Source organism: Mycobacteroides sp. CBMA 271 (assembly GCF_009729205.1).
Classification (GTDB): Bacteria; Actinomycetota; Actinomycetes; order Mycobacteriales; family Mycobacteriaceae; genus Mycobacterium.
Genome location: NZ_VTHB01000004.1, coordinates 171,454 through 228,134, shown reverse-complemented (window position 1 = coordinate 228,134; position 56,681 = coordinate 171,454). Strand labels below are relative to the sequence as shown.

Here is a 56,681-nt window from a genome sequence, read left to right as displayed (position 1 = left end):
GTGCTCGGCGATGATCCGGTTGCGGGCGCGTCGAACTCTGTGGTGCACGGTATCGAAGCTCTCCCCTTCCGGCGGTGTCACCGAGGTGTCGCTGAGCCATTGGGCGTGCAGTTCTGGGTCGCGTTCGGCAGCTTCGGAGAACGTCAAGCCTTCCCATGCACCGAAGTCGGTTTCGATGAGATCGTCATCGATGGTGAGGGGAACGTTCAGGGCATCGGCCACGGCGGTGGCGGTGGCTTTCGCACGGCTCAGCGGCGAGCTGATCACGGCCGCTATGCCGCCACGGCTCGCCAGGTAGCGCGCCGCCTGGGACGCCTGCCCGCGCCCGAGTTCGGTCAGCTCCGGGTTACCGCGCCCGGAGTACCGACGTTGCACCGAAAGTTCCGTCTGTCCGTGGCGCAGCAACAGCATTCGGGTGGGCTTGCCGCGCGCGCCCGTCCAACCCGGCGCGGTGTCGGCAGGCTTGGGCTCCTTGAGTTCCTTAGGCTTCTTCGACGCCTTGGGCTCAATCTGCGCTTTGCCGGAGGCCTGATCCATCGCTTGATTGGCCAGTCGGTCCGCATGCTTGTTACGTTCCCGTGGAATCCACGAGTACTGCACGGACTCGAATTGCATGGCCGCGGTGACGGCCTGCCGGTACAGCGTGATCAGGTCGGGATGTTTGACCTTCCACCTGCCGGACATCTGCTCGACGACGAGCTTGGAATCCATCCGGACGCTCACCTCGGTGGCCCCCAGGCGCGCCGCCTCCGCCAGCCCCGCTATCAGACCGCGATATTCGGCCACATTGTTGGTGGCATGACCGATCGCCTCACATGTCTCCCCCAGGACCGTCTCGCGATCTGGGGCGAACACCACCGCGCCGTACCCGGCTAATCCCGGGTTACCACGTGAACCACCATCGGCTTCGATGAGAACCTTCACAGGCGGACCAGGACGGCATTGCACTCGGGGCACCGCAGCACCTCGTCGGCCTCGGCCGCCGAGATCCGCGACAGCTCACCGCGATCCAATTCGATACGGCACGCGCCGCACTTGTTGCCCTGCAGCAGTCCAGCCCCCGGCGCACCCGAGCGACGTTGCCGTTCATACATTTCCAGCAATGGTCCGTCAACGGAGGCCGACAGGCCGTCGCGGCGCTGCCGCGACTGGTTTTCCTCGGCATCGATGTCGATGGCCACCGCACGTTGAATTCGTTCGATCTCCGCCAGCCGCTCGGCGATCTTGTCGGCATTCGCCTGCACCGTGCTCTGTTGCCCCTGGAGCTCTTCACGTCGCTCCATCAGCTCCAGCTCGGAATCCTCCAGGCTGGACTGACGGCGCTCGAGGGTGTCCAGCTCGTGCTGAATATCGTTGAGTTCCTTCGGGTTCACGCTTCCCGAGGCCAGCAGGGAGCGGTCACGGTCCTCCCGCTGGCGGACGGCGGTCACCTCGGCATCCACCTTCGCCACCTGCACATCCAGGTCTTCCAACGCGATACCCAGCGCGCCCACCTCATCGAGGATGGTCCGCTGCTGCGCCTGCAGCTCGGCATGCTCCTCACGTTCCGGAGGATTCGCGCGTCGATGCGCGATGCGCGTCAATTCGGCATCGACCGATGCTAGATCGACCAAAAGACGTTGTTGCGCCGCAGCGGCTTTCATGGGCGGTTGCCTTCCTTTGAAACACAGACTGTCCACGGGTCGGTGCGTATGGGTGAGATCCGGGTTGTCAACTTCTCCCCGAATTCGGTGTCGAGCACCCGCGCCGCCTGAGCGCACCACGGAAATTCGCTGGCCCAGTGGGCGATGTCCACGAGGGCAACGCTACTTGCCCGAAGATGTTCGTCTGCGGGATGGTGCCGCAAATCCGCGGTGACGTAGACATCCACGCCCGATCCGATAGCTGCGCTCAATAGTGAGTCACCCGCCCCACCGCAGACCGCGACGGTCTGGATCGGCGCGTCCGGATCACCCGCAGCTCGGGTTCCCCACACGGTGTCGGGCAGCGCGGCACCGATGCGGGATACGAAGTCGCGCAGGCATTCCGGTTCCGGCAGCACCCCGACACGGCCGAGGCCGGTGCCGGCTGGGACGGGCGCCATGGGCAGCACATCGATGGCCGGTTCCTCGTACGGATGGGCGGCATGGATCGCCGCGAACAGCGCGCACCGCAATCGGGACGGCGCCACCATTTCCACCCTGTCCTCGATGACCTGCTCCACGACGCCGTGCGTGCCGATGGTGGGATCGGAGCCTTCCAACGGTCGGAACTGGCCGGCGCCGGTGACGCCCCAGGAACAGTCGGAGTAGTCCCCGATGTGCCCGGCACCGGCGTCGAACATTGCGCGGCGCACCGCGTCCACCGAGGCCGGAGATTCCGAGGGCACGTATACCACCCATTTGTCATAGTCGGCGAATTGCGGGGCGAGTACCGAGGTCACCGTCAGCCCCAGGGCCTCGGCGAGGGCATCGGAGACGCCGGGGCTCGCCGAATCGGCGTTGGTGTGCGCGGTGAAAAGTGCACCGCCCGAACGGATCAGGCGATGGATCAGGGCACCTTTCGGGGTGCTGGCCGCCACCGTGTCCACCCCGCGCAACAGCAGCGGATGATGCGCCAGCAGCAGATGCGAGCCGCTCGCGGCGCTGTCCATCTCGTCGACCACACCCGCGGTCGCATCCACGGCGACGGTCACTGCGTCGATCTGCTGGTCGGGGTCGCCACAAACCAGGCCCACCGAGTCCCATGATTCGGCCAGCGCCGGCGGGTAGGCCGCGTCGAGCACGCCGATGATGTCCGCGAGCCGCACACCCACTAGAGAGCCTCCTTCATTGCTTCCACCAGCTCCGGCCACTCCGGCCGCACCGCCACCCGCAGATAGTCGCCGTCCAGGCCCACAAAAGTGTCACATCGACGCACCGCAATGTTCTTGACCGCCAAGTGCTTCCGCATCAGCTCCGCATCGGGCACCGCGACCAACAGGAAGGGCGCGGCGCCATCGGTGACCGTCAACCCCAACCCACGCAGCGCATCGGCCTGCTGCCGTCGCGTGTGCACGAGGCGCCGCGTGTCCTGCGCCGCCTGCACCACCGCCTCCGAGCTGTTACACGCCCAGAGAGCCTCGAGTTGCAGTGTGCCCAAGGGCCAATGCGCACGACCATGCGCAAGCCTCCGTAGCACCTCGGGGTCGCCGACAGCATAGCCCGCGCGTAATCCCGCAAGCGCCCAAGTTTTGGTGAGGCTGCGCAGCACCACCAGACCGGGCAGCCGCTGTGACGCCAACGACTCCGACTCACCGGGCACGGCATCCATGAACGCCTCGTCGATCACCAGGATTCTGCCGGGGCGGCGCAGCGCCAGCAGGTCCTCGCGACAGTGCAGCACGGAGGTCGGATTGGTGGGGTTGCCGATAACCACCAGATCGGCGCCCTCCCCGACCGCGACGCCGTCGAGCGTGAACGGCGGGGGCAGCACCACATGGTCGATCGGGATACCAGCCTCGGCGAGCACCGCCTCGGGTTCGGTGAAACCGGGAGCGAACACCGCGGCCCGCCGCGGATGCAGGCGGGGCAGCATCGCGAAGCCCTCCGCCGCTCCGGCCAGCAGGAGCACCTCGTCGGGGGTGCGGCCGTGACGTTCGGCGATCGCCGACATCGCGCGATCCTCGTCGGCGCGGAGCGGATAAGCGCCCAGCTCATCGAGGCGGGAGGCAAGCCGTTCACGCAGCCATGGTGGCGGCGCGGCGGCGCGCACGTTCACAGCGAAGTCCAGAACGCCGGGGGTCAGCGCCTGGTCGCCGTGGTAGCGCGCTCCCTTTCGCGGCCCATTCATGTCTCGACACTAATGTAGGGGGGTGGCTCCCCCGATGCTGGTGATCTTCGATCTCGATGGCACCCTGACCGACTCGGCACCCGGCATCGTCTCCAGTTTCCGCCATGCACTCAGCCAGGTTGGCGCTCCCGAACCCACCGGCGATATCGCGTCGCGCGTGGTGGGACCCCCCATGCACATCACGCTCGGCTCGATGGGGCTGGGCGATCGAGCCGATGAGGCGATCGCGGCCTACCGCGCCGACTACGGCGAACGCGGATGGGCCGTCAACGAGATGTTCGACGGCATCCACGAGGTGCTGGCTGGTCTGCATGAGGCCGGTGTGCCGATGGTGGTGGCGACGTCCAAGTCCGAGCCGATCGCGCGCCGCATCCTGGAGCATTTCGGGCTCGCCCAGTTTTTCCAGGTGATTGCCGGCGCGAGCCCCGATGGCGTCCGATCCGGCAAGGCCGAGGTGATCGAACATGCGCTATCCCAACTGGACGAGGTTCCCTCCGAGGGTGTGGTGATGGTCGGCGACCGGGTGCACGACGTGGAAGGCGCGGCCGCGCACGGGATCGGCACCGTGATCGTCGACTGGGGTTACGGAGCAACGGACTTCAGTGATGATGCGGTGATTTCCGCTGACCTCTCGCGCTGGATCATCGGGCGGGTGGGCACCCCGCAGGAGCTGCGGGAGGAGCTGCATGTCTGAACCCGATGGTCTTCGCGCAAGCGGCTCATCCGACCTTCTGCACGTCACCTTTGTGTGCACCGGAAACATCTGCCGCTCCCCCATCGCCGAAAAGATGCTGGCCCATCAGCTCACCGAACGAGGTCTCGCCGAGCATGTCCGAGTCACCAGCGCCGGTACCGGAGACTGGCACGCAGGGAACCCCGCTGACGAACGCGCGGTCAGCGTGCTGGCCGAGCACGGCTATCCGACCGCGCACCGCGCGGCGCAGGTAGACGAAGACCACCTGAGCGCCGACCTCATTATCGCCTTGGCACGCAACCACTCCCGAATGCTCCTGCATTTGGGAGCCGACCCCGAGCGGGTGCGGCTGCTGCGTTCCTTCGATCCACGGGCCAGCCGGGCCGCGCTGGATGTCGAGGACCCGTACTACGGCAATCGTGACGATTTCGTCGACGTGTTGTCCGTCATCGAGGCGGCGATGCCCGGTCTGCACGAATGGGTTGACCAGACCCTGGCGGAGCGCGAGAACACCTGATGCGACGGCTCGCGTTTCTGCTGCGCCCGGGGTGGATCGCCCTGGCGCTCGTGGTCGTAGCGTTCGCGTACCTGTGTTTCACGGTGCTGGCGCCGTGGCAACTGGGCAAGAACACCAAAACCTCGCGGGAAAACAGCCGCATCGCGTATTCGGTAAACGCCGATCCGGTGCCGCTGAAAGGCGAGCTGCGGCCCGATCATTCGATGCCCGAGGACTCCGAGTGGCGGCGCGTAACGGCGACCGGCCACTATCTACCGGACCGCCAGGTGCTGGCCCGCCTTCGGGTGGTGGACGCCAAACCGGCCTATGAGGCGTTGACCGTGTTCCAGGTCGACGGTGGTCCGGCGATTCTGGTGAACCGCGGCTATGTGCGGCCCGAGCAGGGCACCAGCGCGCCACCGATACCCGCGGCGCCATTGGGCCAGGTGACCCTCAACGCACGACTTCGGGAGCCCGAGCAGCAGTCCGAAAAGGCGCCCTTCCTGGAAAACGGTGAATACCAGGTGTATTCGATCGTGCCGGGCCAGGTGTCAACGCTTGTAAAGATTCCGCTGGCGGGTCCCTATCTGCAACTGGCGGAGGATCAGCCGGGAGGCTTGGGCGCCATCCCCCTGCCGCAGCTCGATGCCGGGCCGTTCCTGTCATACGGCATCCAATGGATCGCCTTCGGGATTCTCGCGCCCATTGGGCTGGGGTACTTCGTGTTCTCCGAGATCAGACAGCGCCGCGCGCTCGCCGCGACGGCGAGAGCGGTGAAGCCGGGGGCGCCGCAGACCGCCGAGGAGCGGTTGGCCGACCGCTACGGCCGGCGCTGACGCAACACGGCGATCACCGCGGCGGCGGCCGTGACGTTCTGGACGGCACGTGAAAGCCGAACTGCCTCTTGCACATCCCCGATTCTGGGGGCGACGCCACTCCCGAGGGTCGGCCGTATCTCCTCGCCGTACGGGTATCGGAGCGGGCCGCCGAGACGCACACCGAGGGCCCCCGCGAAGGCCGCTTCCGCGACACCGGCGTTGGGGCTCGGGTGTCGGTGCCCGTCGCTGAGACACACCCGCAGTGCCGCGCCGGTGGAGCCGCCCAGGAACGGGGCAACGGCTGCGGTGGCCATTGCGGTGATCCTGGCCGGTATCAGGTTCATCAGGTCATCGAAACGGGCCGCTGCCCAACCGAATCGCAGGTACTTGGCCGACTTGTGGCCGATCATCGCGTCCAGGGTGTTGGCGCCGCGGTAGGCCAAAAGTCCCGGGACGCCAGCGAGCGCCACCCACACCAGCGGGCCGGTGTGCGCATCGGAGGTGTTCTCCGCCAGGGATTCCACGGTGGCGCGGGCGATACCGGCGGCGTCGAGCATGTTCGGGTCTCGGCCGCACAGGGACGGCAGCAGCGCCCGGGCGTCGTCGATGTCGTTGTCATGCAGATGTTCCGACATTCGGGCGCCGATCCGCACCAGGGACGTCCCGCCGAGAGCGGCCCAGGTCGCGGCGGCCGTCACCGCGATGGTGGCGATCGACGAACGTCGTGCGGCGCGTTCTACCGCCCAGCCGGCGGCAGTCACGGCGGTGATCAGCGCGGCGGAATGGGCGGTGCCGGCAACCCTGGTGTCGCGATAGGTGTACGTCTCTAACGCCGCGGCGACCTGCCCGAATCCGGCGACCGGATGGAACCGCCGCGGGTCGCCGAAGCGTCGGTCCAACACGTAACCGAGGGCGACACCCGCGGCGCGGGATCCTCGACGCGACACGTCGATACCTTATAGAATTTGCTGCGCAATGAAGCACTCCCCTGCCAGGCTCGTGGATCTGGTCAACACGGCATCGCTGCTGTTGCCTGCCTCCAACGTGATCATGCAGCTGTCGCATCCCGGTGTCGGATACGGAGTGCTGGAGAGCCCCGTCGACAGCGGCAACGTCTACAAACATCCGTTCAAAAGGGCGCGCACCACCGGCACGTTCCTGGCCGTCGCAACAATGGGCAACCGTCACGACCGCGAGGTCATCAAGCGGGGTATCGACGCCGTGCACCGGCAGGTGCGCTCACGGCCCAAGAGTCCGGTGCAGTACAACGCGTTCGATCCGGGCATGCAGTTGTGGGTGGCGGCGTGCCTGTACCGGTACTACGTGCAGGCACACGAGTCGCTGCACGGTCCGCTGGATGACGACACGGCCGATGCGATCTATCGCGACGCCGCGCGGATCGGGACCACCTTGCAGGTGCGACCGGAGGCGTGGCCGCCGGACCGGGATGCCTTCAATGACTATTGGAAGCGCTCGCTCGATGAGCTGCGCGTCGATCCGCCGGTGCGCGAACACCTGCTCGGCGTCGCGTCATTCGCGATGCTGCCGTGGCCCCTGCGCATAGCTGGACGGTTCAATCTATTTGCGACCAAAGGGTTTCTGGAACCAAAGTTCCGGGAGCTGCTGCAGCTGTCGTGGACCCAACGCGATCAACGTCGCTTCGATGCGCTGCTGAGTGCGCTGCGGATGGCCGACAGGTTGGTGCCGGCGCAGCTATGGGCCTTGTCGTATGCCGTGCTCATCTGGGACATGCGATTACGCGAGCGCTTGGGTAAGCAGGTCGTCTAGGCTCGCAGGCGTGCCGATTCTCACCGCGTGGCGTCGTTTGGATGTAGGTCAGCGGCGCAGCGTCATCGGAATGAGCGTCGCGGTGGCCGCGCTGCACATCCTCGGATGGGGCATGCTGCTCTTTCTGGTGGCCCCCGCGCATTTCACCGTGCAGGGAAGCGTCTTCGGCGTCGGACTGGGGGTGACGGCGTACACACTGGGCATGCGGCACGCCTTCGACGCCGATCACATTGCGGCCATTGATAACACCACCCGCAAGCTGGTCGCCGACGGCCGACGCCCGATGTCGGTGGGGTTCTGGTTCTCCCTAGGACATTCCTCGATCGTGTTCATCATGGTGGGCCTGCTGGCGCTCGGCGTTAAGGCGTTGGCGGCCAATGTTTCCGATGAACAATCGTCGCTGCAGCAGTGGACGGGCGTGTTCGGGACGGCGGTGTCGGGAACGTTCCTGTTGCTCATCGGGCTGCTCAATCTGGTGTCACTGATCGGGATCTACCGGATTGCCCAGCGGATGCGCGGCGGCGAGGTCGACGAGGCGGCGCTGGAGCGCGAGCTGTCCAATCGCGGTGGGCTGAACCGGCTTTTCGGGCCGTTGATGACGGCGATCCGCAAGCCGTGGCAGATGTATCCGGTGGGGCTGCTGTTCGGGCTGGGGTTCGACACGGTCACCGAGATATCGCTGCTGGTGATCGCCGGCGGTGCCGCGGTGACCGGACTGCCCTGGTACGCGATCCTGGTGCTGCCCATCCTGTTCAGCGCAGGGATGTCGCTATTCGATTCGCTCGACGGATCGCTGATGAACTTCGCCTACGACTGGGCGTTTCAACAACCGGCTCGCAAGATCTACTACAACCTCGTGGTCACCGGCCTGTCGGTGGCAGTCGCGATGCTGATCGGTGTGCAGGAGATCATTTCGATTCTCACCGAGAAGCTGGACATCACCACCGGGCCGCTGGCTGCGGTGGGCGGGCTTGATCTGGCAGCGATGGGTTACGTGATCGTGGCGCTGTTCATCGTCACGTGGGGCGTGGCCGCGTTGGGCTGGCGGTACACCGGAGTGCGCAGACGGTGGGGAGGGTGATGAGACTCGTCGCGCTGGCCGCCATCGCGCTGATTCTGGCGGGATGCACGCATCAATCTGAACCGACTACGACGGAACTCGGTGGGACGTACACGTTCGTGGCCGACGGCACGCAGCTCACGATCGACGGCGAGCCACGCAAGGGCGGCACGATCAACAAGTCGACGTGGCAGATCGAGCCCTGCGGCCCGGCGTGCAGCCGCGTGACGTCGTCACTGGGATGGACGGCCGACCTCCACTTGATCGACAACAAGTGGCAAGCAACGCGCGAGCTGCCGCCACTTGAGTGCAGTCACGGGGCGGAGAAGTCGACCCTGACGTACGTCCTCGACGCATCAACCCTCACCGGAACGGTCGCCAATAGCCTTCCCTGCAACAAGCCTGGCAGCGCCGCAGTCATTCCGGCGAAGTTGACCAAGGCCTAGACAGTTGGCTCGCATGCGGATTCGGATCATCTCGCGTGCACCGAACCATTCCTCCCTACTTCCGCAGTAAATGCGGCTGATCCAGAAGGGTGTGTTAGATGCCTCGTATAGCCGCATTCGCGTCGCTGCTGCTCGTTCTCGTGGGATGTTCCAACCCAATTTCTGGATCCGCGGCCATGTCGTCGATACCGACCAACACCGCGGGGCGTGTCCACATCACCTTCGACCCGTGCAAGGACATACCCGCCAAGGTCATCGCGGATCTGAAGCTGAGTAAACCTCGACCAGACAGCCAGACGGACGGCGAGATCGAGACGGTGTTCTGCAAGTACCGCTCACAGGGCAAGTACTACCTCACGATTGCCGCCTCGAATCACACGTTGGAGGCCCTCAAGAAGGCCAACAAGGGGTGGGATCTGCGGGAAATTGAGGTCGGTGGGCGTAAGGCCATCAGCACCATCGACTCACCGCAACCGTCGACGGACGACTGCTCGATCAACGTGTCCGCGACGACCGGGGTGTACGGAGTTCTTGTTGGTACTGCGGACCATTCGTTCGATCCATACCCCGACTGCATGACGGCGGTGCGCACGAACACCGAAGCCCTTCTCCCGTACTTCCCGCTCTGATATGCCCGGTGCAAGGTGGAACCGAGCCGTCATGTCGGTGGCGTTGGCCGTCGCAGGATGCGCGACTCCGATATCGGGGTCTCCAGCGTCTGCACCAGCCGGATCGTTGGCGGTCTCGTCGACACCGACGACCACGACGCCGACCGGCCTTCCGCATGTCACTTTCGACCCGTGCAAGGACGTCCCGGCAAGCGTCATCGCACAGCTGCAGCTCGACGAACGTCCACCCAGACTCGACACCCAGACGGATGGTCAGATCGAGAACGTGTTCTGCAAGCTCCACTCGCGAGGGGACTACTACCTGACCATCGCCGCATCGAACTACACGCTGGACAACCTGAGGAAGGCAGACAACTACTGGGGATATCAGGAGCTCGTGATTGGTGGCCGCCGGGCCCTATTCGGCTACGGCAAGCCAGAGCCGAACGCCGACTCCTGCGCACTGAACATCGCCGCGTCCACCGGGGTGTACGGCGTCCTGGTCGGAACGGGAGACGACAGTTTCGCCCCATACTCGGACTGTTTGACCGCGGCCCGCACGAACGCTGAGGCCCTCGCGCCTTACTTTCCGCGATGACGAACCACCCCCCAAGCGCAAGATCGGCCGAAATTCGATGGAACCGAATCGGGGCATGCGGAGTCTGACCCTTATGTAACGCTGATTGCACGTCTTGTTGTGAGGGGATTCCGTGGAGGTCAATCCGGCCAATGTTCGAAGTGGTGGGGACAAGCTGTCCGCGACAGCATCCGAGGTCAAAGGCATACGGGTCCCACCCTCAGACGAAGCAAGCGACGGTCTCAAGGGTTTCGCCACAGCAGCAGCACTTCAGCCAGCTGCCGATTCGATGCGCAGCTCACTGAGTGTGGCAGCCGGCCGTTATGACGAGATGGGGCAGCTTCTGCATCGTTCTGCCGACTCGTACGAGGACACCGAACGGGGAAACACCAAGTCGTTGTCTGAGTTGGCCGGCACTCAGATGTCATCCATGGGCGACTTGAACTCAGCACGGTAGCGGGGGACGAAATGACAACTGGTAGACCGCAGAAGAGCGTCGTGTACGAGGCCTTCCCTCACGCGCTGTTCGCGTTGGCGAATCCAACCCAAGAGGCCGGGAACAGATTGCGCCATCACGCGGGCAAGGTTCACGACACGATCTACGACCTCGAATGGAAGGGCCTCGGGAAGCTCGCCGCCGAGGGCCGTGCAGACAACGAACTGGCGCAGGATCGCAGGATCGCCGACGGCTACACCGCGTTGGCGACCGCCTACTCGCAGGGCGGGTCGCGGATGCAGCCGCTTATCTGGGCGCTGAAGGCAGATGGTCGCGGGCTGGAATCCGACGACTTCGACATCGATGAAGACTGGAATGTCACCGACAAGTGGAACTACGCGAAGGGCAAGGAAGCACTCGTAGTAATCGGCGTATCGGAAGAAGCCGCCGAGCAAATCATGAACGAGGTGAAGGCAAAGCGAACCGAGGAGGCCCGGACCGAGACAGTCAAGCTACAGGGACAAGCTGACCAGCTGGGGCAAACCGACCGAGATACCGCGGACGCCATCAACAAGGCGAAGGCGGATATCGATGCCGCGGCGCCTCCGGTGGCGGGCCTATCCGGCGGTGACCTAGCTGCCAAAGACTTCAAAGCTGTGGAGGACGGCACGGCGACACCCGAACAGAAGGCTCGGGTGCGCGCGGCAATGTCATCGTGGACACCGGAGCAGCTCGATGCGCTCAGCCAGGGCAAGCCCGCAACGATGCCTCAAGGTCAGTACGACTACCTGCGCTCTCTGATGCACGGGATGGACGGGATGTCTGCGTCCGAAGTCAACGAGTCGATGAAAAAGCTTGGGCTACAGGGCGAGATGGGCACAGCCCTTCGCATGCTGGGGAATCCCAATCTGCAGACCGGGACCGGCGACCACGGCGGGATGGCAACCCTCCCCCAAGGAATTCAGGACCTGCTGACCAGTCAACCACCCAACAAACTGCAAGTCGGCTTCACCGACCGAATGAATCAGTTCAATGCACTCACCGACATGCTCGACCGCGGTGATTCACGCAGCCTTAGCGGCTCTGACGTTGACCGAGCGCTACTCAATCAGGCGAGCAAGATTGCTGCACCAGTTGATCTTTCGAAGCCGTGGAATCCGCTTGACGCTGGTACGCCCGACGAGCTCAATCGAGCCGGCGGAATGGGAGACCCGAACCTCCAAAACAGCACTCTTAACAGGATGCTGATCAGCGCCAGTGGCGACCACCAAGCTGTCACCGATTTCCTGAAGGGGGCCAACGACCCGCAAGCATCAGGAGCAATGAACGCAGCCACCAACGGCCATTTCGACGGCAACAAAGCCTTCGTCGATCTCGTAACTCACCGATTCGGCGAAGGGCAGGATGGGATTCAGAAGGTGTTCGGCTGGATGGACGACAGCGCTCGCGCGCCCGGATTCGAAGGGCGGAACGCCGCAATATCGGCGAGCGCCCTCGGGCACCTGCTGAGCACAAACGGCGATCTGCTCGCCGCGCGCGTGCCTGGCGACGACGGTCACTACGACACCCTCGGGCAGGTCAACAAGGGGCTTGTGCAGACCATGACAGGGAGCCTCGCACCATTTCTCGGCAATCTCGTAGGCATGCCGACGGAGGGCATCAACAACGCATCGTTCCAACCCTTCGCCAACACGGAGCAGTTGGCGAAGATGCTGCAGGTGCTCGACTCTGACCCCGCGTCGGCCGAAGCGATCAACCAAACTGTGGCCGCTTGGGAGAATCACTTTGCGCATGAGTACGGCGAACATCCACCAGGCCAGCTAGGGGACCCCGCCTTTGCGCGTGCGGCGGGACAACTGAACCAGGCGATGACCGAAGCCAACCATGAGCAACTCAATGCCCTGCGGGCGAACGAGAATTGGGATGCGCTTCGGAGCTACAACGACAAGGCAGCGTATTTCGACGACGCTAAATCCATCCTCGGCGAAGTAGCCGGGAAGCTACCAGGGGCTGGCCCAGCGCTCGATATCCTAGGCAATCACATGAAAGAGAGCATCATCGGATACCCACCGGGCACTGATCCTGGGAAGATGTCTGACTCCGAGTGGACTCGGATGCTCAACGACACCGACATGAAATTCAACAATCTTACCGACAGCCGCGTCGTCGAGTACAGCACTGCGCAAGGCTACTTAGAAACGAATCGTGAAATAGCGGAACGCTTCCGAGGCGTGATGATCCACGGTGTGCCAGTAGATTTCGTTGACGCGAAGGGGCAGCTTGTTTGGGAGAAGGTCCAGGCGAATGCACAGGATTTTGAGCGTATCTACAATTCACTGCAAATTGGCAATGAATGGAGTGAAGGCTATCAGAATGGCATGCACGACAAGGCTATTGGCACTAGTGGACTGACTGCCCCCGTTAGCCCCGGAGAGGCGCCTCGATGAACCTCAGATTGCGCCGAGCCGCAGCGGTCGCGCTGTGCCTATCCATGTCCGGATGCGATACAACGACAGGCGGGTACCCGATGACGACAACTGCGTCTGGCTATTTCATTCCCGGCAACATCCACTACTCGGAGCACTGGGCATCTACATCCGCTGCAGATCTAATGAGCACAGACGGGACTTTCATCCGCGCGTTCGTGGAAGCCAACGACGTCAGCCGTGATAATCGGGGGCGGTCAGCCGGTTCGTATCCAGGATTCGCTGGCGCGGACCGGACTGGTAATCACTACCTTGGGAGTGGGATGAGCATCCGCGGCTACCACACACGTTGGGTCGTCAGCCTGATTGAACAAGGCAAAAACAACGCAGAAGCGGTTGTCTGCACACTTGGTGCAACTCATGTCGGAGATGGAGACGGAACCCCTGGCCTGTTCTCGCAGGCTGTAAGGCTCAGGTTCCATCGGGTGGGACCTCCCCCTCCCTCCGGCCAGCGCGGACCTGAACGAGCTCCAGCTGTATCGGTGTTCAGTGACTGGTACGCGACTTCGTATGGGCCAATCACGGCCGCAGACGGAAGATTCGATGACAGTGCCTGTACCCCGAATGAGCCGCCCATTGAGAAGGGCTCCGTTTCAACTCCCGGTTGGCCGGCCAATACTGGTCGCTAGTGAACGGGGCACCAGCAGCAGCTACGCTGAGCAGACTGACACCTCCTGGCTGGACAAACGAGCAGAGCTGCTATGGCCGACACATCTCATCTACACCCCGCAGTGCTGCACGCACTACGTACCGGGAATCTGGATCAGGCAGTTGAGGCAGCGAGGCTTGCCGCTCCAGCGCGGGGCGGACCGAATGCCGCTCCCGCACCAGCCAAGTCCGCGACCGCACCACTCCTCCCGCAGACTCGTCGGCTCGACCTGGAAGAGGACGACTTCTACAGCGGATTCCGTAGTGACCCGCTGGGGTGGAGGCAGTAGCCGATCAGGAAACTCGGGCCAAAGTCGATGGAACCGAACTGGGACGCCCCGCGTCCTACACACATACGATGAATCTCACCTGGCCAAACCCGGCCATGACCTGAGGGGGTCCCATGGGTAACAACCCGCTGCTCCAGAGCGCCGACAACGGCCAGCTCGTCCTGCACATGAATCGTGAGGGGCTCGATGCGATCATGAAAGCGTGTGACGTGTATATCGACACGTTGCAGGATCTGGTTTTCGATGCAAAGCAACTAAGCCAGTTCAAGCTCGGTTTCGCCGAGGATCACCTCGATTCGGGCCGTGATCTCGCTCGCGCGTTCCAGAGGAAGGCGGCAGGCGACCAGAACTGCGCCGAGAACACCTTCCAGTCACATATCGAGTACGTGGAGGGGATGAAGACACTTTTCCGGGCATCCTGGAAGAGCACCGAGGACATGGACCACGGCAATGCCCGTTCCGTCAACGTTCAGGGCCGCTGAGTAGATCCTTGATGCTGGTTCGCGCGACGGTTGTTGCGATGCTGGGGCTCGCGACGCTGTCGTGTGCTGAACCGGTAGTCGGCACACCGACTACCTCGCCACTCCCGACGAACGAGAGTGGGCATACCCGCATCGAGTGGGAGCCGTGCACAGAGATCCCCTCCAGCGTCATCACACAACAGCAGCTCGACTCCCGCCCACCAGAACGGAAATCACTGGGAAGCACCGGAGTAATGGTGATCCGCTGCAACTATCGAGCACGGACCGGCTACTACATCTCAGCGTACGCGTCCAACTACACCCTCGAGATGGACAAGAAGGACGATACCCACTGGGACTACCGCGATCTCGAAATCAACGGACGCAAGGCACTCAGCTACTACGTATCCTCTCGCCCCAAGACCGACGGATGCGCCATCGACGTCGCGGCCACCACGGGCCTCTACGGGGTGTTGCTCAGCGAGGGCATCAACGACTTCGCCCCGTACCCCGACTGCCTGGCCGCCGCCCGCGCGAACATCGAAGCCTTGCTTCCCTACTTCCCGTACTGACTCGATGTATTCAGCAGGAAACGTCGGAACCTACCGCTGGTTGGCCCCCAAGTGTTTACTTCGCGCGACGGTTGTCGCGATGCTGGGGCTTGCAACCCTGTCGTGTACTGAACCGGTAGTCGGCACACCGACCACCTCTCCCCTCCCGACAAATAAGAGTGGGCACACCCGCATCACCTGGGAGCCGTGCACAGAGATCCCGTCAAGCGTCATCGCTGAACAGCAACTCGACGCCCGCCCCCCGGAACGGAAATCACTGGGAACCGACGGAGTAATGGTCATCGGCTGCAAATACAAGTCACGGACCGGTTACTACTTCACCATCGACGCGTCCAACTACACGCTTAAGATGGACAAGAAGGACGATACCCACTGGGACTACCGCGACTTCGAAATCAACGGACGCACGGCACTCAGCTACTACGTATCGTCTCGCCCACACACGGACGGATGCGCCATCGACGTCGCGGCCACCACAGGCCTGTATGGGGTGATGGTCAGCGACGGAAACAACGGCTTCGCCCCCTACCCTGACTGCCTGGCCGCCGCCCGCGCCAACATCGAAGCCTTGCTTCCCTACTTCCCCTACTGAGTCCCACCCGCAGCCCAAAAATAGTTCGAAAAACATGGAACCGAATCGACAACCATATCGTCCGATCAGTAGAGACGTCTGACCTCGATATGAAGGAGCGACCATGACTGACCCATGGCACAGGGGCAACGACGAACGCGATGTCATCTACGGCGCTCAGCGGGCGTTGGGCCCAAACGTTGACGGTGGCACGGAATCCGTTGCGATCCCGATGGAAGATTTCTCCTCGTGGTCTCATGCCGACATCAAGGCTGCGTCCGATGCGTTCGTCACCAGTGACGCGCTCGAAGTCGCCAGACAGTGGGCTGGGCTGGCGGGGAAGTTTGAATCGGCACTGACCTCATTCAGAGGCACGCTCGATGCCGCGATCAACGCCAATTGGACTGGCGTCGCCGCTGAAGCGGCAAAGACAAACATCAGCGACTACAAGAGCCATGCCGAAAAGGTCAACGAGGGAATGGGGCTCATGGCCACCAAACCCGCCGAGGCGGAGACGGGGATGGCCCAGGTCAAGGGCCTCATGCCCGAGGTCGTCCAGGTATCGCCGCTGGAAGGAGGGGCGTCGCGAGCTCAGGTTGAGGAGCATTTCGCCGCACAAGCCCAGGCTCAGCAGAAGCAGGATGAGGCCCGCATGATCATGCGGACCGTCTACGCTCCTGTCTTCCAGCAGGCCAGCCAAGGGGTTCCGTTGCTGCCGCCCGCTGCAGAATTCGGCAGCGGGGCGGCGGTACCTGTCCAGCCGTCTTCATCAGAGTTCGGCACCGGGAAACCCATCAACCCCGAGAAGCTCAAGCCCATCGATGAAGCCGCGGTGCGGTCGGCAGCCGCGGCAGCATTGGCAGACCCGGCCCAGTCCGCAACCGCCGGCGGTGCGGGTGGTGCAGCCGCCGCGGCTGCTTCCGCGGGTGCGGCCGGTGGTGGTTCCGGAGCCGGCGCAGGTGGTCCCGCATCCGCAGCGGCGGCCGCCGGAGCGGCCCGCGGCACCACCCCCACCTCGAGTGGCAGCACCACAGCGACCGGCCCCAACACGGGCTCTGTCCCCGGCACCTACGGCATCGGCCGGTGGGGCAAGCCCGCCGCTGCGAAGGACGACGAGAAAGACAAGAACAAAAAAGACGATTTCAGCCCACTGCTCGCCGGGCCGATCGTCGCCGGTTCGTACACGGCAGGTGCAGGCATGGGACTGTCCGCCGCGCCGACAGCCTCCCCGATGTCGGGCATGGGCATCGCCCAGCCACCGACCATGATGACCCCCGGGCAAGCGAATCAGCATCATCAGGAAGACGAGGATCAGCACTTCACCCCCGAATTCCTGGTGAGCATCGACAACGGCAACGAACTCGTCGGCCCGCTGCCCAAGGTGTCCCCTGCCGTCATTGGCGTGTGGAACGACGAGCACGTCGCCTACCAGGAGCCGCACACCTCGCCCTGGGACCCAAGGCCATACGGTCAAGACCGACAGGACGACGAGGACTAACACGGGCCGACGATGGGCAAGAACATCGTCATCTGCTTCGACGGCACCGGCAATCAGATCCGTGCCGCGGGGAACACGAACGTCGTCCGCGGCTACGACATGCTTGTTCATGAGCTGACGGACTGCCAAATTTCCTACTACGACCCCGGCGTCGGCACCGACCCCGCCATCGGCACCTACGCACCGGTGAGCCAATTCGTTTCCCGCGTACTAGGTATCGCATTCGGGGTGGGCCTGCGCGCCAAGCTGGCCCAGGCCTACACGTATCTGATCGAACGATGGCAACCCGGAGACCGCATTTTCATCTTCGGATTCAGCCGTGGCGCCTTCTGCGCCAGAGGCCTTGCCGGACTTTTGAACTCGGTAGGGATGCTGCGGCCCGGTTCGGAGAACCTGGTGCCCTACGCAGTCAGCCTCTATTCGCAATCCTGCAAGCACTGGAACCCACAGCGTTGGGATGAGCTGCACTCCTTCGCGCGCACCCTGGCACGCCGCGAGGATGGCAAGGTCGCCATACCCGTTGCCTACCTGGGCCTGTGGGATACCGTCAGCGCCCCTGGCATCTTCAAACGCAGCATGCAATGGCCTTACGCCCCAAGTGTTCCCAATGCCCTGGCCGGGCGGCACGCGGTGTCCATCGACGAGAAACGCCGACCCTACCGTGAGTACCTCATCAAGCCCCTCGGCGATCAACGCCTGGTCGACGAGGCATGGTTCACCGGCATCCATTCCGACATCGGCGGCGACTACCCCGATGACGACAGGCTCTCCGATATCGCGCTCAAATGGATCATGGAAGGCGCCGCCGAGCACGGCCTGCTACTCAACACCGGGAAATACCAACGGTATTGCTCGGTCGAGCCCACTTACGCGATGGGCACGATCCACAAGATCGGCTGGCTTTGGGCGTTGCTGACGTTTCACCGTCGCCGCATCCCGGACGGCTCCTGGATCCACGCCAGCGTCACCGAACGCATGGCAGCCGACAAGGACTACCGGCCACGATTGCCGGAGCACACTACTGTCATCGACGCCCAATGGGCATCTCCGACAACAGATATCAGGTTGTAGCGGGTGGACTGACCTGCAGTCCGGCGAGAATCGTTTCGCGCGCCGTGTCAAAGCCGCTGACGGTGTCGTCCAATGCCTGCACGGACACACCGACCGTGAACATCTTGCTGCCGTTCTTGACCGCCACGATGGTGGTGGTCACCCGGTGCGACGGGACCGGGCCCAGCGCCATGTTGTAGGTCAAGGTGTTCGACGGGTAGCCGCAGATGGTGCTTGGAGCCTCGACCAAGTCGGTGACGCCAAACGCCTCCAACCCGCTGCGCTCGGCCGCGAAGGCGGCCTCTTCGTTGGAAGCCTTCCCGCTTAGGTTAGCGATTGCCACCGTGGCATTCGGGACGAACCCGTTGGACTCAAGATCCTTGCCCGCCAAGAAGATACGCACCACGCCGCTCTCGAACCGCTTGACCCTCTCCCACCCCTCAGGCTGCGGAACCTCCACCCGCGGCTCGAAGTCGTCGTCCAGCGGCACTTCCATGAGCGGCACCGTCACCGAGTTGCACTTCGGATTGGAGATCCGCTTGCCCTCTTCGCCGGGCGTGGCGATCGCGTCGCCGTCGATGATCGTTGAACACCCCGAGGCCAGCATCACCGTCGCGCATACCGCTGCCAGCATCGATCGAGTTGCCCGAATCACCGGCTCAGCCTAGCTGTCGGCACGGTGCTTCTGGCGCAGTTGCAACCGCTTCTAGGCAATGACCGATCCCCCTTACGTCCACACCAGTAGGCAACGTCTTGATCAGTCATAGATACGTCAAATGCGATTTAGGACTATCGCCTAAATTCGACGGGGTTACTCACCGCCGCCCGCAGGCGTCCAATCATTCCCGACGACATGTCGCCGGTGGCTCTCAGCCTTGCAAGATCATCGGCGGAGATCGGAACATCTCCATAAACAGCTATTAGCGTCTGTTTTTCTGCACCTCGAACAGTCGCAAAGACATAAGAGATGTCTTTGAGGAGTAATTCATCGTCTCCGACGAGCACCACCGTGCCCGACGGCTCACGTATTCCTCCTTGCTGCCAAATACGCACAGTTCCGGCGTTGTCGCCTTTCAGGTTCAAGACCGTTTCGACGTCAGCCACCGTCCATGGGGTACCGTGGGCTTCATCAGCAGGGTTCGTTGATTTGACAGTTCCCACAAAGATTGCGTCGGCATAACCAGCCAGCTTACGTAAGTCAGTAAGATCGGTCGGATAAGTTGGTGCAGTTCGAACCACTTTCGCGCGAACAGGTGGCTGCTCGCCCTCCCATATACTTTCTTCGGTTGTAGCTGTCGTTGCAGTGGTGGATGAATTGACTGACGGGCGATCACTGTCGCATGCAGCTAACGTCGCCACTCCGACCGCACATAGCAAAATAGAAGAAAACCGAACCGCAGTTGAATTGCTCAACAACACTCCTGGAAAACCAAAGTTTCTGTTCATTGACCGGGAATAATTCGATTTTGTCATTTCGTTCCCGTGCCTCTCTGCGCAGCTGGTCCGTTACGCGAAATCGATAGTACTACCGCGTCCCATACCCATGCCAGGAGGACAAGATGCGAGACGACGTAAAAGGCGAACAAGACCACCAAGACAGGAGTTTCTATTGCACCCAATACTCCAAAACTTGCTTCATCGGTCGACAGCCTCTTCAACAAGAAATATGAAAAGACGGATAAACTTCCCAAAACTAACGATGCAATTCCTACGCAGACGCGAACCCATACTCGATTGCCACTGGTTCGTCGCCACTGAATACGATGATACCGCGCCGGAAGCTCACCAGCGCCGGGCAGATTCCAAATCGTCAACAGATTCCACCACAATTTTTGATTCATCAAATTACGGTACCGTTTCCTGGTAGCAGCATTCACGCTTCGAACATAAGCGATCCAAAGTACCGTCAAAGACATACAGAACGCCGTAATCAATACATCCCCGAACACTCGCGCGGTCGTCACACAGTAAGAAACACTCAGGCGAGGCACAAACACCTCTCCAACTGCATCGAGATTCAATATCGATGGAACAATTACGATAGCCAGAAGGAGCGCGTAGCAGGCCACAACCGCTGTGTGCCTCCCCCTCATTTCTGTCATGTACCTCGCCCACCTATTCTGTCATGATTTTGCACGCCACCAATGCCGAAGAAATACCGGTAATTGATCCGAATAACTTCACAACAGCTTCGCCGCCATCGTGGTCTGACATGAATATCTTGACCAGCTTGAAAACTTCCTTAGCTTTGTCCATCCAACTCAGATTCTTGTTACTCATTGTATCACCGAACAGCTTCATAAATGCCTTGGTCGCGTCCACCATCTTCTGGGCGTCCTTCATTTTCTCGGAGCTCTTTAACATCTTTGTTAGCAACGCCCCAATTTTTAAGACCTTGAACATGGGAACTACCAATGTCCCAACCTCAAGCGCGCATTTCCCCCAGTCCGCGGCAAAATCCGCGGCCGATTTTGCGGCATCGACAACAGTATTCCCGATATCTTGACCTATGTCACAAGCAAACTGCACGTAGCCGCAACCATACTCGGGTCCATAACTGGCCGGACCAGTCTCGCAACCACTTTGGACATTCGCCAGCATGTCGCGGTCAGCTGCAGTTACATCAAGTGCACGGGTAGCCCCGCTGTGGTCCATGATCTGGCCATCGGCGGTATCCGGCAGTCCGAGTGCGTGGCCGATCTCGTGTGCAACGAAAGCAGCGTCTCCTGCTGGATTATTCGATAGCCGGGAGAGATTCAATTCAATTCTCGGAGCGGAGCCGTCGATCGAAGGCATATACATGCCAGCCCAAGGAATTGACTGGTCGGCGAAAGTAGTTACCGACACGGGAGTTCCATTCTGACCGGAGCCACTCGGCTGACCATTGCCGTCAGTCGAAATGTTAGCCATTCCCGTGTTTTTCCACATACCTGCCGCTTGCTGCACAAGATCTCTGACTTGTGGAGGAAGACTCTCTAACCCGAGCAGTTGCAAGTTGGCCGGAGTTGCAACACTGGTGTCACATTGCTTGTTCTGGTTGCCCTGCTGCTGATCCTGGTGGTTAGGTTGTTGCTGCTGACTGGGCTGCTGCCCCTGCTGAGGCTGTTGCCCCTGATTACCCTGCTGCGGCGCTTGGAAATCCGGATTGGCCTTGCCCGGGCCCTGCGTATACGGCGTTGCGGACTGGTAATCGGGAATCTGCGTGCCGTGCTGGGCCTGCTGGTCCTGGTTGCCTTGCCGCGGACTCTGCTGCCCCGAAGTTTGTTGCGGAGCCCCCTGCGTACCTGTGTTGTAAATCGACGCGCCGCCCTCTTGATTGAGAGGCGGCAAGTTACTTCCCGCACCGTAATCAGGCTGCTGCGGTGGCAACCCCGGGGGCTGGAACTGGCTTCCATCCATTCCGCCCGGCCCGGTCGGCCCCGGAGGACCCGTAGGCTCCGCCGTCGCACCGGGAATCCCGATAACACCAATTTCCGAAAGTGAGTTGGCATTCAGCTGCCAACCGGCCACTGCGACGGCACTGATGGCAACGACGGCCAACGTCCGGCGCAGACCAGCGGGCACACCGCGCTTCGGCAACTTCATCGGCGTCATCAGCTTCACCTCTCGACTGCTTAACTGCAGTAACGGTTGTTGTTCGACGGCAAGAATCTTGTGTTGGTGTTCGGAGCGACCGGCTGACATAGCCATCCGCCCAATAGGTTTTCCTTTGACCACGCCGAGTGACCGTTGGCCACACCCAGGCATGCGTCGTAATCAGGTCCTGTCTGCCCGAAGACGGCGGTGCACTGCACCGACATGTTCGCGAACGCCTGGTTGTTGCATACATCGACGGTTGTCTGAGAAGGAGTGACATCCAGGCACATCGCCTGCCGCTGGCAGGACGACAAGAATTCAGCGGATCGTCCATCGGCGGAACGGAACTCGTTGGGTCCGGATAGGCACCGATCGGCGTGCCGTTGGCTGTACAGAACCGGATCAACACCCGCAGGCCGGTACGCACCGCTCGGGTCGGAGACGTAATCGCCCGGCGCGCCGATGATTTGCGCAGCCTTCTGAGCCTCGGCCGGGCCACCACCTTCGGGCAGCCCCTCCCAATCGCTGGCGAGCTGTCCACTCGCTGCGGTCGACGACGCCCGATAGGCCAAAGTGATGGTCACCGGGAAGGCGAAGATGTCAGCCGGCCCGAGCTCCAATGCCAGGTTGGACTGCTGATACACGTAGTCACCGTGAATCACCGGGGTCACCTGCACCGGTGCACCTTTGGCGTCTCGCGCAACCGGCACCGACAACGTCGCGATCGGAACGGCAGGACGGCCCGGCGCCGCATCCGTCTCGACGAGCACCACGTTGGCGCCCTGTCGCACATGCGTACCTTCCGGGACTCTCAACCCGAACGTGAAGTTTTCAGGGGTAAAGATGGTGCGCCGCATGATGTTTATGTCGGCCCCGCCCCCAGCGAAGGGCGATATCCGGTAGTCCGTGTCGCGCGAGGTGAAGGTCGCTGACCCGCCGTCACCCCACTGCGCGGCCGACAAATCACGCTCCTGCGGCAAGTGCAGCACGACAGTCTTGCCGGCTATGGCCGTCGGAAGATGTGTGCCATCCGTGGGTGTGGGCGAGATCGTGGCATTGGAACGCTCGCGCCCGGCAGCCAGCGGTCGGCCGATTCCCGGTCCGAGGCCTAAGGGAGTGTTGGTCTTGACCTGGGCGCCGCCGATCGGCGCGATACGCGGCAAGTCATCGGGCTGCACCACCTGAGCCGGCAAGGGCTTCGGAGGTGGCGCGGGCGGCCCGTTGGGGTCGGCCATGGCCCGCGTCGGAGCACCAATCAAGATCGCCAGTGTATATATCAGCACAGCAGTGAGCGCGAAGAAACTGCCGGGTTTGCACGCCCGAAATCGCAGGCTCAAACATGAGCTACTAGCGGTCATTACCCCTTTGAGCCCTCTGTTAATCGCCGACTTCATCTCGCTCGCCCTCCCGTACCAACGGTCCGAGATAGAGAACTTATTATTAGCTCTCTATCTGCAATGTATTGATTCTCAGTTACCTTGCAAATCACCAGGCGGCCCTTGCCCAGACAGAATCGTCCGCCGTCAGCAGGACTACAGGTCCTTGGGTTCGCCATAGATGGTCTGGGTATCGTTGCCGTTCTCGGTGCGAATCCGGAACGTAGCGAATCACTGAATCTTCACCTGACCACCGCAACCGTCGGCCTCGACGTTCTGGTTACGCACCTGAGAGACGGCCTTCATGTTCCGGAAGTTGATGCGATCCATCGGCAGCTGGGCCAAGCCACCGGGCTTGAGCAGCACACGCATGTAGCCGCCGATGTGCTCCTGCGCTCCAAGTGAGCCTCCGCCGGAGACACCGCCGAAACCACCGCCACCGCCACCGCTCTGACTACCTTGTCCGTAGCCGCCGCCATACGCCTGACCATTGACCTGCTGGCTCAAGGTGAGGCCGAGGTCGCCGCCCAACTCCACCCCCGACGAGGAGTCGGTGCGGCAACCTACGAAGTACCCCGTTTCCAACTGCGCATCCTGCACCACGGCCGCACCTGCACCCGTGATCGTGGCTTCCGCACGGTACGAGACACGCGCCTGCCAAGAGTTGCTCGCGCCGGCGATGTTGTCGATGTGATCGATCACCTCATTGGTGAGCGTCAACCCGACGGTCCACCCATCATCGGTCACGAACTGCTGGTACTGGTCCGGCATTGCCTGCGGATCCGCGACCGCCCCCGACGCACCAACCAAGATCCCTGCCGCAATCATCGATGATGTTGCGAAACCAGCCACGCAGCTTCGACCAGCTATTTCTGGCAACTTCATGAAAACCAAACCCCTCTACCCGTAACCCCTCACGCCGCGGGCTCAAATGGACCGGGCGCCCGGTTGACATCATCCCCCGAGGCAATATCATTTATCGCGCTGTAGTGGAGGAATCCACAATCTGGCAATGACGGAGAATGTACGGGCGAGACCATCTCTTGTCAACACCGAGACCGTGTCGTCATAGATTGCTGTGGCCACGATCGCGAATCTTCTAGAGTGACCCCGAGTAGTACGAAGAGACGCCTCAGTGACTTCAGGAAACTAATTGAACTAGATACCGAACGACGTTTCAGCCAGCAATCGGCAACGGTCGGCCACAGTCGGGTCGCGTGGGCGCCCCGGATCTGCACCAAAGGTCGTCGCCACCGGCAACGAGGCAGAAATGACGGAAGCTTTGCAAGCCTGAAAGGTTGCTAGAAGGTGACGCCGAGACGTTTGCCTGCTAACTCGTACCTGTGGGTGCCGGCTTGGCCGGGTATAGAACATATGTTCTAATGAGTTCAACACCGGCCCGCTCACCGCGGGCGAAGATTCAGAAGGAGATCGCTGCACCGATGACTGTAGACACACTCGTAACTGAAGCCCCGTCCACCGACACCGATGCTCTTGACGTCGTGGTTCCTGACGCAGCGGCGACTGAGCGCTCTGCCGAGGAGCAGCCCCAAAAGGCTCCAGCCAAGAAGGCGGCCAGCAAGAAAGCCAAGACCGTCGAGCTGACTCTCACTGTCATCGGTACCGCCGATGGTGAATGGCGCGCGGAGCTAAAGCAGGGCGCCACTTTCCTGGCCCGAAACGTCACGGTCGCGGCCGCAGCAGTCTCCCGGGCAGCCAAGGAACTGCATGCGGACCTCTCCACCCCGATCGACGAAATCATCGAAGAGGCGCGCTCCCAGCAGGCCGCCAGGGTCGCCGCACTCGAAGCCGAACTAGAAGCTGCCCGCACGGCCCTCTCCAACCTGGACTGAGGGAGGCAACCAATCTTGTTGGGCGCCAAGGGTTTCGAACCCCCGACCGCACACCACGTAGCGCAGACTCCGCGTCGCCTATCAAAACGTTCGAATCACGATGCGCTGCTGCGGAATTTGATTTCACTCAGTGGACGTCGTGGTGCGCAGCAGGCGTGTGACAGGATTCGCCCATGAGTGCGTGGGAGGACTTGCAGCGGACCCCGATCGAAGAGGTTCGTCGCCGAGCGTCGATCATCGACCAGTGGAACGACATCGAGTCGGTTGACGTTCCGGGCGGCACGCGATATGCGTGGAACGACGGCGGCGGCCAGTCGTCGGGGTGGTTCTTCGCCGACGACGGCAAGGTCCTGCTGCTGACCTACGAGCACGAGAGCACGCTGAACTTCTACGACAGCGATTACGCCGGTCAGTCCGAAATCTTCCAGGGTTTGCCCGACGAGTTGGTGGCACTGGTCGCCAACCAGCCCGAGAACTACGAGTTCCTCAACCTGACCGAGACAGCCACCGGGAACACCCTCCCGCACGCCAGCGGTGTCTTCTGGTTTGATGGCACCATCTGGCATATCGCCGCGGGCCTGATCGCCTACTGCGAAAAGAACGGCATCAACCTGTTGACGGGCACCGGTTTTAGCCACGACGTCGGCTTCGACTACGCGGTGGGCGACTGTCTGTTCGGGAAGGTGTTCACCCCCGAGGCCGTAATCGCCGAGCAGGTCGCCAACGGCTGGTACGAAGAGGACGGCGAAAAAGAGGATGCGTTGACGCGTCTCCGCGCTGTTTTCGACGCCTACGGCCGCTGAGAGCTAGCTGTACTGTCCTCGGCGCGCTCCGATACCGAGGGCACTCGATCAGCCGCTCCCCCTTCTCGGCGTAGAGCTTCACCCGTGCACGGTCAGCTCAGCGAAATCCTTGGGTGCACGGTCGATGCGGTGCGGCTGCAGCGCTCGGTCGACGCCCAGCTTGTCGATGGACTCCTTGAGCACCTGAGCCATGGCGAGGTCCTCAAATATCAGTCAGGTCTGCTGTGCCTGGTGCCGGAAGTACACCCGGTGGACGGGCATCCCGTCCCGGCGTGCGGTGCTCCTGATCGAGGCCATCTCACCACGTTATTGGTGAAAGACATGTTGAAAATGCTGAACGGCGAAATTCATGCCGTCTGACCTGCATTTCTTGGTGGGCGCGGAGGGTTTCGAACCCCCGACCGCTGGTGTGTAAAACCAGAGCTCTACCACTGAGCTACACGCCCGGTTCACGTCGTCGCCGACGTGGGAATCAGCTCACGAATCTAGCGCGGCCAGCGCTTCTACCCAACCGCCCTGGTCACGGGCCTGCCCGGGATCCAGCATCTCGGCGAATCGGATGATTCCGTCGACGTCCACCACGAACGTGCCGCGGTTCGGATACCCGGCCTTCTCGTTAAGCACCCCATACGCCTCGGCGACAGCTCCGTGTGGCCAGAAGTCGGACAGGATCGGGAAGGTGAACCCGCTGTAGCTCGACCAAATCTTGTGGATGGGCCCGGCACTCACCGAGAGCGCAATGATCTGCACGTTGTCGTTCTCAAAGTCGCCGATGTGGTCGCGCACATGATCTAGCTCGCCCTGGCAGACCCCGGTGAATGCCAGCGGGAAGAACACCAGCAGCACAGCCTTCTTGCCGCGAAAGTCGCTCAGGCTGACGGGCTGGTTGTTTTGGTTACGAAGGGTGAAATCGGGTGCGACGGTGCCCACAGGCAGCATCAGCGTCTACCTCCACGAGACGACTTGGGCTGCACCAGGCGCGTCGCGCTCCAGTCCCCCAGGTTGACCGAGGAGGTCTGCACCAGACCCGCCGTCGGCGCCGATTCCGCGATCTCCGAGGGCTGCACATGACCGGGCTTGCCGGTCTTGGGCGTCAACACCCAGATCACGCCGTCCTCGGCCAATGGAGTGATGGCGTCCATCAACGCGTCGACCAGGTCGCCGTCGTCATCGCGCCACCACAACAGGACCACATCTACGACATCGTCGGAGTCCTCAACAAGGAGCTCCGAACCGCACGCGTCTTCGATGTCAGCCCGGATGTCATCATCCGTGTCCTCATCCCAGCCCAGCTCCTGCACGAGCTGGTTGCGCTGGATGCCCAACTTGCGGGCATAGTCCGAGGCGTCAGCCGCCGCGACCACCGTTCGGCCCCTCCTTAGTCAACAAGTGCGTACTCGCGCACGTGGGATGAATGTTCACATCGTCGCATGCCAATGGCAATCCCTGTCAGCCGCTATCTGCCTTTCGTCTGTAGGAGCGGTTCACAGAGCGTCCCCGCGTGCTCTCTCGCGTCGTTAAATGCGCGAACCACGGAGTTGAGACTGCTGCCGCTCAGCCGGTTGTCGAACGCACCTGCCAGCTTCTGGGACTGTTGAACGTACTGGCTCAGTGCGTCGCGTAGCTCGTCCGTCTGAGCCTGCGTCTTGACGGAGTCGATTTGTCCGGCGCTGGTGTTGAGCGCGTTGATCACGGGCCCCACCTTGTTCTCCGCCGCCGACCCGTAACCGCCCTCGTTGTTCATGATGGCGATCAAGTCATTACCCGCGTTGACGGCCGCGTTCGAGGTCATCGCGAACGTCTCGCACGCATCGGCCATCGCCTGCGCACGTGAGGTCTCCTGACGCTTGGACTCCTGCGACTTCGACGTCTCGATGGATTGTGAGACGTACGTGCGGTACTCCGACACCGACTCGCTGGGCGCCGAAGCCTGCCCGCCCGTGGTCACGGTGCAGCCCGCCAAGACCGCAGCTCCGATGGCCGCAAAGGCCATCACGAGCGCCGCGATTCGCATGTCATGACGGTACTCGCTGACACCGCTATAGGCCTGGTGACTGGAACAGACTCGCTAGTAGCAAGTGACTTGCGGCACGATGAGAGGTGCCCCGCACACGGGACTGTGATCTGCACCCCCCACCCCTCAAGGAGCAGAACGTTGACCACCGAGTTCGCCCGCCAGGATCTGGCCGGAAATTCAAGCGCACCAAGTCCATCCGAGAATCCAGGACGTGTCCGGGTGATCCGCGAAGGCGTCGCGTCGTATCTGCCCGATATCGACCCCGATGAGACGGGCGAGTGGCTCGAATCATTCGACGGCCTGCTGGCCCGGTCGGGTCCGGCACGAGCCCGGTACCTGATGCTGCGGCTGCTGGAGCGAGCGAATGCCGGCCGTGTCGCGATCCCCGCGCTGACGTCCACCGACTACGTCAACACCATCGCCACCGAGAACGAGCCGTGGTTCCCCGGCGACGAGGACACCGAGCGTCGTTTCCGCGCGTGGATCCGCTGGAACGCCGCGATCATGGTGCACCGCGCACAGCGGCCAGGGGTCGGTGTGGGTGGCCACATTTCGACGTACGCGTCCTCGGCGGCCCTCTACGAGGTCGGTTTCAACCACTTCTTCCGCGGCAGCGCCCACCCAGGCGGCGGCGATCAGGTGTTCATCCAGGGCCACGCCTCCCCCGGCATCTATGCCCGTGCCTTCCTCGAAGGCCGGCTGACCACCGATCAGCTCGACGGGTTCCGCCAGGAAAAGAGCCACCCCGGCGGCGGCCTGCCTTCCTACCCGCACCCGCGGCTCATGCCCGATTTCTGGCAGTTCCCAACGGTTTCCATGGGCCTGGGGCCGATGAACGCGATCATGCAGGCGCGGTTCAACCACTACCTGCGCGACCGCGGCATCAAGGACACCTCCGATCAGCGGGTGTGGGCATTCCTCGGCGACGGCGAGATGGACGAGCCCGAGTCGCGCGGCCTGGCACATATCGCCGCGACCGAGGGTCTGGACAACCTGACCTTCGTCGTCAACTGCAACCTGCAGCGTCTCGACGGCCCGGTACGCGGTAACGGCAAGATCATCCAGGAGCTGGAGTCCTTCTTCCGCGGCGCCGGCTGGAACGTCATCAAGGTGGTGTGGGGCCGCGAATGGGACGCCCTGTTGCATGCCGATCGTGACGGCGCTCTGGTGAACCTGATGAACACGACGCCCGACGGCGACTACCAGACCTACAAGGCCAATGACGGCGCGTACGTCCGCGAGCATTTCTTCGGGCGCGATCCGCGCACCAGGGAATTGGTGAAAAACCTTACCGACGACCAGGTCTGGAACCTCAAGCGCGGCGGCCACGACTACCGCAAGGTGTATGCCGCCTACCGGGCTGCCACCGAACACAAGGGCCAGCCCACAGTCATCCTGGCCAAGACCATCAAGGGCTACACCCTGGGCAAGCACTTCGAGGGCCGCAATGCCACGCACCAAATGAAGAAGCTGACGCTGCAGGACCTCAAGGACTTCCGTGATCGCGAGCGCATTCCGGTGTCGGATGCGCAGCTCGAAGAGAACCCCTACCTGCCGCCGTACTACCACCCCGGCCCGGAGGCGCGCGAGATCCGCTACATGCTGGACCGGCGCCGCTCCCTGGGCGGATTCCTGCCGTCGCGTCGCACCAAGTCACGCCCGCTGACGCTGCCGAGCTCAGAGACCTATGCCTCGGTGAAGAAGGGCTCAGGCAAGCAGGAAGTCGCCACCACCATGGCATTGGTGCGCACTTTCAAGGAACTGTTGCGCGACAAGAACATTGGCAACCGAATCGTTCCGATTATCCCCGACGAGGCGCGCACATTCGGCATGGACTCGTGGTTCCCGTCGCTGAAGATCTACAACCGCAACGGCCAGCTGTACACCTCGGTGGATGCCGAATTGATGCTGGCCTACAAAGAGAGTCAGCAAGGGCAAATTCTGCACGAGGGCATCAACGAGGCCGGATCCACCGCCACGTTCACCGCCGTGGGCACCGCGTACTCCACGCACGACGAGCCGATGATCCCGCTGTACATCTTCTATTCGATGTTCGGCTTCCAGCGCACCGGCGATGGCCTGTGGGCCGCCGCCGACCAGATGGCGCGCGGGTTCGTCCTAGGCGCTACGGCTGGCCGCACCACGCTGACGGGCGAAGGTCTGCAGCATGCCGACGGGCACTCGCTGCTGTTGGCGAGCACCAATCCCGCTGTGGTTGCTTATGACCCAGCCTTTGCGTACGAGATCGCGCACATCGTCGAGCACGGCCTGCAGCGCATGTACGGCGAGAACAGCGAGAACGTGTACTTCTACATCACGCTGTACAACGAGCCTTACGTGCAGCCGGCCGAGCCGGAAAACGTCGACGCCGAGGGCATCTTGCGCGGTATCTACAAGTTCCGGGCGGCTCCCGAGGCGCGCAAGCATCAGGCCCAGATCCTGGCGTCCGGGGTATCGCTGCCCGATGCGCTGCGCGCGGCGGACCTGCTGGCCGAGACGTGGGATGTGGCGGCCGATGTGTGGTCGGTGACGTCCTGGGGCGAGCTCAACCGCGAGGGCATCGCCATCGAGCAGCACGCGTTGCGTCATCCCGACCAGCCCAAGGCGACGCCGTTCGTCGCGAAGGCACTCGCCGGCGCGCCGGGGCCGAAGGTGGCGGTGTCGGACTGGATGCGGGCGGTACCCGAGCAGATCCGGCCGTGGGTGCCCGGGACCTACCGGACATTGGGTGCCGACGGTTTCGGCCTGTCCGACACCCGGCCCGCCGCACGTCGGCACTTCAACACCGACGCCGAATCGGTTGTCGTCGCGGTGCTCGAAGCGCTGGCCGACGACGGTGCCATCGACAGAGATGTGGTGATCAGGGCGGCCGCCCAGTACCGGATCGATGATGTGTTGGCCGCCGACGTCTCCTTCAAGGACACCGGCAGCGCCTAACCGGCTTCCTGCCAAGCAGGCACTTGTTGCACCCAAATCGCAGGTCGCGCGTGCAATAAGTGTCTGCTCACGCCAAAAAACAGGTGTAGTTTTTAGGGATGACCGACAACCCGGCCACCGCTCCTCGCGGGTTTCGCGCGGCCCGTCAGCCCCGCGAGAAGGCCGAGGTGCCCGAGGCACTCCTGCACCGGATCAAGCAGTACTCCGGACGGCTGTCTACCGAGGCCGTGCACGTCATGGAGGACCGGCTGCCGTTCTTCACCGACCTGGAGGCCTCGCAGCGCTCCAGCGTCGCCCTGGTGGTCCAGACGGCGATCAACAACTTCACCGAGTGGATACGCGACCCCGAGGGCACGGTCGGCTTCACCATGCAGGCCTTCGAGGTGGTGCCGCAGGACCTGGCCAAACGCATCGCGCTGCGCCACTCCGTCGACATGGTGCGCACCGCCATGGAGTTCTTCGAAGAAGTGCTGCCCCTGCTCGCCCGCAATGACGAACAGCTGGTGACGCTCACCGAGGGCATCCTGCGCTACAGCCGCGACCTGGCGTTCGGGGCCGCCAGCGCCTACGCGGAGGCCGCCGAAGCCCGCGGGGCCTGGGACTCACGGCTGGAGGCGACGGTGGTGGACGCGGTCGTGCGCGGCGACACCGGACCGGACATGCTGTCGCGGGCGGCGGCCCTGAACTGGGACACCACCGCGCCGGCGACGGTCGTCGTCGGCACCCCGAAGCCGGAAACCATCGCCACCGCAACAACATTGGTGCATGAGGTGGCTCAGCGCCACGGACGCGGAGCACTTGCCGTCATCCAGGGCACGAGGCTGCTCACCATCGTGTCGGGGTCGATCACCGGCCACGACAAGTTCCTGGCCGACCTCATCAAGGTCTTCTCCGATGGCCCGGTGGTGGTGGGCCCCACCGCGGGGACTCTCAGCGCATCACACACCAGTGCCGTCGAGGCGCTCTCGGCCATGGACGCGGTGTCGGGCTGGCGCGGTGCGCCGCGCCCGGTGTCATCCCGCGAGCTGCTGCCCGAACGAGCGCTCCTGGGCGACAAAACCGCCATCGCGGCGCTCAACACCGAAGTGATGCGTCCGCTCGCCGATGCCGGCCCCGCGCTCACCGAGACTCTCGATGCCTACTTAGATTCCGGGGGCGCCATCGAGGCGTGCGCGCGAGCACTGTTTGTTCACCCAAATACCGTGCGCTATCGGCTTAAGCGAATCACCGATTTCACCGGAAGAGACCCAACGTCCCCGCGTGATGCCTATGTGTTGCGAGTCGCGGCAACCGTCGGCAGACTTGCGAAGGACCATGCCGAGGTTTTCACTCCTGAGCCAGGAGTCACACCTGTCACAATTAATGTAATCAAGGCTTAAAAAGCCTACTGGCCGGTCACCTGCGAGGTTCCACATTGCGAGACGGTATAGATCGGGTCGCATCGGATGACTTTTTGTGAACACCCCACAAATACTTAAGACAATATTCATTTTCTCTTACACGGCGGAAACCCGCCTTCACAGTGTTCTCTTAAACATGTGATTGCGCTGCTTGCTCCCGGACAGGGATCTCAGACCCCCGGCATGCTGACACCGTGGCTAGAACTGCCCGGTGCCACCGACCAGGTTGAGCAGTGGTCGAAGGTCAGCGGACTGGATCTGGTGCGCTTGGGAACCACCGCCACCGCCGAGGAAATCACCGACACCGCCATCACCCAGCCGCTGGTCGTCGCGTTGACCCTGCTGGCCTACGACGAGCTGACCAAGCGCGGTCACCTCAACGCCAAGAACACTGTGGTCGCCGGACACTCCGTCGGCGAGATCGCCGCCTACGCCATCGCCGGGGTCATCTCCGCCGATGACGCCATCGCCCTGGCCGCCACCCGTGGCGCCGAAATGGCCAAGGCCTGCGCCCTGGACCCGACCGGCATGTCCGCGGTGCTGGGCGGCGACGAGGCTGAGGTCCTGGAGCGCCTGGAGGCCCTCGAATTGGTCCCCGCCAACCGCAACGCCGTCGGACAGATCGTCGCGGCCGGTCGCATCACGGCGCTGGAGAAGCTGGCCGAGGATCCCCCGGCCAAGGCCCGCGTCCGTCAGCTCGCCACCGCCGGCGCCTTCCACACCCACTTCATGGCCCCCGCGCAGGAGGCCTACGCCGCCGCGGCAGCCGCGATCGCACCGGCCGAACCGTGCACCACCCTGCTGTCCAACTTCGATGGCTTCCCCGTCGCCTCCGGCACCGACGCCATGGACAAGTTGATCAACCAGATGACCTCACCGGTGCGCTGGGATCTGTGCACCGAGTACTTCAAGACGGCCAACGACACCCCCGTCGCCTCGGCCGTGGTCGAGCTGCCGCCGTCGGGTGCGCTGGCCGGCATTGCCAAGCGCGAGATGCGTGGCGTAACGAACCACGCGCTGAAGACTCCTGAAGACCTCGACGCCCTGGCCGGGTTGTAAGCGGCCAATCTTTAGTACCCGGGCAACGGAGCCCGTTTTTTCACCCACAGAGTTCCGCCATCGGACTGCATCAGCAGTCCACAACACCGAAGGGAGCCACCGAGTGGCCACCGCAGAAGAAAAAGATCGCATCGTCGCCGGTCTCGCCGAGATCATCGAAGAGGTCACCGGTATCGAGCCCTCCGAGGTCACCCTCGAGAAGTCGTTCGTCGACGACCTGGACATCGACTCGCTGTCGATGGTTGAGATCGCCGTCCAGACCGAGGACAAGTACGGCGTGAAGATCCCCGACGAGGATCTGGCCGGACTGCGCACCGTTGGTGACGTCGTGAACTACATCGACAAGCTCGAGCAGGAAAACCCCGAGGCCGCAGCCAACATCCGCGCGCAGCTGGAGGGCTAGGACAAGTGACAACCCCTTCCACTGCAAACGGTGGCTTCCCCAATGTTGTTGTGACGGCTCTCGCCGCAACGACCTCTATCGCGCCTGACATCGAGGGCACGTGGAAGGGACTCATCGCCGGGGAAAGCGGCATCGAAGTTCTCGAGGACGAATTCGTCGAGAAGTTCGGTCTGCCCGTGTGGATCGGTGGGCACCTCAAGGAGCCCATCGATACCCACATGACCCGGCTGGAGCTTCGCCGGATGGCCTACGTGCAGCGCATGGCGCTGCTCGTAGGCCGTCAGGTGTGGCAGAACGCCGGCACGCCCGACGACATCGACAAGGACCGCCTCGCGGTCGTCATCGGTACCGGGCTCGGTGGCGGCGAGCGCATCGTCGAGACCTACGACACCATGAATGAACATGGCATTCGCAAGGTTTCGCCACTCGCCGTACAGATGTGTATGCCCAACGGCGCCGCCGCGGTCGTCGGCCTGGAGATCGGCGCCCGCGCGGGTGTCATCACCCCCGTGTCCGCATGTTCTTCCGGTTCCGAGGCCATCGCGCACGCCTGGCGCCAGATCGTCATGGGCGACGCCGACATGGTCGTCTGCGGTGGCGTCGAGGGCATGATCGAAGCCCTGCCTATCGCCGCGTTCTCCATGATGCGTGCCATGTCGACGCGAAATGATGAGCCGGAGAAGGCTTCTCGTCCGTTCGATAGAGACCGCGACGGATTCGTGTTCGGCGAGGCCGGTGCCCTCATGGTCATCGAGACCGAGGAACACGCCAAGGCTCGTGGCGCACAGATCATCGCCCGCGTGATGGGCGCCGGTATCACCTCCGACGCGTACCACATGGTGGCCCCGGGCCCCGACGGTGTTCGTGCCGGTGCGGCGATGACCCGCGCAATCCAGACAGCAGGCTTGTCCCCCAAGGACATTGACCACATCAACGCACACGGAACGGCCACCCCGATCGGAGATCTCGCCGAGGCCAACGCGATTCGCGTCGCCGGTGTGCAGCACGCCGCGGTGTACGCACCAAAGTCGGCGCTCGGTCACTCGATCGGTGCCGTCGGCGCCTTGGAGTCCGTGCTGACTGTGCTCGCTCTGCGTGACGGTGTTATCCCGCCGACTCTCAATCTTGACAACCTTGATCCCGAAATCGACCTGGATGTCGTTGCAGGAGAGCCGCGTCACGGGGAGTTTAAGTACGCAATCAATAACTCGTTTGGATTCGGTGGGCACAACGTCGCGCTTGCCTTCGGAAAGTACTGAAGCCAAGTTTTAGAACCAGAGAGGCTCAAGATGACGATCCTGGCTCCCGAGGCCATCGACGAATCGCTCGATCCGCGCGATCCGTTGCTGCGCCTGAACACCTTCTTTGATGACGGCAGCGTCGAGCTGCTGCACGAGCGTGACCGCTCGGGTGTCCTGGCCGCAGCGGGCACGGTCAACGGAGTCAGGACCGTCGCCTTCTGCACCGATGGCACCGTCATGGGCGGCGCCATGGGCATTGAGGGCTGCCGCCACATCGTCAACGCCTACGACACCGCCATCGAGGAGCAGAGCCCCATCGTGGGTATCTGGCACTCAGGCGGTGCTCGCCTAGCCGAAGGCGTCTCGGCGCTACACGCGGTCGGGCTGGTCTTCGAGGCCATGATCCGGGCGTCGGGTTACGTCCCGCAAATCTCGATCGTCGTCGGATTCGCCGCCGGCGGCGCGGCATACGGCCCCGCGCTCACCGACGTCATCATCATGGCGCCGGAAAGCCGCGTATTCGTCACCGGACCCGATGTGGTCCGCAGTGTCACCGGCGAGGACGTCGACATGGCCACCTTGGGTGGCCCCGAGGCGCACCACAAGAAGTCGGGTGTGTGCCACATCGTCGCCGATGACGAGCTGGATGCCTACGCCCGCGGCCGCAAGCTGGTCGGGTTCTTCTGCCAACAAGGCGTTTTCGATCGCAACCGCGCCGAGGCCGACCACACCGACCTGCGCGCGCTGCTCCCCGAGTCGGCCAAGCGCGCCTACGACGTGCACCCCATCGTCAACGCTCTGCTTGACGCCGAGGATCCGTTCGAGGAATTCCAGGGCAAGTGGGCACCCTCCATGGTCATCGGCCTGGGCCGGCTAGCCGGACGGTCCGTGGGCGTGCTGGCCAACAACCCGCTGCGGCTCGGTGGCTGCCTGAACTCCGAAAGCGCTGAGAAGGCAGCACGTTTCGTGCGTCTGTGCAACGCATTCGGCATTCCGCTGATTGTTCTCGTGGACGTGCCGGGCTATCTGCCCGGCGTGAGCCAGGAGTGGGGCGGCGTGGTGCGCCGCGGCGCCAAGCTGCTGCACGCGTTCGGTGAGGCCACCGTCCCCCGCGTCACGCTGGTGACCCGGAAGATCTATGGCGGCGCCTACATCGCCATGAACTCGCGCTCACTGGGCGCCACCAAGGTGTTCGCCTGGCCGGAGGCCGAGGTCGCCGTGATGGGCGCCAAGGCCGCCGTCGGCATCCTGCACAAGAAGCAGTTGGCCGCCGCCCCCGCCGAGGAGCGCGAGGCGCTGCACGAGGAGCTGGCCCTGGAGCATGAGCGGATCGCCGGTGGCGTGGATCGCGCCATCGAGATCGGCGTCGTCGACGAAGAGATCGAGCCCTCGCAGACTCGTGCGGTGCTCACCCGTGCGCTCGCCGAGGCCCCCTCGCGACGCGGTCGCCACAAGAACATTCCGCTGTAAACCCGTGGGTCGCACCGCCACCGTCACGGTCGACGGGCACCAGCTGGCGTATCGGCAGTTCGGATCCGGGGACCGGGTTGTGGTGCTGTCCCATGCCTTCCTCACCTCGCACTACCTGGAGCACGCCTGGGCTAAGGAGTTGGCCGAGCACGGTTTTCGGGTGATCTGCCTGGACGTGCTCGGCACCACCGTCGACGGGCACCCGCTGGAATCCGACCGCTACACCTCAGAGGCCTTGGGCCGTCAGCTCATTGGCGCGCTGGATGCTCTCGGCGTGGAGCGGGCGGTGCTCGGCGGCACCTCCATCGGCGCGAATATCTCTGTTGAGGCAGCCGCATTGGCGCCCGAGCGGGTGGCCGGTCTGCTGCTAGAGGGACCGTTCCTGGAGCGGGGCATCGGAGCCGCCGGATATCTGTGGTCGGCCGGGCTCACCCTGTTCACGCTCGGTCGGCCTCTGGTGTGGCTGGCCGGCGCGGTGGCCCGATCTTTCCCCGAGCCCGAAGAGCCCACCCTGGGCTTGCTCCGCGAATTTTTGACCGCCCCACCAACGCGGTCCGCTGCCTTTATGCGGGGGATGCTCGTGGGCCGGATGGCACCGCCGCGTGCAGTGCGCCGGGCCGTGAGCGCGCCGACGATGATCCTCTCGCTGTCAGCCGACCCGCTACATCCGGCTGCCGACGCACACAATCTGGCCGTCGATATCGATGGTGCGCAGGTGATTTCGGTTGGAACACTGGCCACCCTGCGGTTCTGGCCGCGCAAGGTGACACCGGCGATCGTGAGCTTCCTGGTGGAGACGTTCGGCATCGATGTCACTGCCCGTCAAGCCGATGCCTAGCCATGCCCATACTGTTAGAGTGACGTTTCATTCACATAATTGACAAGGGAGTCTGGGGCATGGCACTTCGGCGTAAGAAGGCACTCAAGTTACTTGTCGACGGTCAGCCGACCGCGACGCTCGTGACGACGAAGGTTGGCCCGAGCCTGTTCGAGCGGCTTTCGGTCCTTATTGCCAACATGATCCGCATCGGATTCCGTGCGGGCGGTGCGGGACTGGCAGCCACCGGTGTCGCACATTTCGTAGCCCCCCAGCCGTTCGAGTCCATCTCCAAGGTCGCCTTCCCGGAGGACACTCGCCGCTGGGTCTACCAGAACGGTTTCACTGAGTTGCTGCTCGGACTAGCGCTGACCTTCCGCCGGACACGTATCGCCGGCGCCCTCGGCAGCCTGGCCTACGCCGGCTTCTTGGCGAGCCGCCTCATCGGTAACGCCGGGAAGAGCTAGGGCCTACCGCCCGACTCGCTCAGCCGACTCCACGGAGCCAGGTGACCTCGGCGCCGTCGCCGCCGCTGCGGTACGGCTCCAGCGCGTCATCCCATGCGGTGCCCAGCATGGTGTCCAGCTCGGAAGTGATGCTGCCGGGATCGGCATCCATCAATCCGCGCAACCGCATCTCGCTGACCATGATGTCGCCGTTCGCGCTCGTGCTGCCGCTCCACATGCCGAGCTGCGGGACATGGCTGAACCGCTGACCGTCGACGCCCTCGCTGGCATCTTCGGTGACCTCAAAGCGCAGCACCGGCCACGAGCGCAATGCGTTGGCCAGGCGTGCACCGGTACCGACCGGGCCCACCCAGTTGGTGGCGGCACGCAGCTGCCCTGGCATGGCCGGTTGTGCCTGCCAACGCAGCTTCACCGTGTCGGCGGTGCGGCCGGACGTGATCGCCGACAGGGTCGACGATAAAGCCCACTCGACATGCGGGCATACCGCGGCCGGTGAGGCATGGACATAGACCACGCCGGTTGTCGAGTCGGCGAACTGAGGCGACGCGTGCATTCGTAGTGCTCCTTTGTCTTCGACGAGGACGTCTTCCCCAACGACTCGCGAAGCTTCTAGAGCGTGTTACTGAATTACACCTGTGTGCCTTGTGACACCATTGTGCCCCGTGATGCGCGTGTTGCGCCAGTCCTAAGACTGAATTTGAGGTAACGGCTTCCTGAGAGTTTGAGAGAACTCCTCACCTCTCCAGTGCGAGCAGACGCTTATTGCAGAGAAAACCCAGGAACCGCACACAACACGCGTCTGCTCAGCAAGAGAATCAGCCGAATTCGGCCAGCACGGCGTCGGACAGCTGCGGCCATAGTTGGTTCGCCCAGCCGTCGAAAGACCTGTCTGTCAGCACCACCAGCGCCAGATCGACCGTGGGATCCACCCAGAGGAAGGTGCCGGCCTGCCCAAAATGTCCATAGGTGGCGGGTGAGTTCTCGGCACCGGTCCAGTGTGGGATCTTGGTGCCCTTTATCTCGAAACCCAGACCCCAGTCATTGGGCCGCTGCACGCCGTAGCCCGGCAGCACCCCGTCCAATCCCGGGAAGACGACGTTCGTGGCACCTTGATGCGTCTCGGGGGTGACGAGACGCGGACGCAACAGGTCACCGGCGAAGGCCGCAAGATCCACGACGGTGGACGCGCCGCCATACCCAGCGGTGTCTGCCCCACCGGGCAGCACGGTGTCCCGCATACCCAGTGGCGCGAGCACGGCCTCACGCAGATACGTGCCGAACTCGATAGTGGCCCCGGCGGCCAGCGCATGGGCCACCACCGCGAAGCCGTAGTTCGAGTACACCCGGCGAGTACCCGGCTTGGCTATGACAACGTCAGAGAGCAGCGATAACCCGGAGGCGTGCGCGAGCAGGTGCTCGACGGTCGATCCGGGAGGTCCGGCGGGCGTCGAGAGCTCGATGGCGCCCTCCTCGAGAGCCACCAGTGCCGCCTTCGCAACCAGCGGTTTGGTGACCGACGCGAGGGCGAATTGATGTGTCACCGGCCCGGTTTGGGCCCTGATCCCCTCGGGTCCCACCACCGCAGCCGCGACGGTTGTTACTGGCCAGTCGGCGACGAGCTCGAAAGCGCCCATGCGTGGGACTGTAGCGTCATGCGCATGTCTCAAACTGTGCGCGGTGTGATCGCTCGGTCGGTGAAGGCTCCTGTGGAGTTGGTAGACATCGTGATCCCTGATCCAGGTCCCGGCGAGGTGGTCGTGAAGGTGCAGGCGTGCGGGGTGTGCCACACCGACTTGACCTACCGAGAGGGCGGCATCAACGACGAGTTCCCGTTCCTGCTGGGCCATGAGGCCGCCGGAGTCGTGGAGACCGTCGGCGACGGGGTAACCGCCGTAGAGCCAGGCGATTTCGTGATCCTGAACTGGCGTGCGGTGTGCGGGGTGTGCCGGGCCTGCAAGCGCGGACGGCCGCAGTACTGCTTCGACACGTTCAACGCCACCCAGAAGATGACGTTGACCGACGGCACCGAACTCACCCCAGCTTTGGGCATCGGCGCGTTCGCCGAGAAGACGCTCGTGCATGCCGGGCAGTGCACCAAGGTGGACCCGACCGCGGATCCTGCGGTGGTTGGCCTCCTGGGGTGCGGGGTGATGGCCGGTTTGGGTGCGGCCGTCAACACCGGCAACGTCGGACGCGACGACACGGTGGCCGTGATCGGCTGCGGCGGTGTCGGAGATGCCGCGATCGCCGGGGCCGCCCTGGTCGGCGCGCGCACCATCATCGCCATCGACACCGATGACACGAAACTGGCCTGGGCCAAGGACTTCGGCGCTACGCACACCATCAACGCGCGCAATGTCGAGGACGTCGTGGCCGCTGTACAGGAGCTCACCGACGAGGTCGGCGCCGACGTCGTCATCGACGCTGTCGGGCGCCCGGAAACCTGGAAACAGGCGTTCTACGCCCGCGACCTTGCCGGCACTGTGGTGCTGGTCGGCGTCCCCACCCCCGACATGAAGCTCGAGATGCCGTTGATCGACTTCTTCTCCCGGGGCGGATCCCTCAAGTCCGCCTGGTACGGCGACTGCCTACCCGAACGCGACTTCCCCACCCTGGTATCCCTTTACCAACAGGGCCGGCTGCCACTCGACCGTTTCGTCACCGAACGCATCACGATCGGCGATATCGAGGCCGCGTTCGAGAAAATGCATCACGGTAAGGTGCTGCGCTCAGTAGTCGTGTTGTAATGCGCCACGAGTGCTCTTAGCTTTGTAGAGGCTGTAGTCCGCTTGTCGGGCAAGCGATTCGACATCGACTTTTCTCTCCGTGGCGGATTGCCAGGCGGCGCCGACGCTAACGCTCCAGCTATCGATTCCCGGACGCGGAGTGCTCACCCGGCGGATGGTGCTGTCAATGTTCTCACCCCGCCCGGGGAACGCCACGACGAGAAACTCGTCACCGCCGATGCGGGCGGCGATCTCACCGATGCGCACATTCGCCCTGAGCATGTCCGCCACCGCCTTCAGAGTTGCGTCCCCGGCATCATGTCCGCGGGTGTCGTTGAGCTCCTTGAGTCGGTCGACATCCATCAGCACGACAACGATATCGACGGCATCAATGCGGTCGCGATGCATCAGCTCCATTGCGGTGGCCATGCCGCGACGATTCAACAAACCTGTGAGCGGATCCCTATCGGCGGCAACTGCGGCGGCCAATATTGAGTCTCTGCCTCCCTCGATCACCGCATGGGTGACGATCGGCATTAACACGACCGATGCGAGCGCGGGTGCACCATGCATGAACAGCTCCGACGGAGTCGTCGCACCGGAATTGAGGCTCAACGCCGCGAACACACCGACCACGACGGTGGCAAACACGCAGTGCACCACCAACACCGTCCTGCCCAGCAAGAATGCGATGAACAGACCCACCAAGCCCATGTAGACGGTTGCCCCGATCCTTGCGTCCGGATGGGAGAACGCGCTGGCTCCGATAGCGAGCGCCGCGTCTGCCCACACCACGAACGCGATCGCCGTGCGGCGGCTCGGCCACGGCAGTATTACCCAGCACAAACCGATGACAATGGCCGACACCGTGATTCCCCCATGAATCAGGCGCAGCCACATACCGCGTGGTCCTAGCGGGTCGAGTTGTGTCACCACACCCATGAGCACGAATGACACGCACATCACGCCGATGGCGATCCGCGCCCGTCCGAGTTGGCCGGTGTCCCGCAGAGCGCGCGTGATCTCTCGGTACTGGAATCCCGGCTCAGGCCGCTGCCGATTCTGCACACCAGAAGTATGGACCTTGCAATCACCCTGAGCGGGTGCCTTTCATATATGGGATCGCACGCCGATAGTGACGACCATGACCACCACACGTGCGCGCAAGGCGGCCATCATCGGTGCGGGGCAGACCGGTGCCACGGCCGCGCTGGGCCTGCTGGACAACGGCTTCGACGTCACCGTCTACAGTGACCGAGACCTGCGAAGTCTGCGCGAAGACGTGCCCGCCTCCGGCACCGCACTGATCTTTGGCCAAGCCCAACGCGCCGAGGCCAGCCTGGGGCTGACGAGCTATCTCGATGCGGGACCCGCGTCGACGGGACTAAGTGTCCGGTTGGTTGACGGCAGCCAGGATGCCCGGCCGGAATTCATCGCGTTCGACGCCCCGTTCGATGGCGGTACACAGGGCGTTGCGGTTGATACCCGACTCAAGGCCGATGACCGCCTCACCCAATTCCAGGAACGCGGTGGGCGTTTCGTGGTGGAGCAGGTGGACCCCGAACGGCTCGACTCGATCGCCGCCGCTCACGATCTGACCTTGGTGGCCACCGGCCGCGGCGGGCTGTCGTCGCTGTTCCCGGTGGATGCCTCCCGTACGGTGTACGACCGCCCGCAACGAAAGCTCCTGATGTTGACGGTCGCCGGGTTGGGCCATGGCCCAGAGGTTTTCGCGCACCGTGGCCCCGCCGGCGGGAGGCACAGCGCATTCAGTTTCATCACCGACCAGGGCGAGGCATGGTGGGGTCCTTATCTACACAAGGACGCCGGACCATCCTGGTCGTTCCTCACCTGGGCCAAACCCGGCAGCGACTGGGAACGGCGGTACGCGGGGGTTGACAGCGCCTCATCTGCCCTGCAGGCGGTCACCGAAGTGCACCGCGACTACCTCGACTGGGATCTGCCGGAAGTGTTGTCGCTCAACGTTATCGAAGAGGATCCACACTCGTGGATCACCGGAGCGGTCACCCAGCTGGTACGGCACGGGGTGGGACATACCGCGAGCGGGCACCCGGTCACCGCGCTCGGTGATACCGCGGTGGCGTATGACCCGATCGCCGGGCAGGGCGCGCAAGGCGGGCTGGTACAGGCGGCGGCACTGGTCCACAAGGCCGCCGAGCACGAAGGCCCATTTGACACCGCCTGGCTCACTGCGGCATTCGAGGAGTTCTACCACCGGCGGGCGCGCGCCGCACAGTTGGTAACCCGGCTCTATCTCGGCGATGACGAGCTGCACGACTACGGCGATCTGTTCTTCGCAGCGGGGCATGTGCACGAGGGATTCGCTTCCAAGTTGTTCAGCCTGCTCGATGATCCGAAGCCGTTTGAGAAAGTCACCTCGGTCGAATCAGCCAAGGAGCTCATCACCGAATGGGCCGGGGAACCTGCCGACGACATCCTGGCGCGGTTCTCCCCCGCCGGACGGTTCGTGCGCTCCGGGCTGGTGCGCGCGGCCTAGCTCACCGCACCGCGGGCCGGTAGGCGGTGACAACCACCGAGCCGCCGAGCCCGATATTGTGCTGCAGCGCCACACCATCCTTGGTGGCCGCACCGGCGACCTGCCGCTTGTCGGACAGGCCACGTAGTTGCCAGTTCAGTTCGGCGCACTGGGCCAAACCGGTGGCACCGAGCGGGTGCCCTTTGGAAATGAGTCCACCCGACGGGTTGACCACCCACTTGCCGCCAAAGGTGGTGTCCTCGTTGTCGATCAGCTTGCCGGCTTCGCCCTTCTCGCAGAGACCCAACGCCTCATAGACCAGGATCTCGTTGGCGGAGAAGCAGTCATGCAGCTCGATGACGTCAACATCGTCGGGGCCGATCTGCGCCTGCTCGTACACCGCATCAATAGCCGCCTTGTTCATGTGTGCACCCACGATGCCCGCGGCGGTGCCGTCGAAGGTGTCGGCGCGATCGGTGACGGTGGCCTGCCCGACGATCTCGACGGCCTGCTCGGCCAGCCCATGCTTCTCGACGAATTCCTCGCTCGCGACGATGGCCGCCGCCGATCCGTCGGAGGTGGGTGAACATTGCAGCTTGGTCAGCGGGCCCACGATGGTGCGCGAGGCCAGGATGTCTTCCAGCGAGTACTCATCCTGGAACTGGCTGTACGGGTTGTTGACCGAATGTTTGTGGTTCTTGTACCCGATCCACGCCAATTGCTCAGCGGTCAGGCCATATTCACGCATGTACTCCTCGGCCGCGGCGGCGAACATCCACGCAGTCATGGGCGCTTGCGGCGGCGTCAGCTCGGCTAGACGTTCGAGCTGCGGCTTCAGCGGCGATTCGCGATCGGTGAATTTCATGCCGAGCGATCCTGGTTCCATCTTCTCGAATCCTGCCGCCATCACCACATCGGACTGGCCGCTGCGAATCGCGTTGGCCGCCATGAAGAGCGCCGTCGAACCCGTCGAGCAGTTGCTGTTGACGTTGTAGATCGGAATGCCGGTGTGGCCGAGCTCGTACAGCGCCCGGTGCCCGGAACACGAGTCGCCGTAGACGTTTCCGATGAACGCCTGCTCGATCTGTTCGTACCGCACACCCGCGTCCTCGAGTGCCACGGTGCCGGCTTCTTTGACCATGGCCGGGTAATCCCAGCCCTCCGCATGGTCCGTTGGCTGACCCGGCTTCTCGAATTTGGTCATGCCGACACCCACCACGAAAACTCGATTGTTGTTCTTCATGATTCTCCCTAGAGCGAGCGGCTGATGATTTCTTTCATGATTTCGCTTGTCCCCCCATAGATCTTGTTGACACGTGCACCGGCATACATCCTGGCGATCGGGTACTCCATCATGTATCCGTAGCCGCCGAAGAACTGCACGCAGCGGTCCACGATCGAGACTGCCTTGTCCGTGGCGACGAGTTTCGCGATCGATGCGGTGGCCGGATCGTTGTTACCGTCGAGGTAGTTCTGGATGCACCAATCCACCGTGGTCTTCACCGACAGCACTTCGGCCTTGAGCTCAGCAAGCTGGAACTTGGTGTTCTGGAAGTTGATAATGGGCTTGCCGAATGCCTGACGTTCCTTGGTGTATTTAATGGCCTCGACCACCGCGCTCTCCGCCAGGCCCGCGCAGCCCGAACCGATGATGAGCCGTTCACGCGCAAGCTGATCCATCAACTGATAGAAGCCCTGCCCCTCTTCCGGGCCCAGTCGGTTGGCCACCGGTACCCGCATATCGGTGAAGAAAAGCTCGCGGGTGTCCTGGCCGTGTTGCCCCACCTTCTGCAGCACGCGTCCACGTTCGAAACCCTTGAGCTCGTCGTTCGTCTCGGCCACAATCAGCGACACTCCGGCGGCCCCCTGCGACGCATCGGTCTTGCACACGATGACGAGCAGATCGCAATGGGTCCCGTTGGAGATGAATGTCTTCGACCCGTTGATGACATAGTGGTCACCGTCGCGGACCGCCATGGTGCGCACCGCTTGTAGGTCCGACCCGGCACCCGGCTCGGTCATCGCAATCGCGAGCACCAGGTCACCGCTAACGATGCCGGGCATCCAACGTAGTTTCTGTTCGTCGTTCCCAAAGTTGTTGATGTAGTGCGCGACGATCGGTGAGTGCACCCCCCAGCCCGACGAGTTGTCCTGTGCCAGCGCGAATTCCTCGGCGACGACGGCGCAGTACCCGAAATCACCGCCGGCACCGCCGTATTCCTCGGGCAGGTCCAGGCCAAGCAGCCCGGCGTCTCCCAACTTGTTCCAAAACTCCCGATCCACCTGGTGCTGCTCGCTCCAACGCTCCTGGTTAGGTGTGGATTCCCTGCGAAGAAACTCCCTGGCGTGCTTGCGTAGCTCCCGGTGCTCATCGGTTTCCCAGGACGCACGGTAGGTGGGGAACAGTTCAGACATCTCTTCACTCCATCTTTGACGCCGAATGTCGAGTTTCTGCGCCGCATAGTCGCACTTTCGCGCGAAAAGTCGGCACTCAGCGATACGGTCCAGACAATACAAGTGTATCGTTTAAGATTCATTTGTAAAGGGGTGCGGTAGGATGGGGCATATGGCAAACCCGCGCGCGACCGACGATGACCTCACCGCGAAGGCACGCATACGCAATTCGGCGCTGGATTTATATGCCCAGTACGGCGAAGAGCGAATCTCCTTGCGCGCGGTGGCATCCGAGGCTGGGGTGACGCTGGGGCTGGTGCAGCACCACTTCAAGACCAAGGCGGGCCTGCGTGAGGCCGTGGACCAATTGGTAGTCGACTACTTTGTCGACGCACTTCGCTCCGTCGAAGGAGAGGAGGACCCGCGCAAGCTCGCTGCTGCCCGTGATAGCGCAGTGCGACGCATGCTCGAGGCCAACCCGCCGATCGCGAGCTATGTGCGCAGAGCGGTGCTAGAGCCTTCCGTCGAACAGATGCATCTGCTCGACGCGCTGATCGGCCTGACCCAGGACGAGGTGGCCACCCTGCGCAAGGAGGGTATGGCGCCCACCGACCGCGCGGAATCCACTCAGGTGGTCTCCGTGCTGGTTCGACAGATGGGCGACATGTTGTTGCAGCCGCTCATCGACGCCGCCTGGGACCGAGTGACGCCCGGAACGGCGCGCAAGCCCACCCTTTCCATCAAGGTGCTCGACTAGAGATTCTTGGCCAGGAACCGTCACAGCAGCGCCTACCGTCCGGCCGCCGCAATTCGCACACCGTCCTTGCCCGCGGTCAGCAGATCCTGCAGCACCTTCTCGACAACCTGCAGCTCGGCATTGCTATACCGCTGCAGGAAATCGCGCATACCGCTGTCCATTTCGTCGTGCAGCTGGCGGTGTACGTCGGCGACGGTGCGCCCATCGGCGGTCATACTGAGCTCAACCTCCTTGCGATTACCGGGAATCGGCGCACGCTCGACCCAGCCCGCATCCACCAGCCGCTGCACGTGCTTGGACACGGTGCCCTTGAGCTGACCCGAGCGTGCGGCCAGACCCACCACACTGACCGGTCCGTCGGCGATCACCGCCAACAGGTGTAGCGATAGCGTCGGCAAGGTCCTGACGAGGTGTTCCATTCGGCGCGGGCACCGCGCGGCCATGAAGTCCCGCTCAGCGTCCCCGTCGTCATCCGACTCGAACTTGTCCCCCACCGCGCCCACCAGGGTGTTGATGCTGCCGATCAGCGCCAGCTTGGTTTTCATGGAAACCATATTGCCATCCGCCGACACACGCCGTACATTGTTTCCAAAGAAACCATATCCAGGGAAACTGCGAGGAGTGAGCATGAAGGCAGCGGTCGTGCACGAGTGGGGACAACAACCCGCCTATACGGACTTCCCAGATCCACAGGCCCCCGAGGGCGCCGAGGTCGCCACCGTCGAAGCCTCCGCCCTGACCAACCTCACCCGGGCCGTCATCTCCGGAACGCACTACAGCAGCAAGGAAACTCGCCTTCCCGCCATCGCCGGCGTCGACGGGGTGGCCAGGCTCTCCGACGGTAGGCGGGTGTACGCCGGAGCCATCGCGCCCTACGGCATGATGGCCGAGCGCACCGTCGTGTATCCCGCCGGGGCCATCGAGGTACCCGAGCACGTCGACTCGGTAACCGCCGCCGCGATTCCCAATCCGGGAGTATCCGCCTGGCTGGCGCTGTCCCATGGCGCCGCGGTACAGCCCGGCCAGAGCGTGTTGGTGCTGGGCGGTACCGGCGTCACCGGATCCTTGGCGGTGCAACTGGCGAAGTCCGTCTTCGGGGCCGGACATGTGACAGTGGCGGGCCGCAACACTGAGCGGCTGGCCTGGCTGCGCACGGTGGGCGCCGACGATGTCATCGCGCTGGGCAGCGATGACCTCACCGAGAGCGTCACCGCACAGCACGCGGCGCGCCCCTTCGATGCGGTGCTGGACTATCTGTGGGGCTCCCCCGCCGAGCAGACCCTCACTGCGCTGGCGGCCAGCCACTCGTCGGCGCACTTCCACGCCACTCGTTTTGTGCAGATCGGCGCGATGACCGGAGAAACCATCGGCGTCAACGCCTCTACCCTTCGCAGCACCGGCATCACCCTGCGCGGGGTCGGCATCGGCAGCGTCCCGCCGGAGGCGCTGCTGCGCGCTCGCGTCGAGGCCCTGCCGAAGCTGTTCGCCATGGTCGACAGCGGCGACCTGCACCTACAGACGCTGGCCCGGCCGCTGGCCGATATCGACACCGTCTGGGCCGCGAAGGAGCCGTCCGGGGTGCGGGTGGTGGTCACCCCGTAGGGCGCACCGAGACGTAACCTGCTGGTCGCTTGTTTGTGGGTGCCGAGCTCGCCATCCAATGGCACGGTGACAACATGACGCATTCCGCCGAGCTTGATCACGACGAGCACTCCCGCACCGGCATGAATGCCGACACGCTGCAACGGGCGATCACCGATCACCTGCGGTACTCGATAGGCCGTCCGGCGAGCGTGTTGACGCCCGACCACTACTACCGGGCGCTGGCTCTGGCGGTCCGAGATCGCATGCAGCAGCGCTGGATCGCCAGCATGCAGACCTACCTAGATCTGAGCCGCAAGGTGGCGGTGTACCTGTCCGCCGAGTTCCTGATGGGTCCGCAGCTGGGCAACAACCTGCTGAACCTGCAGATCGAGCAGTCGGCCCGCGACGCCCTGTCGGCGCTGGGTCAGGACCTCGATGAGGTGCTGGCATGCGAAGAGGAGCCGGGGCTCGGTAACGGCGGCCTGGGGCGGCTGGCGGCCTGCTATATGGACTCGCTGGCCACCCTGGATCGCCCTGCCATCGGGTACGGCATCCGGTACGAGTTCGGCATCTTCGACCAGAGCATCCGCGACGGCTGGCAGGTCGAGAAGACCGACAACTGGCTGGATAGCGGAAACCCTTGGGAGATCGCAAAACCCGATCTGAACTTCCTCGTCGGCTGGGGTGGACGCACCGAGCAGTACCTGGATGAGAAGGGCAACTTCCGGGTGCGCTGGCTGCCGGCGCGACTGATCAAGGGCATCCCCTACGACACCCCCATCCAGGGCTACGGCGTGAACACTTGCAACACGCTGACCCTGTGGAGCGCGCGGGCCGTCCAGTCCTTCGAACTGGACGCGTTCAACGCCGGTGATTACTACAAGGCCGTTGAGAATGAGGTGTCCTCCGAAACCGTCACCAAGGTGCTCTACCCCAATGACGAGCCCGAGGCCGGTAAGCGGTTGCGGCTGCTGCAGCAGCACTTCTTCGTCTCCTCCTCACTGCAACGGGTGTTGCACATTCTGGAGGACGTCGCGGAGCGTCCGGTCACCGAACTGGCAGAGCAATTCGCCATGCAGCTCAACGACACTCACCCGTCCATCGGTGTCGCCGAGCTGATGCGACTGCTTCTCGACGAGCGCGACCTGAGCTGGGACGAGGCGTGGGAAATTACCGTGGCGGCATTCGCCTACACCAACCACACCCTGCTGCCCGAGGCGTTGGAAACCTGGCCGTTGGGGCTTTTCGCCGAATCGTTGCCCCGGCATCTGGAGATCATCTACGAGATCAACCGGCGCTTCCTCGACGAGGTGCGCGCCCGCTTCCCCGGTGATGACGCCCGGCTGCGTCGCATGTCGCTCATCGGCGAAGAAGGTGGCAAGAGTGTGCGAATGGCGCACCTGGCCACCGTCGGCAGCCATGCCATCAACGGTGTGGCCGCGCTGCATTCGGAGCTGCTGAAAGAAAGTGTGCTCAAGGACTTCTACGAATTGTGGCCCGAGCGGTTCAGCAACAAGACCAACGGGGTCACGCCGCGCAGGTTCCTGGCGTTGGCCAATCCGGGATTGCGGGAGCTACTTGATGACACCATCGGTGACGGCTGGCTGACCGATCTGAATCGACTGCGCGAGCTGGAGCCCTACGCCGAGGATTCGTCGTTCCGGATGCAGTGGCGAGAGGTCAAGCGCCTCAACAAGGCCCGGCTCGCCGAGTACGTCCAGGCGACCACCGGGGTGCAGCTGGACCCCAACTGGATGTTCGACATCCAGGTCAAGCGGATTCACGAATACAAGCGCCAGCACCTCAGCGTGCTCAACATCGTCACGCTGTATCACCGGCTCAAGCAGAACCCGGATCTGCAGATCGCGCCGCGCGCCTTCATTTTCGGCGGCAAGGCGGCGCCCGGGTACTTCATGGCCAAGCGGATCATCAAGCTCATCAACGCCGTCGCGGAGACCGTGAACAACGACCCGCACGTCAGCAAGTACCTGAAGGTGGCGTTCCTGCCGAACTTCAACGTCAAGAGCGCGCATCTCATTTACCCGGCCGCCGATCTGTCGGAACAGATTTCGACGGCCGGCAAGGAAGCATCGGGCACCGGGAACATGAAGTTCATGCTCAACGGAGCTTTGACAATCGGCACCCTCGACGGCGCCAATGTGGAAATCCGCGAGGAGGCTGGGGCCGAGAACTTCTTCCTGTTCGGACTGACGGTCGACGAGGTGCAGCGCCTGGTGCACGACGGGTATCGGCCCGAGGACTTCGTCGATGTGAACGACGAGCTGCGAGCGGTGCTGGATCTGATTGCCGGCGGCCACTTCTCGGACGGCGATCCGTCGGTGTTCGCGCCGGTTGTCGACTCGCTACGCGGCCACGATCCGTTCCTGGTACTGGCCGACTACTCCGCGTACATCGAGTGCCAGGATCGCGTGTCTGAAGCTTGGCACGACGCGACGGCATGGACGCGGATGTCGATCCTCAACACGGCGCGCAGTGGCAAGTTCTCCTCGGACCGCGCCATCGCCGAGTACTGCGAGGACATTTGGGGCGTGCAGCCGGTGACCGTGCAGGTGTAGGTGGCGACACCTTGCCAGATCATGTGCGTATACCTACGATAGGTTCATGAACACGCTGCACGACCTTCGAGGCGTCCATCGCACCGCGGTACTTGCGTCCGCCGAGATCGTCTCGGCTGTCACCCCAGATGACCTGCACCGCCCGACTCCGTGCGCCGGGTGGACCGTTGCCGACCTGCTAGCCCACATGACCGTCCAGCATCGCGGCTTCGCGGCCTCGGCCCGCGGCACGGGCGACGACCTCACGATGTGGGATACCGCCTCCGTCGTCGACGCGGTGCGTACCGATCCGGCGGGTGCCTATCGCGACGCCATCGACGACGTGCTCGATGCATTCGCCACCGATGGCGTGTTGGACGTGCCGTTTGCGCTGCCCGAATTCGGCCCGGGCGCTTCGTTTCCCGGGGCGACGGCCATCGGTTTCCACTTCATCGACTACGTCGTACACGGATGGGATGTGGCGCGGAGCATCGACGTGCCGTTCACGCTGCCCGACGACGTAATCACCGCGGCCATTCCGATTGCGCTGGCCGTGCCCGACGGCGAGATCCGCGCCACGGAGGGCTCGCCGTTCGCACGCGCCGTCCCCGGGGCCGACGGTCGACAAGACCTCGACTTCATCCTGCGCCATCTGGGGCGCGACCTGAGTGCCCGGCTATGAACGACAATTTCGGGACACCGCCGGATTGTCGCTCGTAGGCAGGCACATCGGACTGCGCTCCCAGATCAGGCACCGCACAGCTGGTACGTCGCCTCGAGGTAGTTGTGCAGCGACTGGGTGTCGGACGCCGATGGCGGCGGCGGGGTCCGCCCAGTCCGCCCACATATGGTGTCCGTGCCATAGGGCTCTTTCGACGTGGGCGGTCCACCCAACACTCGCCATTGCGCCGTCAACCTACGGTCGGCGGTCGGCGCGACGGCGTCGATAACAGCCGTCAGATCGCGAGCTGCGGTATCGGGCGCCCTCAGACCCACCGATATTTCCCTCATTGCGCCGTCCTGCACAAACACCGAATACACGGTGGCCGGCATCGCGTTGCGTGTCCGCGCCAGCTCCTGCCACCGCTCGGCAGTCAACGGCAGCTTCAGAACCCAGGCGCCGTGCACATGGGTGTCTGTCGACTCGATTCGGAGCGTCAGGTCTTCTCCGGCCAGTATCGGCAGCGCCTGCGGCGCAACGGCATCGGGATTGTCGACGGGCCATGTCCGCAGCTCGGAACCCACGTTGGTATCGCGCGACAGTGTCGAACCCCCAGCAATGGGCGCAAGCTTGCGGACCAGCCCGGCGTCGGAGCCGACCCTGTCAGGATCCAGATCGGCGGTCTGGCCCGAGTACCCGTACGACTGCCGTTCGACGATGGCCTTCGCAGCCACGTCGAACTGAATTTGCTGCCGGTGCTTGTCGAAGTCGTCGCCCATGGTGTCGCGAACGCGTGTGGCGACGGCGACGATCTCCTCGATGCTGGCCTCGGGCATGTCCAGCGTCAGCCGAAAATTGGGGCCGTTCTCAAAATCGTTGACATAGGACATGTTCACCGATTTCACGCCCGGCATCGCCGCGACGGCATCGCGGACGTGGTTGGCCTCGTTGGTGCGATCGGCGGTACATGCGAGGGCAAGACCGACTAAGCACAACAGGACCAGCAACCCCACCCCCCGGCGAAACATTAAGCGAATCCGTCGATTTGGGACAGCACCCGCATCATCACCTCGTCGGCGCCGCCGCCGATGCTCAGCAGCCGCTGATCCCGGAAGAATCGCGACGTCCACGTCTCGGTCATGTACCCCATGCCACCGTGCACCTGCAGGCACCAGTCGCCGGCCTCGCGGACCAACGGCCCCGCGGTGAGCTTGGCGATGGTGACCTTCCGCGTCACGTCCTCTCCCGCGATGTACCGGGCAGCGATATCGCGGTTGTAGACCTCCAGCATGTCGGCGCGCGCAGCAAGTCCCGCGTACTGGTAGGCCAGGTGCTGGTTCTTGGTGAGCGGCTTGCCGAACACGTGCCGCGCCAACGCATATTCCTTGGTGCGCTGCAACGCCCTGTTCACGCTGGCGGGGATGCCGTAGGCGCCGAACATGCGCTCCATCACGAACTGCGACATCTGCTGCTGGAAGCCGCGCCCGATCTCGCCGATGGTGTTGGACACCGGCACCCGCACGTCGTCGAAGGTGATCAATCCCGTGTCGGAGGCGTGCATGCCCAGCTTGTCGAGCTTGCGAACCTGATATCCCGGGGTTTTGGTCGGGACGATGATCTGGCTCATCCCCCCGTAGCCGCCCTCGTCCGAAGTGCGCGCCAACACGCACAGCCAGTCGGCCTGAACTGAATTGGTGATGAACATCTTTGAACCGTTGATCACCCAGTCGTCGCCGTCACGGCGCGCCGAGGTCTTGATGGCGGCCACATCGGACCCGGCGTCGGGTTCGGTCACCGCGATGGCGGCGATCTGCTCGCCGGTCAAGGCCGGTGCCAGGAACTCGCGCTTGAGCGCGTCACTGCCGTGCTTGTGCAGGGACGGTGTGGCCATCGCGACGTGCACGCCGAAGGCCATCGGGAAAGATCCGTGATCCACCCGGCCCAGTTCTTCGGCAAGCACCAGGGTGAAGAGGTGATCGGCGCCCTGGCCGCCGTACTCGGGGTCGTATTCCAGGCCCACGAATCCGAGTTTGGCCATATCGGAGATGACATCGTGCAGCGGCATCATCTGCTCGCGTTCCCACTCGTCGACGTGGGGGTTGATCTTCTCTTCGAAGTACCGGCGGACGGTGCTGCGGAAGTCTTCATGCTCGGACGAGAACGTCATCGGTCTCTCTTTCATGGGATGTGAGTCCCATCTTGCCTCAGCCGAGCGAGCTAACATGGTGGAGGAGGTTTCCCATGAGGCTCGCAGCACTGCTCGCAGCGTTGGTGATGGCGCTGTCACTTGCGCCAATCGCCGTCGCGGACCCCAGCTGGCCGGTGGCCGGATCCGGCTCGGCCAGCGAAACCATCTCGGAACTGGAAAGCCAGGGGTACGAGGTCCAGATCAACTGGGTCAACGGCAACACCCTGACCCCGCTGGAACTGTGCACCGTCAACGGAATCAACAACCCCGACCGTTCCGGCACCCAGGTCAAGGCCAACACGACGGTGTACGTCGACGTGTCTTGCCCCAACTACTGGGACGTCGGCGACTAGGCCTAGAGCCCTACCTCTGTCCAGGCCTCGTCAATAGCCGCTTTGGGCGAGTCGCCTCCGGCACGGTCGGCCGCGAGCTGCCGGGTCAGTTTGGCGAAGGCCTTGAACGTCATGTTCTTACGCGCCTTCGGACTGGTAAGTGCCTCATACCAGACGCTGCCCACGGCCTCCCAGGAATGAGAGCCATGCTTGGTCGACGCGAGGTAGAAGGCGTGGTTGGGGATGCCGCTGCCATCGTGCGGGTCACTGCCGGATACATAGTCGCGATAGTGGGCCGGTTGCGGCGAGAGGCAGTGACCGGCACCGGGATCGGCGAGATCCCGCAGGCAGGTGTATCCCTTGTCGAGAGCGCGCGGCCCCAGGATGTCCTTACCGATCAACCAATCGGCCTTGTCCGCGGTCTGCTGTGCCTGCCATTGCCGGAACATCGAACCGAAGACGTCGGACACGCTCTCGTTCAATGCCCCTGCCTCGTTCTCATAGGTCAGGCCCGCGGTGAATTGTGTGACCCCGTGTGTCAATTCGTGGCCAATCACATCGTTCGACTTGGTGAAGTCGAGGAAGATCTTGCCGTCGCCATCCCCGTAGGCCATCTGCGAACCGTTCCAGAAGGCATTGGTGTACTTGACGCCGTAATGGATGGACGAGATCAGCGTCATACCCGCGTCGTCAACCGAGTTGCGTCCGAAGCATTCCCGGTAGAACCGCACCACCGCCGCCGTTTCGGTGAAGGCCCGCTGAGCGCTGGCGTCCTTGGAGGTGGCCGGGTCGGCTACGACCACGCCCGGCAGTGAGGTGGTCTGCCGACAGTCGAACACGGGTGTTTCGGGGACCGTGGCCAAGGCGGCGATGACGGCGGTGCTGAGAACGGCACCACGTGTCACCAGGGCAGCCTGGGTGGCTTGCGTGTGTGCATCCCGCAAGGTGCGCCAGGACGACTCGCAGGCCGCGGTGGCCGAGAGTGCGGCTCGCGAGTCTTCGGCGATGTCGTCATCCTCGGCCAATCGCGATAACACGGCCGGAGGGATGATGAAACGCTGACACATGACGAGTCTCCTTGACACATATATCTATTCGCGGGAAACCCGCACGATCAATGTGCCAACCGACCCTACCCGCCAGTGCGCATGCGCGCTCAGCGCATGACCGGTGATTGTCAGGTCGGAGCCGTCCTCAGATCTGTTCTTTGACGACTTGCCGGACGGCGTCGGGCAACAGACTCTCCGGAATGTTCCGGGTTTTCCGGTCAGACCCGCTGACCCGGGTCACCGTGTAGGTGAAGCGGTCGGCGCCCGGGTCGCTCGGAAGCGACCCGGGGTTGTCCAACAATCCGTCCAGTGCACGCCGAGCCTCGGGGTCAAGACTCTGATCGGTAGCCGTGCCGCTGGCCGGAAGCCCGGTGAATCCGCCCCTTCTGTCGATGAGGTACTCCACCATGACGCCGACGCTACAGCCCGACCGTGGTCCACGCGTCGTCAATTGCCTTGTGCACCGATTCGGCGATTGCGCTGGTCGCGGAGATCTCCCGAGTCAGGTTAGCGAAAGCCTTCATCTTCATGTTCGGACGGGCCTTCGGGCTGGTCAACGCCTCGTACCAGACCGTTCCCACACCCTGCCACGAGTACGAACCGTGCTTGGTCGCCGCGAGGTAGAACGCGTAGTTGGGGATACCGCTGCTCTCATGCGGGTCACTGCCGGGTACGTAGTCGCGGTAGTGGGAAGGCTGCGGCGAGAGGCAGTGCCGGGCACCTGGATCGGCCATATCGCGCAGGCAGGTGAAGCCTTTGCTGATCGCACGCGGACCCATGATGTCCTTGCCGATCAGCCAATCCGCTTGATCCACAGTCTGGCCGGCGCTCCATTGCCGGAACATCGATCCGAACACATCCGACATGCTCTCGTTGAGCCCGCCCGCCTCGTTCTTGTAGAGCAGGCCCGCCGTGTACTGCGTGACACCGTGCGTCAGCTCATGGCCGATCACATCGTTGGACGCGGTGAAGTCGACGAAGATCTCGCCGTCACCGTCGCCGTACGTCATCTGGGAGCCGTTCCAGAACGCGTTGGAGTAGCTCACGCTGTAGTGCACGGAGGACACCAAGGTCATGCCTTCGTCGTCGACGGAGTTACGTCCGAAGCATTCCTTGTAAAACCTTGCAACCGCTGCGGTTTCGGTGAACGCCTGCTTGGCGGAGGAATCGGTGGAGGTGCCCGGATTCGGGACCGCGACACCGGGCAGCGAGGTAGTTTGCTTGCAGTCGAACACCGGCGTGCCGGGGGCCTTGGCCAGCGCCTTGGCTACATCGGCGAATGCATCGGCGCGGGCCAGCAACCGGGCCTGGGTAGCCTCGGTGTGCGCGTCGCGCAATGTGCGCCAGGCCGTTTCGGAGGCGGCCGTAGCCGCCAGGGCTAGTCGCGAGTCGTCGGCGACACTGTCATCGTCGGCCAATCGCAGCAGGACATCTTGGGGAATAATGAAACACATAGTGAGTCTCCTTGACACGGCCGCGTGTTCACGGTCCTTGGACATGACGTGCTCAGTGTGCGAATGCGGGGCGGCGACGACGCGCGTACTGCACTACCCGATTTGGGGCTCGGCCCGCCAGTCCCGCTGTTCGGCCCCGATATCGTCAAGGAAGCCCAGATCATGGCTGGCAACAACAAGCGCACCTCGATAGTCGGCCAACGCCGAGACCAGCGCGTCATACGACGCGAAGTCCAGGTTGTTGGTCGGCTCGTCGAGCAGCAACAGTTGCGGTGCCGGGTCGGCCAGTAGCACCGCGGCCAGCGTGGCACGGAACCGTTCTCCGCCGGATAGCGCACCTACCAGGCGGTCGGCGGCACCACCACGGAAGAGGAATCGGGCCAGACGGGCCCGGATGGTGTTGATATCCGCATGCGGCGCCCGCATGGCGATGTTGTCGGTGACGCTGAGATCGTCGTCCAGCAGGTCGAGCCGCTGCGGCAGGAGCCCCAGTGGAACATGCACGGCAACAACGCCTTCGGCCGGTTCGATGCGTCCGGCGATGGTGTGCAGCAGCGTCGTCTTGCCGGATCCGTTGGGGCCGGTGAGCCCAACCCGCCTCGGCCCATGAAGTTCCAGGGTCGCGGCGATGCCGTGACGCAGCACCAGGTTCTCCGCGGTGAGCACGACGCGTCCGGTCGGCACCTCGGTACCCGGCAGGTCGATGCGGATGGTGCGGTCGGACCGCAACCGGGTCTGGGCCTCGTCGAGCTGATC

Annotated in this window: 57 protein-coding genes, 1 tRNA gene and 1 pseudogene (2 of these 59 only partly in view); 33 read left to right on the top strand and 26 right to left on the bottom strand. The window is 63.4% G+C overall.

The window, feature by feature from the left end:
* The 4 genes in view from FZI91_RS12430 to cobC are tightly spaced (each overlapping or abutting the next) and all read right to left on the bottom strand, a layout consistent with a single transcriptional unit that may run on beyond the window.
* Window positions 1–924, bottom strand: partial view of a bifunctional RNase H/acid phosphatase gene (locus FZI91_RS12430; protein ID WP_162525580.1) — the 5' portion only. It extends 189 nt beyond the left edge of the window; the window shows 924 of its 1,113 coding nt (coding positions 1–924); its start codon is at window positions 922–924; its stop codon lies beyond the left edge, outside the window.
* Window positions 921–1,643, bottom strand: coding sequence for a zinc ribbon domain-containing protein (locus FZI91_RS12425; RefSeq protein ID WP_155939296.1), 723 nt, complete (start codon window positions 1,641–1,643; stop codon window positions 921–923). Before FZI91_RS12425 ends, FZI91_RS12430 begins: the two co-directional genes overlap by 4 nt.
* Window positions 1,640–2,794: a Nif3-like dinuclear metal center hexameric protein gene (locus FZI91_RS12420; RefSeq protein WP_162525581.1), complete on the bottom strand. Its 1,155-nt coding sequence runs from the start codon at window positions 2,792–2,794 to the stop codon at window positions 1,640–1,642. The genes FZI91_RS12425 and FZI91_RS12420 overlap by 4 nt, the downstream gene beginning before the upstream one ends.
* Window positions 2,794–3,810, bottom strand: a complete 1,017-nt coding sequence (cobC, locus tag FZI91_RS12415) for an Rv2231c family pyridoxal phosphate-dependent protein CobC (RefSeq protein ID WP_155939295.1) — start codon at window positions 3,808–3,810, stop codon at window positions 2,794–2,796. The genes FZI91_RS12420 and cobC overlap by 1 nt, the downstream gene beginning before the upstream one ends.
* A 34-nt stretch (window positions 3,811–3,844) precedes the next feature.
* Between cobC and FZI91_RS12410 the strand changes: the two genes are divergently transcribed.
* The 3 genes from FZI91_RS12410 to FZI91_RS12400 are packed head-to-tail and all read left to right on the top strand — an operon-like array spanning window position 3,845 to window position 5,836.
* Window positions 3,845–4,504 (top strand): HAD-IA family hydrolase, encoded by a 660-nt coding sequence (locus FZI91_RS12410; protein ID WP_155939535.1) that lies wholly within the window; start codon window positions 3,845–3,847, stop codon window positions 4,502–4,504.
* Window positions 4,497–5,021: a low molecular weight protein-tyrosine-phosphatase gene (locus FZI91_RS12405; RefSeq protein WP_155939294.1), complete on the top strand. Its 525-nt coding sequence runs from the start codon at window positions 4,497–4,499 to the stop codon at window positions 5,019–5,021. The genes FZI91_RS12410 and FZI91_RS12405 overlap by 8 nt, the downstream gene beginning before the upstream one ends.
* On the top strand, window positions 5,021–5,836 hold the full coding sequence (locus FZI91_RS12400; protein WP_155939293.1) for an SURF1 family protein: 816 nt from the start codon (window positions 5,021–5,023) through the stop codon (window positions 5,834–5,836). The genes FZI91_RS12405 and FZI91_RS12400 overlap by 1 nt, the downstream gene beginning before the upstream one ends.
* Here the strand turns inward: FZI91_RS12400 and FZI91_RS12395 are convergent.
* Window positions 5,821–6,765, bottom strand: coding sequence for a cobalamin biosynthesis protein (locus tag FZI91_RS12395; RefSeq protein ID WP_162525582.1), 945 nt, complete (start codon window positions 6,763–6,765; stop codon window positions 5,821–5,823). The two genes, FZI91_RS12400 and FZI91_RS12395, sit on opposite strands and share 16 nt — an antisense overlap.
* Window positions 6,766–6,793: 28 nt before the next feature.
* On the opposite strand from FZI91_RS12395, the gene FZI91_RS12390 reads away from it, so the two are divergent.
* The 13 genes from FZI91_RS12390 (at window position 6,794) to FZI91_RS12330 (ending at window position 18,330) form a co-directional block, all read left to right on the top strand.
* On the top strand, window positions 6,794–7,606 hold the full coding sequence (locus FZI91_RS12390; protein WP_155939292.1) for an oxygenase MpaB family protein: 813 nt from the start codon (window positions 6,794–6,796) through the stop codon (window positions 7,604–7,606).
* 37 nt (window positions 7,607–7,643) lie between these two features.
* Complete coding sequence (locus FZI91_RS12385) at window positions 7,644–8,687, top strand: HoxN/HupN/NixA family nickel/cobalt transporter (protein ID WP_203448775.1); 1,044 nt, start codon at window positions 7,644–7,646, stop codon at window positions 8,685–8,687.
* Window positions 8,684–9,112, top strand: a complete 429-nt coding sequence (locus tag FZI91_RS12380) for a hypothetical protein (RefSeq protein ID WP_155939291.1) — start codon at window positions 8,684–8,686, stop codon at window positions 9,110–9,112. Before FZI91_RS12385 ends, FZI91_RS12380 begins: the two co-directional genes overlap by 4 nt.
* Window positions 9,113–9,210: 98 nt before the next feature.
* The gene (locus tag FZI91_RS12375; RefSeq protein WP_155939290.1) at window positions 9,211–9,741 is read left to right on the top strand and encodes a DUF3558 domain-containing protein; all 531 of its coding nucleotides are present in this window, start codon (window positions 9,211–9,213) and stop codon (window positions 9,739–9,741) included.
* A gap of 31 nt (window positions 9,742–9,772) precedes the next feature.
* Window positions 9,773–10,318, top strand: coding sequence for a DUF3558 domain-containing protein (locus tag FZI91_RS12370; protein ID WP_155939289.1), 546 nt, complete (start codon window positions 9,773–9,775; stop codon window positions 10,316–10,318).
* A gap of 112 nt (window positions 10,319–10,430) precedes the next feature.
* Window positions 10,431–10,754: a type VII secretion target gene (locus tag FZI91_RS12365; RefSeq protein WP_162525583.1), complete on the top strand. Its 324-nt coding sequence runs from the start codon at window positions 10,431–10,433 to the stop codon at window positions 10,752–10,754.
* A 41-nt stretch (window positions 10,755–10,795) separates the two neighbouring features.
* Entirely contained in the window at window positions 10,796–13,180 is a 2,385-nt protein-coding gene (locus FZI91_RS12360; RefSeq protein WP_155939288.1) for a hypothetical protein, read from the top strand.
* A 740-nt stretch (window positions 13,181–13,920) separates the two neighbouring features.
* Window positions 13,921–14,157: a hypothetical protein gene (locus tag FZI91_RS12355; protein WP_155939287.1), complete on the top strand. Its 237-nt coding sequence runs from the start codon at window positions 13,921–13,923 to the stop codon at window positions 14,155–14,157.
* A 113-nt stretch (window positions 14,158–14,270) separates the two neighbouring features.
* Window positions 14,271–14,639, top strand: coding sequence for a hypothetical protein (locus FZI91_RS12350; RefSeq protein WP_155939286.1), 369 nt, complete (start codon window positions 14,271–14,273; stop codon window positions 14,637–14,639).
* Window positions 14,640–14,677: 38 nt separating this feature from the next.
* Window positions 14,678–15,190 carry a DUF3558 domain-containing protein gene (locus tag FZI91_RS12345; RefSeq protein WP_166548252.1) on the top strand — a complete coding sequence of 171 codons (513 nt, stop codon included), beginning with the start codon at window positions 14,678–14,680 and terminating at the stop codon, window positions 15,188–15,190.
* A 79-nt stretch (window positions 15,191–15,269) separates the two neighbouring features.
* Window positions 15,270–15,782: a DUF3558 domain-containing protein gene (locus FZI91_RS12340; protein ID WP_155939284.1), complete on the top strand. Its 513-nt coding sequence runs from the start codon at window positions 15,270–15,272 to the stop codon at window positions 15,780–15,782.
* 103 nt (window positions 15,783–15,885) lie between these two features.
* Window positions 15,886–17,259 (top strand): WXG100 family type VII secretion target, encoded by a 1,374-nt coding sequence (locus tag FZI91_RS12335; RefSeq protein ID WP_155939283.1) that lies wholly within the window; start codon window positions 15,886–15,888, stop codon window positions 17,257–17,259.
* Between the two features lie 12 nt (window positions 17,260–17,271).
* The gene (locus tag FZI91_RS12330) at window positions 17,272–18,330 is read left to right on the top strand and encodes a DUF2235 domain-containing protein (protein ID WP_155939282.1); all 1,059 of its coding nucleotides are present in this window, start codon (window positions 17,272–17,274) and stop codon (window positions 18,328–18,330) included.
* Here the strand turns inward: FZI91_RS12330 and FZI91_RS12325 are convergent.
* The 5 genes and pseudogenes from FZI91_RS12325 to FZI91_RS12305 form a co-directional block, all read right to left on the bottom strand.
* A complete protein-coding gene (locus tag FZI91_RS12325) occupies window positions 18,320–18,916 on the bottom strand; it encodes an LpqN/LpqT family lipoprotein (protein WP_155939531.1) in 597 nt (198 codons plus the stop codon). The two genes, FZI91_RS12330 and FZI91_RS12325, sit on opposite strands and share 11 nt — an antisense overlap.
* Window positions 18,917–19,098: 182 nt before the next feature.
* Entirely contained in the window at window positions 19,099–19,755 is a 657-nt protein-coding gene (locus tag FZI91_RS12320; protein ID WP_166548251.1) for a hypothetical protein, read from the bottom strand.
* Window positions 19,756–20,424: 669 nt separating this feature from the next.
* Window positions 20,425–21,903 carry a hypothetical protein gene (locus FZI91_RS12315; protein WP_239001637.1) on the bottom strand — a complete coding sequence of 493 codons (1,479 nt, stop codon included), beginning with the start codon at window positions 21,901–21,903 and terminating at the stop codon, window positions 20,425–20,427.
* Between the two features lie 20 nt (window positions 21,904–21,923).
* Window positions 21,924–23,222, bottom strand: coding sequence for a hypothetical protein (locus FZI91_RS12310; protein WP_375234339.1), 1,299 nt, complete (start codon window positions 23,220–23,222; stop codon window positions 21,924–21,926).
* 195 nt (window positions 23,223–23,417) lie between these two features.
* Window positions 23,418–24,146: pseudogene (locus tag FZI91_RS12305) on the bottom strand (MspA family porin).
* Window positions 24,147–24,703: 557 nt separating this feature from the next.
* On the opposite strand from FZI91_RS12305, the gene FZI91_RS12300 reads away from it, so the two are divergent.
* A complete protein-coding gene (locus FZI91_RS12300; RefSeq protein ID WP_155939279.1) occupies window positions 24,704–25,114 on the top strand; it encodes a DUF6319 family protein in 411 nt (136 codons plus the stop codon).
* A 173-nt stretch (window positions 25,115–25,287) separates the two neighbouring features.
* Complete coding sequence (locus tag FZI91_RS12295) at window positions 25,288–25,917, top strand: hypothetical protein (RefSeq protein ID WP_155939278.1); 630 nt, start codon at window positions 25,288–25,290, stop codon at window positions 25,915–25,917.
* 371 nt (window positions 25,918–26,288) lie between these two features.
* Here the strand turns inward: FZI91_RS12295 and FZI91_RS12290 are convergent.
* The 4 genes from FZI91_RS12290 to FZI91_RS12275 form a co-directional block, all read right to left on the bottom strand.
* Window positions 26,289–26,363 (bottom strand) — tRNA-Val (locus FZI91_RS12290).
* Between the two features lie 31 nt (window positions 26,364–26,394).
* Entirely contained in the window at window positions 26,395–26,856 is a 462-nt protein-coding gene (locus tag FZI91_RS12285; RefSeq protein WP_155939277.1) for a peroxiredoxin, read from the bottom strand.
* Window positions 26,856–27,281, bottom strand: coding sequence for a DUF3052 domain-containing protein (locus FZI91_RS12280; protein ID WP_162525585.1), 426 nt, complete (start codon window positions 27,279–27,281; stop codon window positions 26,856–26,858). The genes FZI91_RS12285 and FZI91_RS12280 overlap by 1 nt, the downstream gene beginning before the upstream one ends.
* A 92-nt stretch (window positions 27,282–27,373) precedes the next feature.
* Window positions 27,374–27,931 (bottom strand): hypothetical protein, encoded by a 558-nt coding sequence (locus FZI91_RS12275; RefSeq protein ID WP_155939276.1) that lies wholly within the window; start codon window positions 27,929–27,931, stop codon window positions 27,374–27,376.
* A gap of 141 nt (window positions 27,932–28,072) precedes the next feature.
* Between FZI91_RS12275 and aceE the strand changes: the two genes are divergently transcribed.
* The 8 genes from aceE (at window position 28,073) to FZI91_RS12235 (ending at window position 37,728) form a co-directional block, all read left to right on the top strand.
* Window positions 28,073–30,871 carry a pyruvate dehydrogenase (acetyl-transferring), homodimeric type gene (gene aceE, locus FZI91_RS12270; protein WP_155939275.1) on the top strand — a complete coding sequence of 933 codons (2,799 nt, stop codon included), beginning with the start codon at window positions 28,073–28,075 and terminating at the stop codon, window positions 30,869–30,871.
* 98 nt (window positions 30,872–30,969) lie between these two features.
* A complete protein-coding gene (locus FZI91_RS12265; protein ID WP_155939274.1) occupies window positions 30,970–32,250 on the top strand; it encodes a CdaR family transcriptional regulator in 1,281 nt (426 codons plus the stop codon).
* A 159-nt stretch (window positions 32,251–32,409) separates the two neighbouring features.
* Complete coding sequence (locus FZI91_RS12260; RefSeq protein WP_162525586.1) at window positions 32,410–33,330, top strand: ACP S-malonyltransferase; 921 nt, start codon at window positions 32,410–32,412, stop codon at window positions 33,328–33,330.
* A gap of 103 nt (window positions 33,331–33,433) precedes the next feature.
* Window positions 33,434–33,733 (top strand): meromycolate extension acyl carrier protein AcpM, encoded by a 300-nt coding sequence (gene acpM / locus FZI91_RS12255; RefSeq protein ID WP_162525587.1) that lies wholly within the window; start codon window positions 33,434–33,436, stop codon window positions 33,731–33,733.
* Between the two features lie 5 nt (window positions 33,734–33,738).
* Window positions 33,739–34,992 carry a 3-oxoacyl-ACP synthase KasA gene (gene kasA / locus FZI91_RS12250; protein WP_162525588.1) on the top strand — a complete coding sequence of 418 codons (1,254 nt, stop codon included), beginning with the start codon at window positions 33,739–33,741 and terminating at the stop codon, window positions 34,990–34,992.
* Window positions 34,993–35,022: 30 nt separating this feature from the next.
* The gene (locus FZI91_RS12245) at window positions 35,023–36,444 is read left to right on the top strand and encodes an acyl-CoA carboxylase subunit beta (protein ID WP_155939273.1); all 1,422 of its coding nucleotides are present in this window, start codon (window positions 35,023–35,025) and stop codon (window positions 36,442–36,444) included.
* Between the two features lie 4 nt (window positions 36,445–36,448).
* Window positions 36,449–37,282, top strand: coding sequence for an alpha/beta fold hydrolase (locus FZI91_RS12240; RefSeq protein WP_162525589.1), 834 nt, complete (start codon window positions 36,449–36,451; stop codon window positions 37,280–37,282).
* A gap of 59 nt (window positions 37,283–37,341) precedes the next feature.
* On the top strand, window positions 37,342–37,728 hold the full coding sequence (locus FZI91_RS12235) for a hypothetical protein (protein ID WP_155939272.1): 387 nt from the start codon (window positions 37,342–37,344) through the stop codon (window positions 37,726–37,728).
* Between the two features lie 19 nt (window positions 37,729–37,747).
* On the opposite strand, the gene FZI91_RS12230 is transcribed toward FZI91_RS12235, so the two are convergent.
* Together FZI91_RS12230 and FZI91_RS12225 are read right to left on the bottom strand one after the other, a co-directional pair.
* Window positions 37,748–38,281: a DUF3145 domain-containing protein gene (locus FZI91_RS12230; protein WP_155939271.1), complete on the bottom strand. Its 534-nt coding sequence runs from the start codon at window positions 38,279–38,281 to the stop codon at window positions 37,748–37,750.
* A 262-nt stretch (window positions 38,282–38,543) separates the two neighbouring features.
* Window positions 38,544–39,362, bottom strand: a complete 819-nt coding sequence (locus FZI91_RS12225; RefSeq protein ID WP_155939270.1) for a serine hydrolase — start codon at window positions 39,360–39,362, stop codon at window positions 38,544–38,546.
* Window positions 39,363–39,386: 24 nt separating this feature from the next.
* Between FZI91_RS12225 and FZI91_RS12220 the strand changes: the two genes are divergently transcribed.
* Window positions 39,387–40,475, top strand: coding sequence for an S-(hydroxymethyl)mycothiol dehydrogenase (locus FZI91_RS12220; protein WP_155939269.1), 1,089 nt, complete (start codon window positions 39,387–39,389; stop codon window positions 40,473–40,475).
* On the opposite strand, the gene FZI91_RS12215 is transcribed toward FZI91_RS12220, so the two are convergent.
* Window positions 40,458–41,522: a GGDEF domain-containing protein gene (locus FZI91_RS12215; RefSeq protein WP_309224053.1), complete on the bottom strand. Its 1,065-nt coding sequence runs from the start codon at window positions 41,520–41,522 to the stop codon at window positions 40,458–40,460. The two genes, FZI91_RS12220 and FZI91_RS12215, sit on opposite strands and share 18 nt — an antisense overlap.
* A gap of 76 nt (window positions 41,523–41,598) precedes the next feature.
* On the opposite strand from FZI91_RS12215, the gene FZI91_RS12210 reads away from it, so the two are divergent.
* Window positions 41,599–42,972: a styrene monooxygenase/indole monooxygenase family protein gene (locus tag FZI91_RS12210; RefSeq protein WP_155939268.1), complete on the top strand. Its 1,374-nt coding sequence runs from the start codon at window positions 41,599–41,601 to the stop codon at window positions 42,970–42,972.
* 1 nt (window position 42,973) lies between these two features.
* Here FZI91_RS12210 and FZI91_RS12205 read toward each other — a convergent pair whose 3' ends face one another.
* Together FZI91_RS12205 and FZI91_RS12200 are read right to left on the bottom strand one after the other, a co-directional pair.
* Entirely contained in the window at window positions 42,974–44,194 is a 1,221-nt protein-coding gene (locus FZI91_RS12205) for a lipid-transfer protein (RefSeq protein WP_155939267.1), read from the bottom strand.
* A gap of 8 nt (window positions 44,195–44,202) precedes the next feature.
* Entirely contained in the window at window positions 44,203–45,366 is a 1,164-nt protein-coding gene (locus tag FZI91_RS12200) for an acyl-CoA dehydrogenase family protein (RefSeq protein WP_155939266.1), read from the bottom strand.
* A gap of 151 nt (window positions 45,367–45,517) precedes the next feature.
* Between FZI91_RS12200 and FZI91_RS12195 the strand changes: the two genes are divergently transcribed.
* The gene (locus FZI91_RS12195) at window positions 45,518–46,102 is read left to right on the top strand and encodes a TetR/AcrR family transcriptional regulator (RefSeq protein WP_155939265.1); all 585 of its coding nucleotides are present in this window, start codon (window positions 45,518–45,520) and stop codon (window positions 46,100–46,102) included.
* 32 nt (window positions 46,103–46,134) lie between these two features.
* Here the strand turns inward: FZI91_RS12195 and FZI91_RS12190 are convergent, their stop codons facing one another.
* Window positions 46,135–46,647, bottom strand: a complete 513-nt coding sequence (locus FZI91_RS12190) for a MarR family winged helix-turn-helix transcriptional regulator (protein WP_155939264.1) — start codon at window positions 46,645–46,647, stop codon at window positions 46,135–46,137.
* A gap of 82 nt (window positions 46,648–46,729) precedes the next feature.
* On the opposite strand from FZI91_RS12190, the gene FZI91_RS12185 reads away from it, so the two are divergent.
* The 3 genes from FZI91_RS12185 (at window position 46,730) to FZI91_RS12175 (ending at window position 50,923) form a co-directional block, all read left to right on the top strand.
* Window positions 46,730–47,704, top strand: coding sequence for a zinc-binding alcohol dehydrogenase family protein (locus tag FZI91_RS12185; RefSeq protein ID WP_155939263.1), 975 nt, complete (start codon window positions 46,730–46,732; stop codon window positions 47,702–47,704).
* Window positions 47,705–47,778: 74 nt separating this feature from the next.
* A complete protein-coding gene (locus FZI91_RS12180; protein WP_155939262.1) occupies window positions 47,779–50,262 on the top strand; it encodes a glycogen/starch/alpha-glucan phosphorylase in 2,484 nt (827 codons plus the stop codon).
* 46 nt (window positions 50,263–50,308) lie between these two features.
* Window positions 50,309–50,923, top strand: a complete 615-nt coding sequence (locus tag FZI91_RS12175) for a TIGR03086 family metal-binding protein (protein ID WP_155939261.1) — start codon at window positions 50,309–50,311, stop codon at window positions 50,921–50,923.
* 65 nt (window positions 50,924–50,988) lie between these two features.
* On the opposite strand, the gene FZI91_RS12170 is transcribed toward FZI91_RS12175, so the two are convergent.
* Window positions 50,989–51,915 (bottom strand): hypothetical protein, encoded by a 927-nt coding sequence (locus FZI91_RS12170; protein ID WP_155939260.1) that lies wholly within the window; start codon window positions 51,913–51,915, stop codon window positions 50,989–50,991.
* A 14-nt stretch (window positions 51,916–51,929) separates the two neighbouring features.
* Window positions 51,930–53,069, bottom strand: coding sequence for an acyl-CoA dehydrogenase family protein (locus tag FZI91_RS12165; RefSeq protein WP_155939259.1), 1,140 nt, complete (start codon window positions 53,067–53,069; stop codon window positions 51,930–51,932).
* Window positions 53,070–53,143: 74 nt separating this feature from the next.
* Between FZI91_RS12165 and FZI91_RS12160 the strand changes: the two genes are divergently transcribed.
* Entirely contained in the window at window positions 53,144–53,443 is a 300-nt protein-coding gene (locus FZI91_RS12160; RefSeq protein ID WP_155939258.1) for a hypothetical protein, read from the top strand.
* A gap of 2 nt (window positions 53,444–53,445) precedes the next feature.
* Here the strand turns inward: FZI91_RS12160 and FZI91_RS12155 are convergent, their stop codons facing one another.
* The 4 genes from FZI91_RS12155 to FZI91_RS12140 all read right to left on the bottom strand — a co-directional run.
* Window positions 53,446–54,489: a M4 family metallopeptidase gene (locus FZI91_RS12155; RefSeq protein WP_155939257.1), complete on the bottom strand. Its 1,044-nt coding sequence runs from the start codon at window positions 54,487–54,489 to the stop codon at window positions 53,446–53,448.
* 127 nt (window positions 54,490–54,616) lie between these two features.
* Entirely contained in the window at window positions 54,617–54,880 is a 264-nt protein-coding gene (locus FZI91_RS12150; protein ID WP_155939256.1) for a protealysin inhibitor emfourin, read from the bottom strand.
* Between the two features lie 10 nt (window positions 54,881–54,890).
* On the bottom strand, window positions 54,891–55,925 hold the full coding sequence (locus FZI91_RS12145; protein WP_155939255.1) for a M4 family metallopeptidase: 1,035 nt from the start codon (window positions 55,923–55,925) through the stop codon (window positions 54,891–54,893).
* 93 nt (window positions 55,926–56,018) lie between these two features.
* Window positions 56,019–56,681, bottom strand: the final stretch of a protein-coding gene (locus tag FZI91_RS12140) for an ABC-F family ATP-binding cassette domain-containing protein (RefSeq protein WP_155939254.1). It continues 924 nt past the right edge of the window; only the last 663 of its 1,587 coding nucleotides appear in the window; its start codon lies beyond the right edge, outside the window; the stop codon is at window positions 56,019–56,021.

Excerpts from the sequence above, each read along its gene's own strand:
- FZI91_RS12265 (WP_155939274.1), top strand. The coding sequence starts at position 30,970 with ATGACCGACAACCCGGCCACCGCTCCTCGCGGGTTTCGCGCGGCCCGT.
- FZI91_RS12325 (WP_155939531.1), bottom strand. The coding sequence starts at position 18,916 with ATGCTGGCCTCGGGGTGTTCAACGATCATCGACGGCGACGCGATCGCC.
- FZI91_RS12410 (WP_155939535.1), top strand. The coding sequence starts at position 3,845 with ATGCTGGTGATCTTCGATCTCGATGGCACCCTGACCGACTCGGCACCC.
- FZI91_RS12210 (WP_155939268.1), top strand. The coding sequence starts at position 41,599 with ATGACCACCACACGTGCGCGCAAGGCGGCCATCATCGGTGCGGGGCAG.
- FZI91_RS12185 (WP_155939263.1), top strand. The coding sequence starts at position 46,730 with ATGAAGGCAGCGGTCGTGCACGAGTGGGGACAACAACCCGCCTATACG.
- FZI91_RS12205 (WP_155939267.1), bottom strand. The coding sequence starts at position 44,194 with ATGAAGAACAACAATCGAGTTTTCGTGGTGGGTGTCGGCATGACCAAA.
- FZI91_RS12175 (WP_155939261.1), top strand. The coding sequence starts at position 50,309 with ATGAACACGCTGCACGACCTTCGAGGCGTCCATCGCACCGCGGTACTT.
- FZI91_RS12160 (WP_155939258.1), top strand. The coding sequence starts at position 53,144 with ATGAGGCTCGCAGCACTGCTCGCAGCGTTGGTGATGGCGCTGTCACTT.
- FZI91_RS12335 (WP_155939283.1), top strand. The coding sequence starts at position 15,886 with ATGACTGACCCATGGCACAGGGGCAACGACGAACGCGATGTCATCTAC.
- cobC (WP_155939295.1), bottom strand. The coding sequence starts at position 3,810 with ATGAATGGGCCGCGAAAGGGAGCGCGCTACCACGGCGACCAGGCGCTG.
- FZI91_RS12220 (WP_155939269.1), top strand. The coding sequence starts at position 39,387 with ATGTCTCAAACTGTGCGCGGTGTGATCGCTCGGTCGGTGAAGGCTCCT.
- FZI91_RS12275 (WP_155939276.1), bottom strand. The coding sequence starts at position 27,931 with ATGCGAATCGCGGCGCTCGTGATGGCCTTTGCGGCCATCGGAGCTGCG.
- FZI91_RS12350 (WP_155939286.1), top strand. The coding sequence starts at position 14,271 with ATGGGTAACAACCCGCTGCTCCAGAGCGCCGACAACGGCCAGCTCGTC.
- FZI91_RS12425 (WP_155939296.1), bottom strand. The coding sequence starts at position 1,643 with ATGAAAGCCGCTGCGGCGCAACAACGTCTTTTGGTCGATCTAGCATCG.
- FZI91_RS12230 (WP_155939271.1), bottom strand. The coding sequence starts at position 38,281 with ATGCACGCGTCGCCTCAGTTCGCCGACTCGACAACCGGCGTGGTCTAT.
- FZI91_RS12155 (WP_155939257.1), bottom strand. The coding sequence starts at position 54,489 with ATGTGTCAGCGTTTCATCATCCCTCCGGCCGTGTTATCGCGATTGGCC.
- FZI91_RS12330 (WP_155939282.1), top strand. The coding sequence starts at position 17,272 with ATGGGCAAGAACATCGTCATCTGCTTCGACGGCACCGGCAATCAGATC.
- FZI91_RS12195 (WP_155939265.1), top strand. The coding sequence starts at position 45,518 with ATGGCAAACCCGCGCGCGACCGACGATGACCTCACCGCGAAGGCACGC.
- FZI91_RS12165 (WP_155939259.1), bottom strand. The coding sequence starts at position 53,069 with ATGACGTTCTCGTCCGAGCATGAAGACTTCCGCAGCACCGTCCGCCGG.
- FZI91_RS12150 (WP_155939256.1), bottom strand. The coding sequence starts at position 54,880 with ATGGTGGAGTACCTCATCGACAGAAGGGGCGGATTCACCGGGCTTCCG.
- FZI91_RS12180 (WP_155939262.1), top strand. The coding sequence starts at position 47,779 with ATGACGCATTCCGCCGAGCTTGATCACGACGAGCACTCCCGCACCGGC.
- FZI91_RS12235 (WP_155939272.1), top strand. The coding sequence starts at position 37,342 with ATGGCACTTCGGCGTAAGAAGGCACTCAAGTTACTTGTCGACGGTCAG.
- FZI91_RS12400 (WP_155939293.1), top strand. The coding sequence starts at position 5,021 with ATGCGACGGCTCGCGTTTCTGCTGCGCCCGGGGTGGATCGCCCTGGCG.
- FZI91_RS12245 (WP_155939273.1), top strand. The coding sequence starts at position 35,023 with ATGACGATCCTGGCTCCCGAGGCCATCGACGAATCGCTCGATCCGCGC.
- FZI91_RS12375 (WP_155939290.1), top strand. The coding sequence starts at position 9,211 with ATGCCTCGTATAGCCGCATTCGCGTCGCTGCTGCTCGTTCTCGTGGGA.
- FZI91_RS12345 (WP_166548252.1), top strand. The coding sequence starts at position 14,678 with ATGCTGGGGCTCGCGACGCTGTCGTGTGCTGAACCGGTAGTCGGCACA.
- FZI91_RS12225 (WP_155939270.1), bottom strand. The coding sequence starts at position 39,362 with ATGGGCGCTTTCGAGCTCGTCGCCGACTGGCCAGTAACAACCGTCGCG.
- FZI91_RS12315 (WP_239001637.1), bottom strand. The coding sequence starts at position 21,903 with ATGACGCCGATGAAGTTGCCGAAGCGCGGTGTGCCCGCTGGTCTGCGC.
- FZI91_RS12190 (WP_155939264.1), bottom strand. The coding sequence starts at position 46,647 with ATGAAAACCAAGCTGGCGCTGATCGGCAGCATCAACACCCTGGTGGGC.
- FZI91_RS12405 (WP_155939294.1), top strand. The coding sequence starts at position 4,497 with ATGTCTGAACCCGATGGTCTTCGCGCAAGCGGCTCATCCGACCTTCTG.
- FZI91_RS12355 (WP_155939287.1), top strand. The coding sequence starts at position 13,921 with ATGGCCGACACATCTCATCTACACCCCGCAGTGCTGCACGCACTACGT.
- FZI91_RS12370 (WP_155939289.1), top strand. The coding sequence starts at position 9,773 with ATGTCGGTGGCGTTGGCCGTCGCAGGATGCGCGACTCCGATATCGGGG.
- FZI91_RS12145 (WP_155939255.1), bottom strand. The coding sequence starts at position 55,925 with ATGTGTTTCATTATTCCCCAAGATGTCCTGCTGCGATTGGCCGACGAT.
- FZI91_RS12390 (WP_155939292.1), top strand. The coding sequence starts at position 6,794 with ATGAAGCACTCCCCTGCCAGGCTCGTGGATCTGGTCAACACGGCATCG.
- FZI91_RS12320 (WP_166548251.1), bottom strand. The coding sequence starts at position 19,755 with ATGAACAGAAACTTTGGTTTTCCAGGAGTGTTGTTGAGCAATTCAACT.
- FZI91_RS12200 (WP_155939266.1), bottom strand. The coding sequence starts at position 45,366 with ATGTCTGAACTGTTCCCCACCTACCGTGCGTCCTGGGAAACCGATGAG.
- FZI91_RS12295 (WP_155939278.1), top strand. The coding sequence starts at position 25,288 with ATGAGTGCGTGGGAGGACTTGCAGCGGACCCCGATCGAAGAGGTTCGT.
- FZI91_RS12285 (WP_155939277.1), bottom strand. The coding sequence starts at position 26,856 with ATGCTGCCTGTGGGCACCGTCGCACCCGATTTCACCCTTCGTAACCAA.
- FZI91_RS12300 (WP_155939279.1), top strand. The coding sequence starts at position 24,704 with ATGACTGTAGACACACTCGTAACTGAAGCCCCGTCCACCGACACCGAT.
- FZI91_RS12340 (WP_155939284.1), top strand. The coding sequence starts at position 15,270 with ATGCTGGGGCTTGCAACCCTGTCGTGTACTGAACCGGTAGTCGGCACA.